The organism is Streptomyces sp. RK62, assembly GCF_018070255.1.
GTDB lineage: Bacteria > Actinomycetota > Actinomycetes > Streptomycetales > Streptomycetaceae > Streptomyces > Streptomyces nigra.
Window position 1 is genome coordinate 169482 of record NZ_JAGPYD010000009.1, and the last position, 56893, is coordinate 226374.

Annotated in this window: 51 protein-coding genes and 1 pseudogene (2 of these 52 only partly in view); 20 read left to right on the forward strand and 32 right to left on the reverse strand. The window is 72.7% G+C overall.

The features are described 5' to 3' along the window. The 3 genes from KBY32_RS18940 to KBY32_RS18950 form a co-directional block, all read right to left on the reverse strand. On the reverse strand, positions 1 to 488 hold the start of the coding sequence (locus KBY32_RS18940) for a PP2C family protein-serine/threonine phosphatase (protein WP_210980886.1). The gene continues 655 nt to the left of window position 1, outside the view; 488 of the gene's 1143 nt are visible here — the first part of the coding sequence; the start codon lies at positions 486 to 488; the stop codon falls past the left edge of the window. A gap of 111 nt (positions 489 to 599) precedes the next feature. Beyond that, the gene (locus KBY32_RS18945; protein WP_210980887.1) at positions 600 to 1358 is read right to left on the reverse strand and encodes an IclR family transcriptional regulator; all 759 of its coding nucleotides are present in this window, start codon (positions 1356 to 1358) and stop codon (positions 600 to 602) included. A gap of 49 nt (positions 1359 to 1407) precedes the next feature. Continuing rightward, positions 1408 to 3474: a SpoIIE family protein phosphatase gene (locus KBY32_RS18950; protein ID WP_210980888.1), complete on the reverse strand. Its 2067-nt coding sequence runs from the start codon at positions 3472 to 3474 to the stop codon at positions 1408 to 1410. 206 nt (positions 3475 to 3680) lie between these two features. Here KBY32_RS18950 and KBY32_RS18955 point away from each other — a divergent pair, with 206 nt between their 5' ends. Beyond that, positions 3681 to 6149: a SpoIIE family protein phosphatase gene (locus KBY32_RS18955; RefSeq protein ID WP_210980889.1), complete on the forward strand. Its 2469-nt coding sequence runs from the start codon at positions 3681 to 3683 to the stop codon at positions 6147 to 6149. Positions 6150 to 6156: 7 nt separating this feature from the next. Here the strand turns inward: KBY32_RS18955 and KBY32_RS18960 are convergent. Together KBY32_RS18960 and KBY32_RS35450 are read right to left on the reverse strand one after the other, a co-directional pair. Next, positions 6157 to 6495 (reverse strand): annotated as a pseudogene (locus KBY32_RS18960) (MFS transporter); the annotation flags it as partial. A gap of 94 nt (positions 6496 to 6589) precedes the next feature. Beyond that, positions 6590 to 7999 carry a hypothetical protein gene (locus KBY32_RS35450; RefSeq protein ID WP_247689674.1) on the reverse strand — a complete coding sequence of 470 codons (1410 nt, stop codon included), beginning with the start codon at positions 7997 to 7999 and terminating at the stop codon, positions 6590 to 6592. A 213-nt stretch (positions 8000 to 8212) separates the two neighbouring features. On the opposite strand from KBY32_RS35450, the gene KBY32_RS18980 reads away from it, so the two are divergent. Further along, positions 8213 to 9352: a winged helix DNA-binding domain-containing protein gene (locus KBY32_RS18980; RefSeq protein ID WP_210980892.1), complete on the forward strand. Its 1140-nt coding sequence runs from the start codon at positions 8213 to 8215 to the stop codon at positions 9350 to 9352. Between the two features lie 126 nt (positions 9353 to 9478). Here KBY32_RS18980 and KBY32_RS18985 read toward each other — a convergent pair whose 3' ends face one another. The 7 genes from KBY32_RS18985 to KBY32_RS19015 all read right to left on the reverse strand — a co-directional run bounded on the left by KBY32_RS18985 (position 9479) and on the right by KBY32_RS19015 (position 15906). Then, positions 9479 to 10261 carry an enoyl-CoA hydratase/isomerase family protein gene (locus KBY32_RS18985; protein WP_210980893.1) on the reverse strand — a complete coding sequence of 261 codons (783 nt, stop codon included), beginning with the start codon at positions 10259 to 10261 and terminating at the stop codon, positions 9479 to 9481. After that, positions 10258 to 11508 (reverse strand): cytochrome P450, encoded by a 1251-nt coding sequence (locus KBY32_RS18990; protein WP_308293754.1) that lies wholly within the window; start codon positions 11506 to 11508, stop codon positions 10258 to 10260. The genes KBY32_RS18985 and KBY32_RS18990 overlap by 4 nt, the downstream gene beginning before the upstream one ends. Before the next feature lie 93 nt (positions 11509 to 11601). Beyond that, entirely contained in the window at positions 11602 to 12969 is a 1368-nt protein-coding gene (locus KBY32_RS18995) for a cytochrome P450 (protein ID WP_210980895.1), read from the reverse strand. A gap of 9 nt (positions 12970 to 12978) precedes the next feature. Continuing rightward, the gene (locus KBY32_RS19000; RefSeq protein WP_055619499.1) at positions 12979 to 13539 is read right to left on the reverse strand and encodes an ATP/GTP-binding protein; all 561 of its coding nucleotides are present in this window, start codon (positions 13537 to 13539) and stop codon (positions 12979 to 12981) included. A 3-nt stretch (positions 13540 to 13542) separates the two neighbouring features. Beyond that, complete coding sequence (locus tag KBY32_RS19005) at positions 13543 to 13929, reverse strand: DUF742 domain-containing protein (protein ID WP_055619498.1); 387 nt, start codon at positions 13927 to 13929, stop codon at positions 13543 to 13545. Beyond that, entirely contained in the window at positions 13922 to 14770 is an 849-nt protein-coding gene (locus KBY32_RS19010) for a roadblock/LC7 domain-containing protein (protein ID WP_210980896.1), read from the reverse strand. The genes KBY32_RS19005 and KBY32_RS19010 overlap by 8 nt, the downstream gene beginning before the upstream one ends. Continuing rightward, positions 14767 to 15906, reverse strand: coding sequence for an ATP-binding protein (locus tag KBY32_RS19015; protein ID WP_055619497.1), 1140 nt, complete (start codon positions 15904 to 15906; stop codon positions 14767 to 14769). Before KBY32_RS19015 ends, KBY32_RS19010 begins: the two co-directional genes overlap by 4 nt. A gap of 774 nt (positions 15907 to 16680) precedes the next feature. Here KBY32_RS19015 and KBY32_RS19020 point away from each other — a divergent pair. Then, entirely contained in the window at positions 16681 to 18534 is a 1854-nt protein-coding gene (locus KBY32_RS19020; protein WP_210980897.1) for a hypothetical protein, read from the forward strand. A 15-nt stretch (positions 18535 to 18549) separates the two neighbouring features. Beyond that, entirely contained in the window at positions 18550 to 18981 is a 432-nt protein-coding gene (locus tag KBY32_RS19025; RefSeq protein ID WP_115504654.1) for a hypothetical protein, read from the forward strand. A gap of 25 nt (positions 18982 to 19006) precedes the next feature. On the opposite strand, the gene KBY32_RS19030 is transcribed toward KBY32_RS19025, so the two are convergent. The 4 genes from KBY32_RS19030 to KBY32_RS19045 all read right to left on the reverse strand — a co-directional run bounded on the left by KBY32_RS19030 (position 19007) and on the right by KBY32_RS19045 (position 24834). Next, positions 19007 to 19654 (reverse strand): LysE family translocator, encoded by a 648-nt coding sequence (locus KBY32_RS19030; RefSeq protein WP_210980898.1) that lies wholly within the window; start codon positions 19652 to 19654, stop codon positions 19007 to 19009. A gap of 152 nt (positions 19655 to 19806) precedes the next feature. Next, positions 19807 to 20592, reverse strand: a complete 786-nt coding sequence (locus tag KBY32_RS19035; RefSeq protein ID WP_210980899.1) for a trypsin-like serine protease — start codon at positions 20590 to 20592, stop codon at positions 19807 to 19809. A 356-nt stretch (positions 20593 to 20948) separates the two neighbouring features. Continuing rightward, complete coding sequence (locus tag KBY32_RS19040) at positions 20949 to 23774, reverse strand: AAA family ATPase (protein ID WP_210980900.1); 2826 nt, start codon at positions 23772 to 23774, stop codon at positions 20949 to 20951. Between the two features lie 235 nt (positions 23775 to 24009). Then, positions 24010 to 24834 carry a response regulator transcription factor gene (locus KBY32_RS19045; protein WP_374224969.1) on the reverse strand — a complete coding sequence of 275 codons (825 nt, stop codon included), beginning with the start codon at positions 24832 to 24834 and terminating at the stop codon, positions 24010 to 24012. Positions 24835 to 24963: 129 nt separating this feature from the next. On the opposite strand from KBY32_RS19045, the gene KBY32_RS19050 reads away from it, so the two are divergent. Continuing rightward, entirely contained in the window at positions 24964 to 26634 is a 1671-nt protein-coding gene (locus KBY32_RS19050; protein ID WP_210980901.1) for an AMP-binding protein, read from the forward strand. Further along, positions 26631 to 28214, forward strand: a complete 1584-nt coding sequence (locus KBY32_RS19055) for an AMP-binding protein (protein WP_210980902.1) — start codon at positions 26631 to 26633, stop codon at positions 28212 to 28214. Before KBY32_RS19050 ends, KBY32_RS19055 begins: the two co-directional genes overlap by 4 nt. Here the strand turns inward: KBY32_RS19055 and KBY32_RS19060 are convergent. After that, positions 28211 to 28720, reverse strand: a complete 510-nt coding sequence (locus KBY32_RS19060; RefSeq protein WP_210980903.1) for a GNAT family N-acetyltransferase — start codon at positions 28718 to 28720, stop codon at positions 28211 to 28213. The genes KBY32_RS19055 and KBY32_RS19060 overlap by 4 nt on opposite strands. A 42-nt stretch (positions 28721 to 28762) precedes the next feature. Beyond that, a complete protein-coding gene (locus tag KBY32_RS19065; RefSeq protein ID WP_247689675.1) occupies positions 28763 to 29440 on the reverse strand; it encodes a hypothetical protein in 678 nt (225 codons plus the stop codon). A gap of 229 nt (positions 29441 to 29669) precedes the next feature. On the opposite strand from KBY32_RS19065, the gene gcl reads away from it, so the two are divergent. Continuing rightward, entirely contained in the window at positions 29670 to 31454 is a 1785-nt protein-coding gene (gcl, locus tag KBY32_RS19070; protein WP_055619486.1) for a glyoxylate carboligase, read from the forward strand. Between the two features lie 269 nt (positions 31455 to 31723). On the opposite strand, the gene KBY32_RS19075 is transcribed toward gcl, so the two are convergent. The 3 genes from KBY32_RS19075 to KBY32_RS19085 form a co-directional block, all read right to left on the reverse strand. After that, positions 31724 to 31966: a hypothetical protein gene (locus KBY32_RS19075; protein ID WP_055619485.1), complete on the reverse strand. Its 243-nt coding sequence runs from the start codon at positions 31964 to 31966 to the stop codon at positions 31724 to 31726. Positions 31967 to 32473: 507 nt separating this feature from the next. Next, positions 32474 to 33391, reverse strand: coding sequence for a 2-hydroxy-3-oxopropionate reductase (locus tag KBY32_RS19080; RefSeq protein ID WP_210980905.1), 918 nt, complete (start codon positions 33389 to 33391; stop codon positions 32474 to 32476). Positions 33392 to 33416: 25 nt separating this feature from the next. Beyond that, positions 33417 to 34256 (reverse strand): TIM barrel protein, encoded by an 840-nt coding sequence (locus KBY32_RS19085; protein WP_210980906.1) that lies wholly within the window; start codon positions 34254 to 34256, stop codon positions 33417 to 33419. Between the two features lie 146 nt (positions 34257 to 34402). Between KBY32_RS19085 and KBY32_RS19090 the strand changes: the two genes are divergently transcribed. The 7 genes from KBY32_RS19090 (at position 34403) to KBY32_RS19120 (ending at position 40137) form a co-directional block, all read left to right on the forward strand. Then, entirely contained in the window at positions 34403 to 34654 is a 252-nt protein-coding gene (locus tag KBY32_RS19090) for a hypothetical protein (protein ID WP_055619571.1), read from the forward strand. Next, positions 34651 to 35019 carry a helix-turn-helix domain-containing protein gene (locus KBY32_RS19095; RefSeq protein WP_055619482.1) on the forward strand — a complete coding sequence of 123 codons (369 nt, stop codon included), beginning with the start codon at positions 34651 to 34653 and terminating at the stop codon, positions 35017 to 35019. The genes KBY32_RS19090 and KBY32_RS19095 overlap by 4 nt, the downstream gene beginning before the upstream one ends. A gap of 124 nt (positions 35020 to 35143) precedes the next feature. After that, positions 35144 to 35653, forward strand: coding sequence for a 2-oxo-4-hydroxy-4-carboxy-5-ureidoimidazoline decarboxylase (uraD, locus tag KBY32_RS19100; protein WP_115504639.1), 510 nt, complete (start codon positions 35144 to 35146; stop codon positions 35651 to 35653). Between the two features lie 15 nt (positions 35654 to 35668). Further along, positions 35669 to 36058 carry a hydroxyisourate hydrolase gene (gene uraH / locus KBY32_RS19105; RefSeq protein ID WP_210980907.1) on the forward strand — a complete coding sequence of 130 codons (390 nt, stop codon included), beginning with the start codon at positions 35669 to 35671 and terminating at the stop codon, positions 36056 to 36058. A 4-nt stretch (positions 36059 to 36062) separates the two neighbouring features. After that, positions 36063 to 37004, forward strand: coding sequence for a factor-independent urate hydroxylase (gene pucL / locus KBY32_RS19110; RefSeq protein ID WP_210980908.1), 942 nt, complete (start codon positions 36063 to 36065; stop codon positions 37002 to 37004). A 124-nt stretch (positions 37005 to 37128) separates the two neighbouring features. Continuing rightward, positions 37129 to 38508, forward strand: coding sequence for an 8-oxoguanine deaminase (locus KBY32_RS19115; RefSeq protein WP_210980909.1), 1380 nt, complete (start codon positions 37129 to 37131; stop codon positions 38506 to 38508). A 249-nt stretch (positions 38509 to 38757) separates the two neighbouring features. Then, positions 38758 to 40137 (forward strand): nucleobase:cation symporter-2 family protein, encoded by a 1380-nt coding sequence (locus KBY32_RS19120; RefSeq protein ID WP_210980910.1) that lies wholly within the window; start codon positions 38758 to 38760, stop codon positions 40135 to 40137. A 75-nt stretch (positions 40138 to 40212) separates the two neighbouring features. Here KBY32_RS19120 and KBY32_RS19125 read toward each other — a convergent pair whose 3' ends face one another. From KBY32_RS19125 to KBY32_RS19155, 7 genes are all read right to left on the reverse strand, one after another. Next, positions 40213 to 40665 (reverse strand): spore-associated protein, encoded by a 453-nt coding sequence (locus tag KBY32_RS19125; RefSeq protein WP_210980911.1) that lies wholly within the window; start codon positions 40663 to 40665, stop codon positions 40213 to 40215. Between the two features lie 117 nt (positions 40666 to 40782). Beyond that, positions 40783 to 41205: a thioesterase family protein gene (locus tag KBY32_RS19130; RefSeq protein WP_210980912.1), complete on the reverse strand. Its 423-nt coding sequence runs from the start codon at positions 41203 to 41205 to the stop codon at positions 40783 to 40785. 50 nt (positions 41206 to 41255) lie between these two features. Beyond that, the gene (locus KBY32_RS19135; protein ID WP_210980913.1) at positions 41256 to 41894 is read right to left on the reverse strand and encodes a hypothetical protein; all 639 of its coding nucleotides are present in this window, start codon (positions 41892 to 41894) and stop codon (positions 41256 to 41258) included. Positions 41895 to 41965: 71 nt separating this feature from the next. Next, the gene (locus KBY32_RS19140) at positions 41966 to 42565 is read right to left on the reverse strand and encodes a histidine phosphatase family protein (protein ID WP_115504633.1); all 600 of its coding nucleotides are present in this window, start codon (positions 42563 to 42565) and stop codon (positions 41966 to 41968) included. Between the two features lie 105 nt (positions 42566 to 42670). Further along, a complete protein-coding gene (locus KBY32_RS19145) occupies positions 42671 to 43072 on the reverse strand; it encodes a DUF5955 family protein (protein WP_055619472.1) in 402 nt (133 codons plus the stop codon). A gap of 13 nt (positions 43073 to 43085) precedes the next feature. Then, positions 43086 to 45392, reverse strand: a complete 2307-nt coding sequence (locus KBY32_RS19150; protein WP_210980914.1) for a hypothetical protein — start codon at positions 45390 to 45392, stop codon at positions 43086 to 43088. A 94-nt stretch (positions 45393 to 45486) separates the two neighbouring features. Next, positions 45487 to 46695: a pyridoxal phosphate-dependent aminotransferase gene (locus tag KBY32_RS19155; protein WP_210980915.1), complete on the reverse strand. Its 1209-nt coding sequence runs from the start codon at positions 46693 to 46695 to the stop codon at positions 45487 to 45489. 87 nt (positions 46696 to 46782) lie between these two features. Between KBY32_RS19155 and KBY32_RS19160 the strand changes: the two genes are divergently transcribed. Then, entirely contained in the window at positions 46783 to 47409 is a 627-nt protein-coding gene (locus tag KBY32_RS19160; protein WP_210980916.1) for a winged helix-turn-helix transcriptional regulator, read from the forward strand. A 61-nt stretch (positions 47410 to 47470) separates the two neighbouring features. On the opposite strand, the gene KBY32_RS19165 is transcribed toward KBY32_RS19160, so the two are convergent. From KBY32_RS19165 to KBY32_RS19175, 3 genes are read right to left on the reverse strand one after another with little or no spacing between them, the layout of a single operon-like run. Continuing rightward, positions 47471 to 48271 carry a hypothetical protein gene (locus KBY32_RS19165; RefSeq protein WP_115504629.1) on the reverse strand — a complete coding sequence of 267 codons (801 nt, stop codon included), beginning with the start codon at positions 48269 to 48271 and terminating at the stop codon, positions 47471 to 47473. Next, positions 48271 to 49539 (reverse strand): VWA domain-containing protein, encoded by a 1269-nt coding sequence (locus tag KBY32_RS19170; protein ID WP_210980917.1) that lies wholly within the window; start codon positions 49537 to 49539, stop codon positions 48271 to 48273. Before KBY32_RS19170 ends, KBY32_RS19165 begins: the two co-directional genes overlap by 1 nt. A 43-nt stretch (positions 49540 to 49582) precedes the next feature. Beyond that, positions 49583 to 51088: an IucA/IucC family siderophore biosynthesis protein gene (locus KBY32_RS19175; RefSeq protein WP_210980918.1), complete on the reverse strand. Its 1506-nt coding sequence runs from the start codon at positions 51086 to 51088 to the stop codon at positions 49583 to 49585. A gap of 93 nt (positions 51089 to 51181) precedes the next feature. Here KBY32_RS19175 and KBY32_RS19180 point away from each other — a divergent pair, with 93 nt between their 5' ends. From KBY32_RS19180 to KBY32_RS19200, 5 genes are all read left to right on the forward strand, one after another. Next, entirely contained in the window at positions 51182 to 52699 is a 1518-nt protein-coding gene (locus KBY32_RS19180) for an IucA/IucC family protein (protein ID WP_210980919.1), read from the forward strand. 125 nt (positions 52700 to 52824) lie between these two features. After that, positions 52825 to 53169 carry a hypothetical protein gene (locus KBY32_RS19185; protein ID WP_210980920.1) on the forward strand — a complete coding sequence of 115 codons (345 nt, stop codon included), beginning with the start codon at positions 52825 to 52827 and terminating at the stop codon, positions 53167 to 53169. Positions 53170 to 53239: 70 nt separating this feature from the next. Further along, positions 53240 to 54535, forward strand: coding sequence for a cation:proton antiporter (locus KBY32_RS19190; RefSeq protein ID WP_210980921.1), 1296 nt, complete (start codon positions 53240 to 53242; stop codon positions 54533 to 54535). A 46-nt stretch (positions 54536 to 54581) separates the two neighbouring features. Next, entirely contained in the window at positions 54582 to 55496 is a 915-nt protein-coding gene (locus KBY32_RS19195) for a HipA family kinase (RefSeq protein WP_210980922.1), read from the forward strand. After that, positions 55493 to 55786, forward strand: a complete 294-nt coding sequence (locus tag KBY32_RS19200; RefSeq protein WP_210980923.1) for a SelT/SelW/SelH family protein — start codon at positions 55493 to 55495, stop codon at positions 55784 to 55786. The genes KBY32_RS19195 and KBY32_RS19200 overlap by 4 nt, the downstream gene beginning before the upstream one ends. Here the strand turns inward: KBY32_RS19200 and aceB are convergent. Then, on the reverse strand, positions 55776 to 56893 hold the 3' portion of the coding sequence (aceB, locus tag KBY32_RS19205) for a malate synthase A (RefSeq protein ID WP_210980924.1). 505 nt of this gene lie beyond the right edge of the window; the window shows 1118 of its 1623 coding nt (coding positions 506–1623); its start codon lies beyond the right edge, outside the window; it ends in the stop codon at positions 55776 to 55778. The two genes, KBY32_RS19200 and aceB, sit on opposite strands and share 11 nt — an antisense overlap.

Below are 56893 nucleotides of genomic sequence, written 5' to 3' on the forward strand. Positions count from 1 at the left end.
GCGTAGAGATCGCCGCCGATCCGGGCCTCCGCCGCCGCCGCGCTGTAGCGCACCGCGACCTGGAAGGGACCCACCGTCGACGGCACCGGCTGCAGCAGGGCGTGCTGCGCGGCCTCCGCGACGGAGCGCACCGCCGCGAGCACCCGCTCACGGCGTCCGCGCAGCGCGCTGGTCAGCCCGCACGCCGCGGTGATGATCGCCAGGGCGGCCAGCGTCATGCCGAGAAAACGGCCCGGGACATGGTGATGGAGACCGAGGGCCACCCCGAGAACGCCGGCGAAGAGCCCCCCGCACAGGACCGTGCGGGGCCCGCCGACGGTGGCGGCGAGCGCCGGCACCGTGGCGAGCAGGGCCACCCAGGCCGTCTTCGAACCGCCCAGCAGGTCCACGAGCGCGAGCCCGGAGGCGATCAGTATCAGCAGTACGGCCGCGGCGACGATCCAACGCCGCGACCAGTGGTCAGGTCCGTTCTCAGGGGCCCGGCTCATTATCTGTCCGCTGTCCTCGTCTGTACGCCCAGGGCGAAGCACCCCGGAAACCTGATATGTCCTATTTATTAGGAAACCGGGATGAGGTGGGTCCGGGCAAGCCACGGGATTTCAGATACTGAGCGACAGGCTCCGCGTCACCCGCTCCGCCGTCGGCAGCAGCAGCGCGCCGACGTCCTCCAGGCGCGCACGGCCGTCCGCCCGCAGCGACACCCCCAGCGAGCCGAGCGTGCCGCCGCTGTAGACGGGCACCGCGACACAGACCGTGCCGAGCGCGTACTCCTCCATGTCCGTGACCGCGGGGGCGATCGGCGAGGTGTCCAGCCGGCGCAGCAGCTCGGGAGGATCGGTGATCGTCCTCGGCGTCAGATCGGCCAGGTGGTGCCGCGACAGGTACTCCCGGCGCGCCTCCTCGTCCAGCTCCCGCAGCACCGACTTGCCGAGCGCCGTCGCGTGCCCGGCGTCCTCGAACCCCACCCACAGATCGACCCGCGGGGCGCGCGGACCGTCCACGATCTCGGCGACCCGGATCTCCCCGTCCTCGTAGAACGTGAGGTAGGCGGCGCTCGACAGCTCGTCCCGCAGCGCGGCGAGCGCCGGACGCACCCGGCTGAGCAGGGTCTGCGCCCGGCCCGACGACCGCAGCGTCCCCAGCCGGTCGCCCAGCACGAACCCGCCGTCGTCGAGCTTGCGCACATATCCGTCGTGCACCAGCGTCCGCAGCAGGTGGTAGGTGGTCGCCAGCGGCAGATCGGTCTCCCGCGCCAACTGCTTGGCGGGCGCGCCGTTGTCGTGCGCGCTCATGGCCTCCAGCAGCCGGAAGGCCCGCTGGACGGAGCCGATGAGGGTGGGACCGCTCGGAGCACCCATAGGACAAGGGTGCGCCCCGCCGCACCCCCGGGCAAGGCGGGCCCGGCGGTCACACCACCCGGGCCACCAGCAGCGCCACGTCGTCGTGGTCGTCGGGGTGGCGCAGGCCGTACAGGAGCAGGTCGCAGGTCTCCTCCAGGGGCCGGCGCGGCTCGTCGAGGAAGCCGAGCAGTACGTCCAGCCGGTCGTCGATGGAGTGGTGCCGTGTCTCCACGAGCCCGTCCGTGTACAGGACCAGCAGATCGCCCGGCACCAGCTCGACCGTCGTCGTCTCGAACGGCACACCCCCCACCCCCAGCGGCGCGCCCGACGGCAGCCGCAGCAGCCGCGGCGGCTCCCCGGGCCGGGACAGCGCGGGCGGCATGTGCCCGGCGTTCGCGACCTGGCACTGCCGGGTGCGCGGATCGTAGACCGCGTACAGACAGGTGACGATGTAGTGCTCCAGATCGCAGGTGATCTTGTCCAGGTGGTGGAGCACCGCGCCGGGATCGAGGTCGAGGTCCGCGTACGCGCAGGTCGCGGTGCGCAGCCGGCCCATCGTGGCGGCCGCGTCGATGCCGTTGCCCATCACGTCCCCGACGACCAGGGCGGTCTTGTCGTCCTCCAGCGGCAGCACGTCGTACCAGTCGCCGCCGACCTCGCTGGTCGCCTGCGCCGGCTGGTAGCGGGAGGCCAGCTCCAGACCCGTGTGGTGCGGCGCGTGGTCGGGCAGCAGGCTGCGCTGCAGGGTGAGCGCCGTGTTGCGCACGCTCTGGAACCAGCGCGCGTTGTCGATGGCCACGGCGGCCCGGCCGGCCAGCTCGAGGGCGAGGACCACGTCGTCCTCGTCGAACGGCACCGGATTGCGGGTCCGCTTCAGATCCAGCGCGCCCAGCACCTCGCCGTGCGCGATCAGCGGCACCGCCAGGTACGAGTGCACCCCCGCCCGCGCCAGCAGCTCGGTGGCCTGGGCGTCCCGGCCGATCCGCGGCAGATCCGCCGCGCCCACGTGCCGCACCAGCACCGGCCGCGCCGTGTGCACGCACAGCGTGACCAGCCGGTCGCCCTCGTACGCGGCGAGATCACCCGGCGGGTCGGCGGCCCGCAGCGCGGCGCTCGGATACGCCGACTTCAGCGCGAGGGCGCGGAACAGCTCCGGGCCGTTCTCCGGCCGGCGGTTGCGGCGGCACGCGAGCGCCGCGTCCAGCACGTCCACGGCGACCACGTCGGCCAGCTCGGGCGTCGCCACGTCCGCCAGCTCGTCGGCGGTCCGCTCCACCTCCAGCGAGGTGCCGACCCGCGTCGACGCCTCCGCGATCAGCGCGAGGCGCCGCCGGGCCTGATCGGCCGCCGCGGCCGCCCGGTGCCGCTCGGTGACGTCGACGAACGAGATGGCCGCGCCCAGCACCCGCCCGCCCGGGTCCTCCAGCCGGTAGAACGACAGCGACCAGGCCCGCTCCTGATCGGGCTCGTCCGGCGGACGGCCCACGTGGTACTGGTCCAGCAGCGGCGTCCCGGTGGTGATCACCTGCCGCAGACACGCCTCGATGGTGTCGATGTCCGACAGCGGCAGCGTCTCCCGCAGCGGGCGGCCCACATGCTCGCCGGCCGGGGTGCTGTCGACCCGCTCCAGCGCCGGGTTCACCAGCAGGAACCGCAGATCCGGGCCGACGAGCGCGATCCCGATGGGGGACTGGTTGATCAGCCGCTCGCACAGCGCCAGATCCGTCTCGACCCGCTGGAGCAGCGAGTGGTCCGCCGCGATGCCGAGCGCGTACACGTCCCCGAGGTCGTCCAGCAGCCGCATGTTGCGGAACTCCGTCATCCGGGTGCTGCCGTCCTTGTGCCGCACCGGGAACGTGCCGGCCCAGCTCTGCCCGGTCCGCAGCACCTCCGCGAACAGCTTCGTCACCGACGGCAGATGCTCGGGGTGGATGAACAGCCGGGCCGCGTGCGTGCCGAGCGCCTCCTCGGCGGAGTAGCCGAACAGCTCCTCGGCCTGCGGGGTCCAGAAGACGATGCGCCCCTCGGCGTCCACCACCACCGCGGCCACGCTGAGCACGTCCAGCAGCCCCGTCGGCCGGGGCGGCTCCGCGCCATGGCCGCCCGGTTCGGACTCCAGGGATCCGGCTGTCATCGCGGCGCCTCCTCCACCCCCGGTGACACCCCCGGTGGGCTCACCCGCCGCGGCCGCCCTCGCACACGGCGACGGCCGGGCCGGCACCTCCATGCTCCCTCCACCGCGCGTCTCGCGCACCGGGCGGGCCTCCCGTGCGCGACGGAGACGCAAGCAGGAACATGGGTCGTGTGAGGACGGGACCGACGGACACAGCGTGAGGAGCCATGGACGCTCCGCGAGACAACCAGGACAGCCCCCGGGCCGAGGCCCGGCGGGAGCCCATCGACGCGGCCGGCGACGCCGCCGCCGTGGTCTCCCGGGAGGGCCTGGTCATCGCCTGGACCCGGGCCGCCGAAGAGCTGCTCGGCCTCCCCGCGGACGCGGTCGTCGGCACCCCCGGGCTGCGGCTGCTGGCGACACCCGGCGACCGGGCGCGGGCGGCCGCCGTCGCCGAACGCTGCCGGTCCGGCTCGGGATGGAGCGGCCGGTTCCCGGTACGGCACCGCGACGGGCACCTCCTGGACGTCGACGTACGGGTCTCCCCGGGCTTCCGCGTCGGCCACGAGGAGTGCTACCTCGTCTCGGCCCGCGACCGGCCGCCCCAGTGGGTCGCCGGCGAGTCCGTCCTGAACGGCTTCCTGACCCGCTCGCCCGTCGGCATGGCCGTACTCGACACGCAGCTGCGCTATGTCTGGCTCAACGACACCCTGGAGCGCCTCGGCGGGGTCCCGCGCGGACAGCGGCTCGGCCGCCGCCTCGGCGATCTGCTGCCCGGCCTGGAGGCGGAGACCATCGAGGGCCTGATGAGCAAGGTCCTGGAGACCGGGTCCCCGGTCATCGACTACGAGTACGTCGGCTGGAGCTGGGCCGACCCGCACCGCCAGCGGGCCTACTCGACGTCGTTCTTCCCGCTCGTCGACCCCGACGACACGGTCAGCGGGGTCTGCTACATGGTCCTGGACATCACCGAGCGGTGGACCGCCCGCCGGCTGCTGACCCTCGTCAACGAGGCCGGCACCCGCATCGGCACCACCCTCGACGTGCTGTCCACCGCGCAGGAGCTCGCCGACTTCGCCGTACCCGCGTTCGCCGACTTCGTCGCCGTCGACCTGCTGGAGCCGGTGCTCAGCACCGAGGGACACGGCGCCTGGCTCACCGACGCCGGCCCGGTCCTCGTCGGGGCGGCGATGCGCCGGGCCGGACTGCGCTCGGTCCGCGAGGGCAGCCCGGAGGCCGCCGCGCAGGTGGGCGACCGGGTCGACTTCGTCCCGCCGCCGCACGACGAGCACCTCCTCACCGAGGGCGCCCCCGTCCTCATCCCGGTCCTCGACCCGTTCGACTCCCGGTGGGCCGCCGAACAGCCCCGCCGGGCGGCGAGCATGCGCGCCTACGGGCTGCACTCGCTGATCTGCGTGCCCATGCGGGCCCGCGACACCGCGCTCGGCCTCGCCACGTTCCTGCGCTCGCGCAACACCGCCTCCTTCCGGCCCGACGACGTCCTCGTCGCCCAGGACCTGGTGGACCGCACGGCGATCTGCGTCGACAACGCCCGCCGCTACACCCGCGAGCACACGGCCGCCGTCACCCTCCAGCGGAGCCTGCTGCCACAGGCCCTGACCGGCGGCACGGCCGTCGAGGTGGCCTCCGCCTACCGTCCGGCCGACCCCGCGGACGGCGTCGGCGGCGACTGGTTCGACGTCATCCCGCTGTCCGGCGCCCGCGTCGGGCTCGTCGTCGGCGACGTCGTCGGGCACGGTATCGCCGCCGCGGCCGCCATGGGCCGGCTGCGCACCGCCGTGCAGACCCTCGCCGACATGGAGCTGCCGCCCGACGAACTCCTCGCGCACCTCGACGACCTGGTCCTGCGGCTCAGCGAGGAGCAGCCCGGGGAGGGGCCCGGCGCCGCCGACCGGGGCTCGGCCGGCTTCCTAGGCGCGACCTGCCTGTACGCCGTCTACGACCCGGTCAGCCGGCGCTGCACGATGGCCCGCGCCGGACACCCGCCCCCCGTCGTCGTGGGCCCCGACGGACAGGTCTCCTACCCCGAGCCGCCCGCCGGGCCCCCGCTCGGGCTCGGCGGGCTGGCCTTCGAGTCAGCCGAGATCGAACTCGCCGAGCACAGCCTGCTCGGCCTCTACACCAACGGCCTCGTGGAGAGCGAGACCGCCGACGTCGACAGCCGCATGGCCCGGCTCGGCGACCTGCTCGCCCGGCGGGACCTCGACCTCGACGCCCTGTGCTCGTCCGCCGTGCGCGACCTCGTGCCCGAGCAGCAGTCCGACGACATCGCCCTGCTGCTGGCCCGCACCCACGCCCTCGCCGCCGAGAACGTCGTCTCCTGGGAGGTGCCCGTCGACCCGGCCGCCGTCGCCGACGTACGGGCCCGCGCCACCCGGCAGATGGCCGCCTGGCACCTCGACGACCTCGCCATGACCACCGAACTGATCGTCAGCGAACTCGTCACCAACGCCATCCGCTACGCCGAACCGCCCCTGCGGCTACGGCTGCTGCGTGACTCCCGGCTGACCTGCGAGGTCGCCGACGCCAGCAGCACCGCGCCCCGGCTGCGCCACGCCCGCAGCACGGACGAGGGCGGCCGGGGCCTGTTCCTGGTGGCGCAGCTCGCTCACCGCTGGGGCGCCCGCTACACACCCGAGGGGAAGATCATCTGGGCCGAGCAGGAACTGCCCTGACCCGTGCTCAGGGGCGGTCCGCCACCGGGGTGCCGCGCACCCCGGCCACCGCGACGAGCGCGCCGACCACACACAGCGTCCCGGCGACCAGCACGGACGTGTGCACGCCGTTCATGAACGCCGCCCGGCTGCCCTCGGCGACCGCCGCCCGCAGCTGCTCCGGCATGTCGGCGGTGACCGGGGCGACCCCCATGGCCACCGCGTCCTTCGCCCCGCCCATGCCCTCGGCCGCCGCCGCGGGCACCCCGGCCGAGGTCAGCTCACCGGTCAGGGTGGCCCCGACCCGGCTGCCGAGCAGCGACACCAGCACCGAGGTGCCGAGGGCGCCGCCGATCTGCAGGGCGGTCAAAGGAGGTTTTCCGGGTGCCACTGGGTGCCGGACACGGGACGGCCGGGCCCGGAGATCCGGACCCGGCCGCTGTCAGCCACGGCTCAGGACATCAGTCGCCGTGACCCTCGTGTCCGCCGTGCCCCTTGTCCTCATGCCCGGAGTGCTTGCCCTTACTGGGCTTCGCGGGCTTGGAGGGGTGATCGGGCTTGGACGGGTGCGCCGGCTTGCTGGGGTGATCCGGCTTGACGGGCTTGCTGGGGTGGGCGGGCTTGGAGGGGTGGTCCGGCTTCACGGGCTTGCTCGGGTACGCCGGCTTCGAAGGGTGCTCCGGCTTCGCGGGCTTGCTCGGGTACGCCGGCTTGGCGGGGTGGTCGGGCTTCGCCGGGTGCGCGGGCTTGGCGGGCTTCGCCGGGTAGGCAGGCTTGGAGGGCTGCTCCGGCTTGGCGGGCTTGCTCGGGTACGCGGGCTTGGAGGGCTGCTCGGGCTTCGCCGGCTTCGCCGGGTAGGCAGGCTTGGCCGGCTTGCTCGGGTGTGCGGGCTTCGCCGGGTAGTCAGGCTTCGCGGGCTTGGCGGGGTACGCCGGCTTCGCGGGCAGCTCGGGCTTGGCGGGCTTGCTCGGGTAGTCCGGCTTGGCGGGCTTCGCCGGGTAAGCGGGCTTGGAGGGCTGCTCCGGCTTCGCGGGCTTCGCTGGGTACGCGGGCTTGCTGGGGTACTCGGGCTTGGCGGGCTTCGCCGGATAGGCGGGCTTGGCCGGGTAGTCCGGCTTCGCGGGCTTGCTCGGGTACTCGGGCTTCGCAGGCTTGGCGGGGTACGCCGGCTTCGCCGGGTAGGCGGGCTTCGCGGGCGTAGCCGGATGCGCGGGCTTGGCGGGGTACTCAGGCTTGGCGGGCTTGGCCGGGTACGCGGGCTTGGACGGCTGCTCAGGCTTGGCAGGCTTCGCGGGGTAGGCGGGCTTCGCGGGCGTAGCCGGATGCGCAGGCTTGGCCGGGTACTCAGGCTTCACCGGCTTGGCCGGATACGCGGGCTTCTCCGGCGTGACCGGGTGCGCGGGCTTCTCCGGGTGAACCGGCTTGGCGGGGTGCGCCGGATACTCGGGCTTGACCGGCGTAACCGGCGTGACCGGCTTCGCCGGATGCGCGGGCTTGTCCGGATGGACAGGGCGCTCGGGCTTGCCCGGGTACTGCGGCTTGTCCGGGTGAACGGGGTACTCCGGCTTCGCCGGGTGCACCGGCTGCTCCGGTTGCTCGGGCTTGGCCGGGTGCCCCGGCTGCTCGGGCTTGGCGGGGTGCACCGGCTGGTCCGGCTTGCCCGGGTACTGCGGCCGGCCCGGCTCCGCCGGGTGATCCGGCTTCACCGGGTGTGCGGGCTGCGGCCCGTGGGCCGGCGCGGGCGTGGCCGCGTGCGGCGCGTCGTGGTCATCGGCATGGGCGGCACCCGTACCGCCCAGGGCGGCTGCGGCGAGCGCGGCTGCCATGGCGGCGGGCGCCAGGACGGATCGCCATCTCGGCGGTGTCCTCATCTTCCACTCTCCTCGACTGTGTTCAGGGCCTCGTGACGGCGGGTCAGCACCAAGCCGGATAGTGGAATGAATAGGAAATCGGCTGATATGAATAACGCCGAGGCGGTCAAAGGCCACCGAATGACGTAGCCCGGCACCGCCACTCGGCCCGGCCCGCCCCGAGCCTCCGCACTAGGACACGATCTGTCCTCGATCCTCCATACCCTGCGGAGCATGACGAAGCGGCGGACCTCCACCACGACGAAGGCGGCGACGACGATGAGCGGCACGGACCCGGTTCTGAGCCCCCGCGCCCTCAACCGCGCCACGCTGGCACGGCAGTTGCTGCTGCGCCGCTCCCCGCTGTCCGTCCCGGAGGCGGTCACGCACCTGGTCGGCCTCCAGGGGCAGGAGGTGAAGCCGCCGTACTACGCGCTCGCCGCCCGCCTCGACGGGTTCACCCCCGAGGCGCTGTCGGAACCGCTCGGCGACCGGTCGCTGGTCCGCATGGTCACCATGCGCTCCACGATCCACCTGCACACCGCCGCCGACGGCCTGACGCTGCGTCCGCTCGTGCAGCCCGCCCGCGAGCGTGAGATCGGCTACTTCCGCAAGGGCCTGGTCGGAGTCGACCTGGACCGGCTCGCCACGCTCGCCCGTGACCTCGTCGAGGACGAGCCCCGCACGATGAAGCAGCTGCGCGAGGCATTGAGCGCCGAGTGGCCGGACGCCGACCCGCAGTCGCTGGCCGTGGCCGCCCGCTGCCGGCTCCCGCTGGTCCAGATCACCCCGCGCGGCCAGTGGGGCCGCAGCGCCCAGGTGTCGCTGACGACGATCGAGCACTGGCTGGGGCGCCCTGCCGAGCCCGCCGCCTCCGCCGACGACACCGTCCTGCGCTATCTGGCCGCCTTCGGGCCGGCGTCCGTGAAGGACCTGCAGACCTGGGCGGGCCTCACCCGGATGCGCCCCGTCTTCGAGCGGCTGCGGCCCCGGCTGGCCACCTTCCGGGACGAGAACGGCGTCGAGCTGTTCGACCTGCCCGACGCCCCGCGCCCCGACCCGGACACCCCGGCGCCGCCGCGCCTGCTGCCCGAGTTCGACAACCTGCTGCTCTCCCACGCCGACCGGACCCGGGTCATCCCGCCCGCGAACCGCGGCCGCACCTGGCAGGCGAACACCTTCTACTGCCCGCTCCTGGTCGACGGCTTCCTCGCCGGGGTGTGGCGGATCATCGGCGACGCCCTCGTCATCGAGCCGTTCACCGACCTGAGCCGGGCCGAGCGTAAGGAGGTGACCGAGGAGGCCGAGCGCGTCCTCGGCGTACTGCACGCGCAGGAGTCGTACGACGTCCGCTTCGGGACCGTCATCGCCTGACACACACGCGCGCCCCCGGTCAGGCCCCCGGGACGGAGGGGCAGGACCGGGGTGCGGGTCCGGCTATGGTCTTTCGTTTGGATCAGGCCAGACCCCGCGAGGCCGGCATGATCCAAACGAGAGGCCCTAGGGGCGCGCGGCGGGGGCGGTCAGCCGTGCCGTGAGCAGGTGCGAGTCGAGCAGGGACACATCGGCGGTGCGGTCGGCGCGGGCGTAGCCGGCCAGCATCCGCTTGGTCAGGACGAGTGCCTCCGGCTGTCTGCGCAGGAGCGGGTTCACCCAGGAACGGACGACCTGGTCCAGCGATTCGGCGGGGGAGGTCCGGTGCACGAGGCCGAGCCGCTCGGCGGTGGCCGCGTCGAACAGCTCGCACGTGAGCATCAGTTCACGGATACGGGCGGCCCCGGCCTCGGCGACGAGACGGCCCATGGCCCCGCCCCAGGCGGGCGGCAGGCCCAGCCCCACTTCGGGCATACGGAACCGGGTGGTGTCGGCGGCGGCGCGCAGATCGCAGTAGGAGGCGAGGGCCAGTCCCGCGCCGACGACCTTGCCGTGCAGCCGGGCGACGGTGACGACGTGGGTGGTCTCCAGCGCCTGGCAGAGCCGGTGCGCCTTGTCCGCGACGCGCCGCAGCTCACCGCCGCTCGGATCGCCGGCCAGCGCCGCCTGGTACTCCGTACGGTCGGCGCCCAGACAGAAGTCCGTGCCGTCGGACGACAGGACGAGGACGCGGAGGTCGGGCCGTTCGTGCAGGCCGTCGAGGATGGCGAGGAGGTCGTCCAGGGCGGCGACACCGAGCGTGTCGTCGCCCTGCTCGGGATTGAGGCGTACGCGCAGGACCGGGCCGTCCTCGTCGACGGCCACGGCCTTGAGCGCGCGGGGGGTGAGGGGAGCGGGGGTGTCGGTCATGCGAGGGCGACGTCCAGGTTCGACAGGCGCCTGAAGGCCACCCGGGGCTCCCATGTGGGGCGCTGGGCGAGCGTGAGGCGGGGAAGACGGCTGATCATGTGGTGGAGCAGGGTCTGGGCCTCCAGCCGGGCCAGGGGGGCGCCGAGGCAGTAGTGGATGCCGTTGCTGAAGGCCAGGTGGTCGGAGCGGGCCCGCTCGGGGTCGAAGCGGTCCGGGTCGGGGTGGCGGGCCGGATCGCGGTGCGCCGCGCCGACCATCAGGTGGACCATGTCGTCCTTCGCGACCTCGACGTCCCCGACAACGGTGTCGTGGGCCGCGACGCGACTGATCACATGGGTGGGCGGGTCGTGGCGCAGCGTCTCCTCGACGAAGGCGGGCACCAGGGTGGGGTCGGCGGCGAGCAGGTCCCAGCGCAGCGGTTGTTCCAGCAACCGCAGGGCCATGGTCGACAGTAAGGTCGACGTGGTCTCCAGCGCCGCCAGCAGCACGAAGAGCGCGAGGAAGTACACGGACTCGTCGGCCCGCTCCCGGTCGGGTTCCAGGGTGTCGAAGGTGTGGATCCACAGGGACACGGGGTCGTCGCCGGGCTGCTCGCGGCGTCGGCGGACCAGGTCCATGAAGTACGCGCGCAGTTCGGCCGTCGCCGCGTCGGAGCGGGCCAACTGGCTGGCCGTCGGCAGGAGTTCCTGCGTGAAGACCTGCTCGTGGGTGAGTTCGCGCAGCCGGGGCCAGTCGGCCGCGGGCACGCCGAGCCAGTCGCCGATCGTGGCGACGGGCAGTTCCTCGCTCACGGTGGCGACGAAGTCGGCGGCGCCGTCGCGCAGTTGCTCGGTGAGGGACAGCAGGAGGCGGTCGGTGGTCCGGCCGACCGTGCGTCCGATCCGCTCCAGGGTCTTGCGGCCGAACGTTCCTGCTGCCCTGCGTATTCGGGTGTGCTCGGGCGGGTTGAGCGCGGGCAGCGTGTTGCTCATCTCCTGCGAGGAGGGAGCGTTCCAGCGGGTGCCCGCGCCCTGCTGGTCCCGCCAGCGCTTGTCCGGTTCGAGCCAGTCACGCGAGCGCAGGATCTGGTCGCACAGGTCGAAACCCGTGACGAGCACATTGCCCCAAGGGGCGGGTGTGACAGGGCCCATGGCCCTGAGCCGGGCGTAGTAGGGGAAAGGATCGGCCTGCCCCTCCGCCGTCCGAAGACGGGCGAAGAGGCTGACGGTCGAACGACGGTCGTGCGACGGGCGAGCGTCCACCACCACGATGGCGGCTCCTTCCTGGGAGATCAGCCGCCATACGTACCCATGCGGTGATTGAAGCATCCACTTGTGGAGGTCAGGTGACGGTTACCTTCGTCACTCGCCACCCAGCCAGGCCCGGAAACGCGAGAACAGGCCACGCGGGTGGGCGGGTTGGGCGGTTGGCTGGGAATGAGCGGTCCCGGCGTGCTGCGGGACGGAGACGGTGGGCTGAGGCGCGGCCGGGCGAGCGGATTCGGCCGGGGCCGGACCGGCCGGACGCGGCGTGAACCGGACCGGCAGGGACGCCAGCGAACGGCTCCACGGCCCCTCACCCCACTGCAGGTCCTTGAACGGGACGCGCGTCTCCAAGTCCGGCAGCCCGTTCAGCAGGCACTCCACCGCGCTCACCGCGATCATGAACGCCGGGTCCTTCGCGGGGCACGCGTGCGGACCGGCGCCGAAGGCGAGATGGGCCTTGGCACTGAGCTGCTCGCGGTGCTGCGCCAGCTTCGGATCGGTGTTCGCGGCCGCGAAGGAGATCAGGACGGGGTCGCCCGCCCGGAGGATCCTGCCGCCCAACTGGACGTCGTGGGTGGGGTAGTGGCCCGCGTAGTTGGCGATCGGCGCGAAGTTCCACAGGGTCTGCGCGACCGCGTCCTCGACAGGGAGCGCGGCCTGCGCGTCCTCGCTCAGATACAGGGCCGTGCTGGTGGCGATCGCGGCGGCCAGCGGGGCCGTACCGCCGGACAGCAGTGTGACGAGCTGGTGCAGGACCTCCTCGTCGGTCAGCCGGGCCTGATGCTGCATCAGCTGAGTCGTCAGGTCGTCGCCGGGCCTCCGGTGCTTGAGAGCGATCAGCTCGGCGAGCGCCGTCCCCAGGACCTCGTCGGCCCCCTGCGTGCCCTGGAAGATGCCGCTGATGCCCGCGATGACCCGGTCGCCCAGCTCGGGCGGGCAGCCGAACAGCTCGCTGAAGACCAGCAGCGGCAGCGGCATCGCGTACGCGGACATCAGCTCGGCCTGCCCGAACGAGTCCCCGCTGAACTGGCTGATCAGATAGTCCGCCGACTGCTGCACCTTGCGGCGCAGATGCAGCTCGTTGACGGTGGCGAGGCTGTCGACGACCGCCTGCCGCAGCCGCGCGTGCGCGGCACCGTCGCTGAACAGGGCGTTCGGGCGGTAGCCCATCATGGGCAGCGCCGGGCTGTCCGCCGGCACCCGCCCCTCGTTCAGGGCGTTCCAGCGCCGCGAGTCACGGACGAACGACGCCGGGTTCTGCAGGATGTACAGCGCGGCGTCGTAGCTGGTGACCAGCTCGACCTCGACGCCCGGCGCGATGTCGACCGGCGCGCTGGGGCCGAGGGTGCGCAGATGGCCGTACGTGGCCTCGGGGTCGGCGGCGAACTCGGGACCGTACAGCTGCGCGTTGCCGTGCGCGGGGCACCCGGCGGGTATGCCCCGTGAGGCGTGGGGTTGTTGCATGGCGAGCTCCTAGTCGAGCAGGGACATGAGGTGCTGCACGAGGGCGATCAGGGCCTGGAGCGCGGACTTCTGGTCGCGTACGTCGCAGGCCACGACCGGGGTGTCCGGGTGCAGGTTCAGCGCCTCGCGGACTTCGTCGAGGGGGTACGTGGTCGCCCCCTCGAAGTGGTTCACGCCGACGGCGTAGGTCAGGCCGAAGCGCTCGACCAGGTCCAGGACCGGGAAGGACTCGTCCAGCCGCTGCGGGTCGACGATGAGGAGCGCGCCGAGCGCTCCGCGGGACAGCTCCTCCCACATCTCCTTGAAACGCTCCTGACCGGGCGTTCCGAAGACGTAGAGGACCAGCTCGTCGCTGAGCGTGAGCCGGCCGAAGTCCATGGCGACGGTGGTGGTCGTCTTGTCGGGTGTGCGCGACAGGTCGTCGTAGCCCACACTCGCCTCGGTGATCTCCTCCTCGGTCTGCAGGGGCTCGATCTCGGAGATGTTGCCGATGTAGGTGGTCTTTCCGACTCCGAAGGGCCCTACGACGAGGACTTTCACCGAGCGCACGTCGTCTGCGTCCAGGTACACGGGTTACGCTCCGATGTTCTTCAGGCCTTCGAGGACGGCACTGAGCAGTTCTCTGTCTTTGTTGTCGGCCCGCGGGGCGGGCTTTCTGACGAGGACGAGACCGCTCTCCTCCAGCTGTGCCAGGAGGATGCGCACGATGCCGAGCGGCAGGTGCGTGCGGCCGGCGATCTCGGCCACGGCCAGCATGCGGTTGGCGACCAGATCCATGATCGCCTGCTCCTCCGGCGCGAGGGTGCGGGCCGTGGCGGCGGTGTCCATGTGCGCGGTCACCAGGGCGGTGCGCTCGTACTGCTGGTCCGGCGGCAGAGCCCGGCCGTTGGTGATCACGAAGAACGGCACTAACGCGGAGGTCAGTTCCACTTCCGGATCGGAATCGTGTGCGTCAGACATCGCTCGGCGCCTCCTGTCGCGGTATGCGCTCCTCGGTCAGCCGGGGAACCACCTCGCCCAGACGCGTGGTGAACTCCTCGATGTCGGTGTCGTGTTCGGCCGCGGCGGCCAGCAGCCGGCCGTGGTCACCGGCGATCAGGAAGATCCAGCCGTGCTGGAACTCGATGACGGTCTGCCGCCACTCCGCGCCGGCCTGGACGCCGGCGAACTGGGACGTGACCCGGCTGTAGGCGTGGATGCCCATCATGGCGGCGGAGATGGTGTCGACCAGGTCCCGGTCGATCCCGCTGGTCGCCCCCAGGGGCAGGCCCTCCGCGCCCAGCAGCACCGCGTGCCGCGCCCCGTGCACCCCGGAGATCACCTCGTCGAGGTCGGCGAGGACCGTGCCGGTCCGTCCGCCCTGCTCCGACCCGTTGGAGGCGTCCGCCCCGTGCAGGGACGGTTCCTCGGCGTCGACCCGCGGCGGGGTCGTCAGATTGTTGCCCAGCCGCGCGACCAGCCGGTGCATCCGGAAGGAGATCTGCTGGATGTCGACGTCGAGTTCCGCTGCGGCGGCCAGATAGGCCCCCTGACCGGCCCCGATGAGGAAGATCCACCCGTGCGAGAACTCGATGATCGTCTGGTGCCACTGCGGGTCCTGCACCGGTTCGATGAAACGGGCCGCGGCACGGCTCAGTGCCTGCATGCCCGCCATGGCGGCCGAGATGGTCCTCAGGTCGTCGTCGACGAGACCCTGGGTGGCCCCCCGCGAGATGCCGTCCGCGGAGAGCAAGACGGCGTGCCGTGCCTTGGGCACATTGGTCACGATGTCTTCGAGCATCCACGACAGGTCGGTGGTCATGCGTCTTGGGGCCCTTCAGTGGCTGCGGAATCGAACGTGCGGCCCGAGATGGTGCCTCGTTGCAGGGCGCCCAGAGCACCCCGGCTGCGTCCGGAGACGCGTCCGGTGTCCTGGGCCGTCCGGGACGGCTGCCGCTGGTCCTCGGGAGCGGCCGCCCGGGACACGCGCTTGGGCAGACCGTGCACGGTGCGCGGCCGGCTCGGCGCGGACTGCTCGTCCCGCACGATGCTCACCGGCGCCGGAGCCTCCTCGACGGGGGCCGGCTGCTCCTCCGTCCACAGCTCCTCGGGCAGCAGCACCACGGCGCGGACACCGCCGTACCGGGAGATGCCCGTGACGTCGACCCGGAAGCCGTACTGGCGGGCGAGCAGGCCGATCAGGGGGAAGCCGAACTTCGGCTGGTTGCCCAGCTGGGAGAGGCGCGGGACGAAGTCGCCGGACAGCAGGGCGGTGGCCCGCTGCCGCTCCTCGTCGTTCATGCCGACACCGGCGTCGTCGATGACGATGCACAGGTTCTTCTGGATCCGCTGGAACGTCACCTCGATGGGAGCGTCCTGCTGGGAGAAGCTGGCAGCGTTGTCGAGCAGCTCCGCCACCGCGAGCGCGACCGGCGAGACGGCCGACGCCTTCAGCGCGAAACCGGTCTGCTGCATGATCTCGACCCGGCGGAAGTTGCGGATCTGCCCCTGCGCGTTGCGCACCACGTCGTACACGCTGCCCGGCCGGTTGCGGCGGCCGGCCGGCGCGCCGCACAGCACGGCGATGCCCTGCGCCTTGCGCTGCATCTGCGCGTTGGCATGCGTCACTTCGAGAAGCTCGGCGAGCACGGGGTGGTTGCCGTACTTGCCCTGGATGCCCTCCAGGACGGTCATCTGCTCGGCGGCGAGGCTCTGCAGGAAGCGGGCGGAGCCCTTGAGGACCGCCTTCGTGCTGTCCTCGGCGGCCTCCTCGGCCTGCCGGATGGTGGTGTCGAACTGGTGCTTGTACCGGGCCAGTTCGGCCTGCACCGAGGTGAGGTGGCCCTGCGCGGTGGCGAGTTCGGTCTTCAGCGCCTGCTCGGCCTGCTGCTTTCTCCTCCCCAGGGCTCTGTTGCGGACGACGAGTGCCACGATCGCTGCGACGGCTATCGCCGTCATCGCAACCAGGCACCACGCAAGCGCGTCTCGAGACATGGAAACCTTTCCCGGCGCATGAAATGCGGACGTAGACGGATAACTCCCCCGCGAGTACGCACCCACGACAAACCATGCCGCCTACCCGAGCTCTGTGGCTGCTGAGCGTGCGGACCTCAAGTCAACGCTTGAAGTAAGTGGATCAAGGTCGCAGATGCGGGGATGCTATCACCGGCGCGACAACCCTCGAAGAGCGTGCCACCGTTCCTCCGCAAGGCCAACACGCCTTCTGTGGACGGAAGTTGCCTGCTGTTCAGCGAGGCTGGTTCATCGGTGGTGGAGTACGCCGGCCGGCCGGGATGTGACGGTCCGACAGCGCGGTTCCTTCCGGGGCCGTCGGCTCGCCCGCCCTGCGGGCCGGGTGCACGGGTCCACAGCGACTCCTTCGCGATGGGGTCCTGGAGGCGACTGTCCCCCCGCGCGCGGCATGACGCCGCGTCAGTCTGCCGAAAGTACGATGATCGTAACAGGTTTCACGCTGTGTGTGTGCCCGGGCACAGCCGCCGGGCCGACCTCATAGGAACCTCACACCACGGCGTGCGCGCCGACGGCGGAGGGGGCGCATCGGGAGGGGCGGACAGGGCGGCCGGCACGCCGCGCGCCCCCGGCATGCCGTCGCACCACAGACCGTCCGGCGGACGTTCCCCGAAGGGACCGTCGCCCGCGCGCGGCGCTGCTAGCTTCGCGCCGACGGAGCGTACGGGGGACACCGTGCGGGGACACGGGGGGAGCGGTGTCATGCCCGAAGGAACGCGGGACGACGAGGAGTTCGGGCGGTCCGACGACCCGGCCGAGGACGCGGCGGAACACCTGGCGGCGGCACTCGGCACACCGGCGTGGGCACGGGCCAGGGACGGGGTGCTCTGTCTGCTGCCCCAGGACGAACCCGGGATGGACGAGCGGGTCGAGGCCTGGGCCGCCGAGGCCGCACTCCGTGAAGGGGAGGAACTGACCGGCTTCCTCACCGAGTCGCTGCCCACCTGGCGGGAACGGATCCAGGCCGTCCTGGCCGACGACCCCGAACGCGCCGCCGAGGCACGCCGGTTCGCGGACTCCGTACGGTCGCTGCTGCCGCCGCCGGACGGCACCGCCACCCAGGTCGCCGTGGCGACCGGGCACGGCACGGTCAACGCCGTGACGAACGGCAACATCTACTACCAGGTCGTCCTCGGCCTCGCCCCGCGGCCGCGCCGCACGACCGGCCTGGGTACCGCCGTCGGCATCGCGGGGGCCGGGGCCGGGGTGTCGGTCGCGGGTGGTGTTCTCGCCGCCGACCACCTGGCCTCCGAGGCCGTGAAGGAGACCGCCGCCGGGCCTGCGCCGGGCGGGCCGCTCGCGGACCCGGCGCAGGCGGTTGGCACGGCGGCACAGACGGCCGGCTCCGCCTCCCACGCCGGGGTGTTCGCGAAGGCCGCGGCCGCCGTCGCCAAGACCGTGGGCCTCGGCGGCGCGGGTGCCGCGGGCGTCAGCGTGCCGGTGGTGGTGTCCGTGGTCACGGTCGCCGTGGTCGTGACCACCACCGTGACGGTGGTGGTGCGTACCGAGCAGAACAAGGCGTCGTGCGACGCCGCCGTCGGGGACCGCACGGCCGCCACGGTCCTGGAGGAGGCGGCCGAGCGGGTGGAGCGCACGAGCTTCCGATACGACGTCACGCGCGGCCGGCAGCATGTCGCCGGGGCAGCGGACCCGCACGCCCGCACGGCCTGGTTCCGCCAGGGCCTCACCGGTGGTCCGGTCACCGCCGGCACGATCGACCGGGGCAAGGTCGTCCTGCCGGCCGCTACGACCACACCGTCCGGCCTCGATCCCCGCTGGGTGCGGGCCGACGGGGCCTTCCTCGACGCGGTCGACCCGGCGGGCCCGGCCCGCGACCTGCGTGCGGTGGCCCAGGCGCGGCGGCGCGGCTGCTCGTTCGAGGGCACGCTGACGGGTGGAGCGGCCCCGGCGGGGCCCGGCGACTCGGGCGGGACCAACACGTCTGCGGGGACTGCGGGGTCTGCCGCCTTTCGGGGGCGGGGCCCGGTGGCGGGCAGGGTGGTAACGGTGGCCGGCACCTCCGGCCCGGCGGCGAAGACCCCCGGACCCACTGATCCCACGAGCTCACCCGCCACCACCGGCTCACCCGTGAAGTTCCGCGCGCGGATCGACGAGCGGGGCCGGCTGGTCCGGCTCTCCACCGAGGCGTCCGGCGACCGGCCGTCCGTCACGGCCCGCTACTGGGACTTCGGTCTGCGGGTCACGCCGTCCGCCCCGCCGTCCGACGGCGCTCCCTCACCGGAGGAGAAGGCCACCCTGACGGGCGCCTGGACCGGCACCTGGGGCACGGGCTTCGGCACCGGCGGTTTCACGGCCGACCTCACCCAGGACGGCAATCGCCTGTCCGGGGACCTCGAGGTGCACGGGGTGCCGTGCGCCCTGGACGGCACCGTGACCGGGACGCTCGACGGCGACCGCATCACCTTCGGCAGCGTGGCCACCTCGGAGGCGATCTCGTTCACCGGACGCGTCGACGGCGACACCATGCGCGGCACCTTCAAGACCGACTGCTACGACGCCTCCGGTCCCTGGACCGCGCGGCGCTCCGGCTCCTGAGCGAAAGGCACCCCCTTGATCCCCGACTGGCTGACCACCCTCGCCGCGGCGGGCTCCGCCGCCCTGGTCAACGCGGCCTCCACGGACGTATGGCAGACCGCGCGCGAGCGCTTCCTCCGGCTCCTCGGACGCGGCGACCCCGCGCGTACCGAGACGGCGGCCCGGCGGCTGGACGCCCTGCGGCGCAGCGCCGAGGAGCCGGGCAACGAGCGCGCGCTGGCCGAGGCCCGCAGCGCCTGGCGGCAACGTCTGAGCGACCTGCTGGAGGAGCACCCCGAGGCCGCCGCTGAACTGCGGTCCGCCATCGCCGAACTCCCGCCGCCCCGGGCCGCCCGGGTCCCGTCGGTCGCGCAGGAGAACCACGCCTCGGGTCACGGCACGGTGAACGCGGTGGTCAACGGCGACCAGACGAACATCCGCACAGCACCGGAGGCCGGCGGCGGCTGAACCGGGAGTCCGGGCCGCCCGGCGGTCAGTCGGCGCGGCCCGTCACCGCCACCGTCACACCCAGGCCGATCATCGTGCAGCCGCCCGCGCCGCCTATCAGGGACAGACGGCGGTCGGAGCGGGCGAACCAGGTGCGGGCCGCCGAGGCGGTCAGGCCCCACAGGGTGTCGGTGACCAGGCCGATGGTGATGGGGACGAGGCCCAACAGCAGCATCTGCAGCGGCACATGACCGGCCGAGTGGTCCACGAACTGGGGGAGCACGGCGGCGAAGAACACCACGCCTTTGGGGTTGGTGACGCCGACGAGCGCGCCGTCCAGGAGGGTGCGCAGATCGCCGCGCGCCGGCTCCCGCGGCCGGGTGTGGATCGTGGACGCCTTCAGCTCCTTGCGGTGCCGGAACGCCTGCACGCCCAGCCAGACCAGATAGGCGGCACCGGCCAGCTTCACCGTGAGGTAGACGGTCACGGAGCGCTCGACGAGGGAGCCGATCCCGACCGCGACGGCGACCACCAGCAGATACGAGCCGACGACATTGCCGAGCGCGGTCGCCACGGCCGTACGGCGTCCGTGCGCCAGGGCGCGGCCGATGACGAACAGGACGCTGGGGCCCGGAATCACGATCACCAGCAGCGACATCACCGCGAACGCCAGCATCCGGTCGGTGGACACCATGACCTCACCCCCACATCCCTGTCAGTGGCTCATTCAAACAGGAGCCACTGACAACGGACAGGCCCGTGAAGGGCCGGAAGCGGGGGAATGGACAGGGGGCGTTGGGGGCCCCACGTGGAGGCCCCCAAAGCCCCCAGGTCTTCGGGTCCCGGCTAGGACCGGACCTGGTCGGTCACCTCCGCCGAGAACGTGGTCAACCGGGTGTAGACCCCCGGGTACCCCGCCTGGGCGCAGCCCTCGCCCCAGGACGTTATCCCTGCCAGGACGCCCCCGATGAGCAGGGGACCGCCGCTGTCGCCCTGGCAGGAGTCGACGCCGCCGGACGTCTTGCCGGCGCAGACCATGTCGGAGGCGACGAAGTCCGAGCCGTAGGAACCGGCGCAACTCGAGTCGGACACCGTGGGCACGGTGGCCGTACGCAACTGGTTGGAGGAGCTGCCGCCCGAGGACGTGGTGCCCCAGCCGAGGATGCGGGCGCTGGTGCCGGCCGCGTACACCCCCGTGTCCGAGGAGCCGACGTAGGAGGCGGTGGCGTACGGCATGGACGTCGACAGGGTCAGCACGGCCACGTCGTCACCGCGGGTGGCCGTGGTGTAGTCGGGGTGGACCCAGATGTCGCTGACCTTGGCGACCGTTCCGTCGCTGCCGTTCAGGTAGGTGCGTCCGCCGACGACCCGGACGCCGGACGGGGTCTCGCCGGCCATGCAGTGGGCGGCGGTGACGACCTTGGTGGGGGAGACCAGCGTCCCGCCGCAGAACTGGTTCTGCGAGGCGTCCGTGATCTGCATCATGAACGGGTACGCGGACGTGGTGGTCGTGGTTCCGCCGACGATGCGGGTATCGGCCTCAGCGGTGGGTGCGCTGAGCAGTGCGGCCGCCGCGGCGGCCACCGCCGCCGTGACGATGGCGGTCTTTCTGGGACGGGTGAGCCCGGACAAGGAGACTCCTCGGTGGGGGGATGAGCCGGTGGGGGGTCGCGCGGGCGGTAGGTCTCAGTGGGGCCGAGGGACCGACCCCGCGTGCCCGGCGAGCGGCACACCCACAAGGTAGGTCCCGGCTGATCCCCTGCCCAATGAGGGAACCCCCTAAGGGAGTTGGGCAGGGAAAACCCTCGGTCGTGCCGGGTAAACCAGGGCACGCCGACGCAATGGGGTGAACTCCGGCCGAACATACCCCCGAAGCCGAGTCGTACGACGCACGGGGGGGGGGCGGTCAGTGACGGTTCCGGGACGCCCCGCCCGGTCAGGCGCCCCGCCGGGGGCAGGGAGCCCAACAGGTCAGGGCGCCCGTCGGCTCAGGGCGCCCGGCGGCCCGCCGCCAGCCGGACGATGTCCACGCGGGAGCGGATGCCCAGCTTGCGGTACACCCGCGTCAGCGTCGCCTCCACGGTCTTGACGCTGATGAACAGGCGCGCGGCGATCTCCCGGTTCGTCGCGCCCTCCATGACCAGGCCCGCGACCTGACGCTCCATCGACGCCAGCCCGTCCAGTCCGTCCAGGCCCGCCGGGCCGCCCGGCGCCGGTGCCTGCGGGGGCACGGCCGCCGCGGTGCGCTCCGCCGCGGCCGCCTCGACCTGCCGCAGCCACGGCAGCGCCCGGCAGCGGCGGAACAGCCGGGCCGCCTCGTCGTACGCCGTCGGGCCCGCGTCGGGGCGCAGCCGGGCCAGCGCGAAGGCGGCGCGGGCCCCCTCCAGGCCGTACCCGAGGGCGGCGAGCCGGTCCTGAGCGGCCGTCAGCTGCGAGATCGCCGCCTTCCGGTCGCCCCGCGCCGCGCGCAGCAATGCCTCCGCCCGGTCCAGCACGGCCAGCACGCTGTCGCGGTCCAGCCGCAGCGCCTGCTCCCGGGTGACGTCGATGAGGTCCTGGGCCTCGGTCAGCTCACCGGTGCCGACCAGCGCCTCGGCGAGGTCCGCGTGCCAGCGACCGCGGGCCGGGTCCGTGATGCCGAGGCCCTGCTCCACCTCCCGCACCCGGCGCAGCGACCGCACCGCCGCCGGCAGATCGCCCGCCACCAGCTCGGCGTGCCCCAGGGCGGCCAGCGCGCGGGAGACGTACATCTGGTCGCCGTCCTCCTCGGCGTGCTCCACGGCCTCCTGGGCCAGGGTCAGCGCCCGGTCCACCTGTCCGCCCGCCGCCTCCGCGAGCGAGGTGAGGACCGCCGAGGCCACCTCGCCGATCCCGGTGTCACGGGCCAGCCGCAGGCTCTCGCGGGCCAGATCGAGGGCGCGTCCGCACTGACCGGAGTGCAGTTCGGTCTCGGCCACCCCGCGCAGGAAGTGCACCTCGCTCTCCACCCACCCGTGCCGGCGCACCTCGCGCAGCAGCCCGGTGACGGCCGCCCGGGCCTCCGGCAGCTGGTCGCTCATGATCAGCCAGCGGAAGCGGGAGTACCCGGCGCCGTTGTGGTGGCAGGCCACGCGCGGGTCCTGCGGCTCCTCCAGGGCGCGCTTGATGGTCGCGGGCGCGTCCGGGTGGCCCATGAGCGTCTCGATCTGGGCCTGGAAGGCGAGCGCCATCAGCTCGGTGTACCGGGCGCCGGCCCGGGCCGCGAGCTCGGCGGCGTACGCGGCCTCCTCGCGCGCCTCGTCGAAGTCGCCCTTGACCAGCACGGCCCGCCAGGTCAGCTGGTAGTGGACCAGCGCGAGCAGCCGTGGGTCGTCACCGGCGTCGGCCAGGGCCTGCGGGAAGATCGCGTCGACCTCCGACATGGCGTGGCCGGCGGTCTCGATCACCGCGATCCAGGCCCGCACCCGCTCGGCGGGCACCGAGGTGCGGGACAGCACCTCGCGGGCGATGTCCCGGGCGAGGTCCAGCTCGCCCGCCGTGATCGCGTCCTCGGTGGCCTGCAGCCGCAGGGCGTCCGGGCTCGGGTCGCCGTCCACCGGCGTGTGCCGGGCGGCGAGCAGGCAGAGCTGCGCGGCCACCGACGGCGCGCCCCGGTCGCGGGCCAGCGCGGCGGCCTCGGCCAGCCGGGCGGCGACCTCCGGGTCGGTGCCGTTGGTGGCGAGGGCGAGGTGCCGGGCGCGTTCGATCGGGTCGGAGGCGGCCGTGGACAGCGCGGAGTGGACGGCCCGGCGTTCCTGCGCGGGCGCCTCCGCGTACAGCGCGGCCGAGATCATGGGGTGCGCGAACCGTACGGCGGGCCCCTCCGGCTCGGTCGCGAGCAGGCCGAGCGCGGCGGCCTGGGCGGTCTCGGCCTCGGCGTTGGCCCTCCCGGCCGCGTGCAGCAGGGCGAGGGTGGGGCGGGCGCCCGCGCTGGCGACGAGGAGGGTGCGGCGGGCCTCCTCCGACAGCATCTCCAGCCGGTTCAGCACGAGGGCGCGCAGCGAGGTCGGTACGGGCAGCGGCTCGCCGGGGCGGGGCGCGGTCGCGTTCTCCGCGAGGGCCCGGCTCAGCTCCAGCGCGAACAGGGCGTTCCCGCCGCTGGTGCGGTGGATGTCCCGGACGGTGGAGCGGGGCAGGCCGGTGTAGCCGCGCCGGTCGAGCAGGACGGACATCTGGGCCCGGGACAGCGGGCCCAGCCGTATCGCGAGGGTGTCCGGCGGGGAGGCGCGCAGATGCCGGTCGTACTCCTCGCCCTCGGTGCGTACGGCCCACAGCATCCGCACCGGGGTCTCGCCGAGCCGGCGGGCCGCGAAGCCGAGAAGTTCGGCGCTGGCCGGATCCAGCCACTGGGCGTCGTCGGCGACGACGAGGACGGGCCCGGCGTCGGCCAGGGCGCGCAGCGCGGACAGGACGGCGAGCCGCAGGGCCAGGCCGTCGCGCTGGAGCGTGGACTCGCCGCGTCCGGTGAGGGCCGCCTCCAGGGCGGTGCGCTGGGCGGCGGGGAGCCGTTCGGACACCTCGTCGAGGACCAGGCCGAGGAGGTCGGCCAGGGCCAGGAAGGGGAGGTGGGATTCGGACTCGGTGGGGGAGCAGCGCAAGACGGTTCGTGCCTCTTGGCCGTATTCCGCGGCCAATGCCCGCAGGACGGTCGACTTACCAATTCCGGCCGGGCCGTGCAGCAGCACGCTGCCGCCGCGCCCGAGCTGCTCGCGGGCCGCCGTGAACAGCTCTGTGCGCCCGATGACCTGCTCGGAGCGGCAGCCGGCAGGCTCCTTGAAGTCCCGTCGCACGGTCACCGCTCCCCTCCGTGTGTCGTGTTCGGGCCAATATTAGGCAACAGTTCTTTGAATTTCGGAGCTGCGGGGAGGTGAGCCGAATAACAGCCGCGCCGCATAGAGAAATTCACAGCGTGGATGAATGAATGGTGGGTCGTCGGGACCGGCCCGTCCGGAGCCCCCGGAGCCCGCCGCGCGGGGCCCGGGCCGCCCCCGTCCGGGGCCGCCCGCCGCACCCACCGGTCCGTGTCCACGGCTACGGCAGCAGCCCCGCCCGGCGGGCCGCCACCACGGCCTCCCCGCGCGTGTGGGCACCCAGCTTGCGCATGGCCGACCGCAGATAGCCCTTGACCGTCTCGGCGCGCAGACCCAGCCGTCCGGCGGCCGCCGCGTTGGTGGCGCCCGCCGCGACACACGTCAGCACGTCCACCTCGCGGGGCGCCAGTTGCACGGCCCGCGGCCCGGATCCCACCGCCAGCAGACCGGCCGCGTCCAGCAGCTCGGCCCGCAGCGCCGGGTCCCCGATGCGCGGGGCCAGCGCCCGCAGCGCCGCGTGCGCCTCCCGGACCTGCTCCCAGGCGGCACCCCCCTCGGCCGGCGCCGGCCGGGGCTCGGCGGCCTCCAGCAGCCCCTGCACCTCGTCCCGCACCACCAGGGCCTGCTCCACGTCCCGTGCCGCGTCCACCGCGGCCGTCAGCGTGCGGTCGCCCAGCGGCTGGGCGGTGCGCAGGGCGCCGTACAGGACTCCGCGCACCCGGCGCCGTACGACCACCGGGACCGCCACCACCGAGCACAGGCCCTCCGCGGCGACGGCGGCGTCGTACTCGTGGGTGATCTGCCGGGAGGCGGAGTAGTCGGTGACCGCGCAGGGGCGGGCCAGGGCGACGGCCTTGCCGCCCAGGCCGTTGCCCGCGGTGACCGCCAGCCGGCGCAGGGAGTCCGTGGCGGTGCCGTTCAGCTCGCTGATGCGCACGCGCGGGCGGCCCGGCTCGACGAGGCCGCCGAAGGCGACCGGGAGCCCGGTCGAGCGGCGCAGACGCACCAGCGCACGCCCGATCTCCACCGTCGCGGCCGCGTCCACCGTCACCTGTCCGCCCTTTCACCCGCTGCCTGCCGAGCGCACACCCCCGTTCGGGGGTAGTGAGACCCACGTCACGGATTACACGATGGCAGAGGGCCGCCCGGCAAGGTCCGGTAACCAGGAGGACAGATGATGACGGGGACGGAGCTGTTCCGCGGGGCGCGGGACTTCCTGCTCGAACACCGCGAGGACTACGCCACGGCGTACGAGGGTTTCACCTGGCCCCGGCCGGAGCGGTTCAACTGGGCGCTCGACTGGTTCGACGCCGTCGCGGCCGGCAACGACCGGGTCGCCCTGCACATCGTCGAGGAGGACGGAACCGAGGTCCGGCTGACGTTCGCCGAGATGGCCGAACGCTCGGCCCGCGTCGCGAACTGGCTGCGCGAGCGGGGCGTAGGCGCCGGGGACCGCGTCCTCGTCATGCTCGGCAACCAGGCCGAGCTGTGGGAGACCGCCCTCGCCGCGATGAAGCTGCGCGCCGTCGTCATCCCGGCGACCCCGCTGCTCGGCGCGGCCGATCTGCGGGACCGGGTGGACCGCGGACACGTCCGGCACGTCCTGGTCCGCTCCGAGGACACCGGCAAGTTCGACGACGTGCCCGGCGACTACACGCGGATCGCGGTCGGCGGGGCGCCTGACGGCTGGCTGACGTACGAGGACGCGTACGACGCCGCCGCCACGTTCACGCCCGACGGGCCGACCGGCGCCGACGACCCGCTGATGCTCTACTTCACCTCCGGCACCACCGCCCGCCCCAAGCTGGTCGAGCACACCCACACCTCGTACCCGATCGGGCATCTGGCCACCATGTACTGGATCGGGCTCAAGCCCGGCGACGTGCATCTCAACATCTCCTCGCCGGGCTGGGCCAAGCACGCCTGGTCCAATCTGTTCGCCCCGTGGAACGCCGAGGCGACCGTGTTCATCCACAACTACACGCGCTTCGACGCGGCCCGGCTGATGGCCGAGATGGACCGGGCCGGCGTCACCACGTTCTGCGCCCCGCCGACGGTGTGGCGCATGCTCATCCAGGCCGACCTGAGCGCGCTGCGCACCCCGCCCCGCGAGGTCGTCGCCGCGGGCGAGCCGCTGAACCCCGAGGTCATCGAACAGGTGCGGCGCGCCTGGGGGGTGACGATCCGGGACGGCTTCGGCCAGACCGAGACGGCCGTGCAGGTCTCCAACAGCCCCGGCCAGCCCCTGAAGACCGGCTCGATGGGCCGGCCCAGCCCCGGCTTCCGCGTCGAACTCCTCGACCCGGTCACGGGCGCACCCGGCGCCGACGAAGGGGAGATCGCCCTCGACCTCTCCGCCCGCCCGGTCGGGGTGATGACCGGCTACCACGGCGACGCCGAGCGTACGGCGGAGGCGATGGCGGGCGGCTACTACCGCACCGGCGACATCGGCTCCCGGGACGCCGACGGCTACATCACCTACGTGGGCCGGTCGGACGACGTCTTCAAGGCCAGCGACTACAAGATCAGTCCGTTCGAGCTGGAGAGCGCCCTGCTGGAGCACGAGGCCGTCGCCGAGGCGGCCGTCGTGCCCGCGCCGGACGAGCTGCGGCTCGCGGTGCCCAAGGCGTACATCGTGCTCGCCGAGGGCTGGGAGCCCGGGCCCGACACGGCGAAGGTGCTCTTCGAGCACGCGCGGCAGGTCCTGGCGCCGTACAAGCGGGTGCGGCGCCTGGAGTTCGGGACGCTGCCCAAGACCGTCTCCGGCAAGATCCGCCGGATCGAACTGCGCGAGGCCACCGCCGCGGGGTCGGACGCCGAGTACCGCGAGGAGGACTTCCGGTGAACTCGTACACCCACGGAACCGGCGACACGCCCCTGCTGGGCGACACGATCGGGGCGAACCTGGACCGGGCCGTCGCCGCCTGGCCGGACCGTGAGGCCCTGGTCGACGTGCCGTCGGGCCGGCGCTGGACGTACGCTCAATTCGCGGCCGCTGTGGACGAGTTGGCGTACGCACTGCTGGCGAGCGGTGTCGCCAAGGGCGACCGGGTGGGCGTCTGGGCCGTCAACTGCCCGGAGTGGGTGCTCGTCCAGTACGCGACCGCCCGTATCGGCGCCGTGATGGTGAACATCAACCCGGCCTACCGCACCCACGAGTTGGAGTACGTCCTCAACCAGGCCGGTGTCTCGCTGCTGTTCGCCTCGCTCCAGCACAAGACGAGCGACTACCGGGCGATGGTGGAGGAGGTGCGCGGCCGGTGTCCGGGGCTGCGCGAGACCGTCTACATCGGCGACCCGAGCTGGGACGCGCTGATCGCCCGCGGCACACCGGCCCCGTTCCCCGAGCTGTCCTGCGACGACGCCATCAACATCCAGTACACCTCGGGCACCACCGGCTTCCCCAAGGGGGCCACGCTCTCCCACCACAACATCCTGAACAACGGTTACTTCGTGGGGGAGTTGATCGCGTACAGCGAGCAGGACCGGGTGTGCATCCCGGTGCCCTTCTACCACTGCTTCGGCATGGTGATGGGCAATCTGGCCGCCACCTCGCACGGCGCCTGCATCGTCATCCCCGCCCCGTCCTTCGACCCGAAGGCCACCCTGGAGGCGGTCCAGCAGGAGCGCTGCACCTCGCTCTACGGCGTGCCGACGATGTTCATCGCCGAGCTGAACCTCCCCGACTTCGCCGCCTACGACCTCTCCACCCTGCGCACCGGCATCATGGCGGGCTCGCCGTGCCCGGTGGAGGTGATGAAGCGGGTGGTCGCGGAGATGCACATGGAGGAGGTCTCCATCTGCTACGGCATGACGGAGACCTCGCCGGTGTCCCTCCAGACCCGTATGGACGACGACCTGGAGCACCGCACCGGCACGGTGGGCCGCGTCCTGCCGCACATCGAGGTGAAGATCGTCGACCCGGCGACGGGCGTGACCGTTCCGCGCGGCACCTCGGGTGAACTCTGCACCCGCGGCTACAGCGTGATGCTCGGCTACTGGGACGAGCCGGAGAAGACCGCCGAGGCGATCGACCGCGGCCGCTGGATGCACACCGGCGACCTGGCGATGATGCGCGAGGACGGCTACGTGGAGATCGTCGGCCGCATCAAGGACATGATCATCCGGGGCGGCGAGAACATCTACCCGCGCGAGATCGAGGAGTTCCTCTACGCCCACCCCAAGATCGCGGACGTCCAGGTCGTCGGCGTCCCGCACGAACGGTACGGCGAGGAGGTGCTGGCCTGCGTGATCCCGCGCGACGCGGCCGACCCGCTCACCCTGGACGAACTGCGCGCCTTCTGCGACGGCCAGCTGGCGCACTACAAGATCCCGAGCCGCCTGACGATCCTGGACGCCTTCCCGATGACGGTGTCGGGCAAGGTCCGCAAGGTGGAACTACGCCGCAGGTACGCGACGGACTAGGCGATGTCCCGCCGCATACACACGCGCGGCCACCGATCGAGCCCCGACTCCGCCTCCCGGGCACGGATCGCCCGCAGCCCGGGAGTGAGTTCGCCCGCCGCCAGCACACGGAACCCCTGCCGCTCGTAGTACGGCGCGTTCCAAGGCACCTGCGCGAAGGTGGTCAACGTCAGCCCGCCCAGCCCCTCCTCCCGGGCCCGCTCCTGGGCATACGCGAGCAGGGCCCGCCCCACACCCCGACGAGCCGCACCGGGGTGCACCGACACCTGCTCGACATGCAGCGCCCCATCGACGGGTTCGGCCACCAGGTACCCCACGGGCCGATCCTCCGGGTCACACCCGACCCACGCCCACCCCGCCCGCCGATACCCCTCCAACACCTCCACGGACAACGGCTCGTCCTCGGCGACCTCCACCATCCCGACCTCCCGGAACAGCCCTCCGGCGGCCCGCTCGATCTCCTGCAGGACCCCGAGCTCACTGGCCAGAACGGAACGGATACGCATAGGGCGAGTGTCATGGTGAGAGAGGCGAGCCGCCAACGGATTTCAGCCCGCGCCCGTCGCGTCCAGTGTGTCTGCCTGGCTGTTGACCGGCTGGGGGGTGCCTGTCAGGTCTAGGACGAATAACGGGATGCCCAGGGAGTCGGCTCGGGATCGGGCGTCCGGGGTGTAGCCGGCCAGGGAGAAGTAGGCGCAGTGCGTCGACTCCGTCATGGCCGTCAGCCAGAGGCATTCCACGTCCCGGCGGGAGGCCGGGTCGACGGTCGGGTCGATCTGGGCGAGGAGGCCGTGGGCGGCGAGGCCTATGCCGGACGTCGGGCGCTGGTCGGCGCGGCGGATGTCCCGGTAGCCGAGCCAGCGCAGATAGACCGCCGCCGCGGTGACCGCGTCCCGGGCGGTGCGGATCGTCACGGGCTGGAAGGCGCGGCGGGGTGCGGGCGGCCGCTTGGGCTCGGGGGCGGTCGTGGACGCCAGGGGGACGCGCAGGACCGTGCCGCAGGGGCAGCCCAGTTCCGGGCGGGGCCACTCGCTCTCCCTGCCGCACGCCGCGCAATTCACGGTGACCCACTCGTCGTCCCAGGCCCGCTGGGTGACGGGGACGGCGGTCCCGGCCGGGTCGAGCTGGGGCGCGACGGGCGCCCCGCACGCGCACGGATAGACGGGTGCCTCGTAGTGGTGCTCGCTCCGGCAGGCCGGGCAGCGCACCGGCACGCTCTCGGACATGGCCCGCTCCAGGACGGTTCGCATCGGACAGCGCCCCATCGTCCTCCTGCCGGGGGCCGGTTGTCCCCCTCTTGACGGTCTCCACGGGTCCACTTACATTGCTTCCAGATAGTAGAAAGTAACTTCCGTCATGCGGAATTAGCGGCACGGCGGATCTACCTTGTCACGGAATTGCTCACCGCGGGGCGCGACGGGAGTGCGAATCCGACGGCCGAAGCAGGAGACCTCAATGGCTCGTATGACCGCTGCCCGCGCGGCAGTCGAGATCCTCAAGCGCGAGGGCGTCAGCGACGCGTTCGGTGTGCCCGGCGCGGCGATCAACCCCTTCTACGCGGCGCTCAAGGCGGCCGGCGGCGTCCGCCACACCCTCGCCCGCCATGTCGAGGGCGCCTCGCACATGGCCGAGGGCTACACCCGCGCGCACCCCGGCAACATCGGCGTCTGCATCGGCACGTCCGGCCCCGCCGGCACCGACATGATCACCGGTCTTTACTCCGCGACCGGCGACTCCATCCCGATCCTGTGCATCACCGGCCAGGCACCGACCGCCGTGATCCACAAGGAGGACTTCCAGGCCGTCGACATCGCCTCGATCGCCAAGCCGGTGACCAAGATGGCCGTCACCGTCCTGGAGGCGGCCCAGGTTCCGGGCGTCTTCCAGCAGGCGTTCCATCTGATGCGCTCCGGACGGCCCGGGCCCGTTCTCATCGACCTGCCGATCGACGTCCAGCTCACCGAGATCGAGTTCGACCCGGAGACGTACGAGCCGCTCCCCGTGTACAAGCCCGCCGCCAGTCGTGCGCAGATCGAGAAGGCCCTCGGGCTGCTGAACGCGTCCGAGCGGCCGCTGATCGTCGCCGGTGGCGGTGTCATCAACGCCGATGCCGCCGAACTCCTCGTGGAGTTCGCTGAATTGACCGGTACGCCCGTCGTACCGACGCTCATGGGCTGGGGCGTCCTCCCCGACGACCACGAGCTGAACGCCGGCATGGTCGGCCTGCAGACCTCGCACCGCTACGGCAACGCGACCTTCCTGGAGTCCGACTTCGTCCTCGGCATCGGCAACCGCTGGGCCAACCGCCACACCGGCAAGCTCGACGTCTACACGGCGGGCCGCACCTTCGTGCACGTCGACGTCGAGCCCACCCAGATCGGCCGGATCTTCGCCCCGGACTACGGCATCGCCTCCGACGCCAAGGCCGCCCTGGAGCTGTTCGTCGAGGTGGCGAAGGAGCTGAAGGCCGAGGGTCGGCTGCCCGACCGCTCCGCCTGGGCCGCCTCCGCCCAGGAGCGCAGGGCGACCCTCCAGCGTCGTACGCACTTCGACGACATCCCGATCAAGCCGCAGCGCGTCTACGAGGAGATGAACAGGGCGTTCGGCCCGGAGACCCGGTACGTCTCCACGATCGGCCTGTCACAGATCGCCGGCGCCCAGATGCTCCACGTCCACCGGCCCCGGCACTGGATCAACTGCGGCCAGGCGGGCCCGCTGGGCTGGACGATCCCGGCCGCGCTCGGCGTCGCCACGGCCGACCCGGACGCGCAGGTCGTCGCCCTGTCCGGCGACTACGACTTCCAGTTCATGATCGAGGAGCTCGCGGTCGGGGCGCAGCACCGGATCCCGTACGTCCATGTCCTGGTGAACAACTCCTACCTGGGCCTGATCCGTCAGGCGCAGCGGGCGTTCGGCATCGACTTCCAGGTCAACCTGGAGTTCGAGAACATCAACGCCCCCGAGCTGGGCGTCTACGGCGTCGACCACGTCAAGGTCGCCGAGGGCCTCGGCTGCAAGGCGATCCGGGTGACCGACCCGGCCGAGCTGGGCGCGGCCTTCGAGCAGGCCAAGAAGCTGGCGGCGGAGCACCAGGTGCCGGTGGTCGTGGAGGCGATCCTGGAGCGCGTCACCAACATCTCGATGTCGACCACCAACGACATCGGCGACGTGACCGAATTCGAGGAGATCGCGACCGAGCCGGGGCACGCGCCCACGTCGATCAGGCCGCTGAAGGTCTGATCCCACCACCCGGGGCCCTACGTCCCCCCCCAGCGACCGCGAAGGGCGGTCCGGCCTGCAGCCGGACCGCCCTCTCTGTGTGCCCCCGTTGTTCCCCCATACATACCCTGTGCTTTCCCCCGTCACGGGACCCGCTGCCCCCGTGCCGGCGGGCCCCGTGTGACGACAATCTGCCCTGCCCGGAGGGCTGTCGAAGCATGTTGAACGGAGTTCAGAGGTTGATTTGAGCATGACGTAGGCGTCCTACGCCGCCGGATGTACGCGCGCGCTCAACTCTCCTCGTGGTGCTCCGACAGCCCCGGCCAGTCGTCGGGGCCGCCGCCCTGCCACTCGATGAAGTCGCTCTCCGCCACGTCGGTGACATACAGGTCGGCGAGCCGCAGGATCTCGCTGACGTCGTCCTCGTGCGTGGCGATGCCCAGTGTCTCGTCGCCCGCCGTGACCCGCCGGGAGCCGTCCAGCCCGGGCGGGTGCACCACGACGTGCGGATGCTCCGTCGGTCGTGCCGTCATGCCTCCAGGCTGCTGCGAAAGCCCCCGCTCCGCACCCGGAAGAGCGCCACGGCGCCGGGTACGGACCTTTCCGTACCCGGCGCCGTGGCGCTCTTCGGTGGTGGCCGTCCGACGGCGCGAGGCTGGGCGCGACAGGACATTCGCGCCGCCGGACGGGGTCTCGGTCGTGTCTTGTCGATCAGGCCGGGACCGCGGCGGGAGCGACGGAGCCCGCGCCGTCTCCCCTCAGGTCGAAGGAGACGGCCGGGACCTTCACCACCGCACTGGCTCGCTCGCCGCCGCGGTCTCACGCTGCCCGCGCCCCCCTCCGGGCGGCCACCCCTCATCCGGGCCGGCCGGCGGAGGGACGCGGGCGGGTGCGTCCGGCTCATGACCTCCCGTCAGGAGCCGGACGCCGTACACGGTCCCGGTCCGCGCGGGGCGCGGACGGGTGTCCGGGCGGTGCCGGTGCCTGGGCGCGACAGGACAAGTGTCGGCACCGGCACCACCCGGAGGTCTCGGAGGGCCTCAGTGGGACGCGCCGGACAGGCGCTCCACGGCCCGCAGCAGCGCCGAGTGGTCCAGGCCGCCGTCGCCCTGCGCCCGCAGGGACGCGACGAGCTGGGCGACCACGGCGCCGACCGGCAGGGCCGCGCCGACATTGCGGGCGGCGTCCGTGACGATGCCCATGTCCTTGTGGTGCAGATCGATCCGGAATCCCGGCTGGAAGTCGCGGTTCAGGAAGTTGTCCTTCTTCCGCGTCAGCACGGTCGAGCCCGCCAGACCGCCGTTGAGGACGTCGAGCGCGGCTTTCAGGTTCACGCCGGACTTCTCCAGGAAGACCACGGCCTCGGCGCACGCCTGGATGTTCACGGCGACGATCAGCTGGTTGGCGGCCTTCACGGTCTGGCCCGAGCCGTGCGGACCGCACAGCACGATGGTCCTGCCGAGGGCCTCGAAGATCGGCTCTGCCTCGTCGAAGTCGGCCTGCTCACCGCCGACCATGATCGACAGCACCGCCTCGATCGCGCCGGCCTCACCGCCGGACACCGGCGCGTCCAGCACCCGGATGCCCTTGTCCCGCGCGGCCTTCGCCAGGTCCACCGAGGTCTGCGGGGTGATCGAGGACATGTCGATCAGCAGCGCGCCGGAGCGGGCGTTCTCCAGGATGCCGTCGGGGCCGTACGCGATGGCCTCGACCTGCGGGGAGGCGGGGACCATGGTGATCACGACGTCGGCGTCCCGCACGGCCTCGGCGATCGAGCCGGCCGCGGTGCCGCCCGCGGCGGCCAGCCGGTCCAGCTTGTCCTGCTCCAGCGTGTAGCCGGTGACCCGGTATCCCGCCTTGATCAGGTTCTCGGACATGGGGGAGCCCATGATGCCGAGGCCGATCCAGGCGATCGCAGGGCGGGTCGGGTGGGAGGAATCTGCAAGGGCGTTGCTCATGATGGGGTGCCTTTCGGTAACGAGGTCAGCGGGGCAGCCAGTCGAAGGCCTCGGCGCTCGGGCGGTCGCCCGGCTTGTACTCGAGGCCGACCCAGCCGTCGTAGCCCGCCTTCCGCAGCCGGCCGAGGAGGTCCTCGAGGGGGAGCGAGCCGGTGCCCGGTGCGCCGCGGCCCGGGTTGTCGGCGATCTGGACGTGGCCCGTCTTCGCCGTGTACCGCTCGATCACCGCCGGCAGGTCCTCGCCGTTCATGGACAGGTGGTAGAGGTCCATGAGGAACCCGGCGTTGTCCAGCCCGGTCGCCGCGTTGACCTTGTCGACGACGCCCACCGCGGCGGGCGCGCTGACCAGCGGGTACAGCGGGGACTCCGGCTTGTTCAGCGCCTCGATCAGCAGGATCGCGCCGATCCCGTCGGCGGCCCGGGCCGCGAGGACCAGGTTCTCCAGCGCGAGCGCGTCCTGCTCGGCCGGGTCCACGCCGTCGACGCGGTTGCCGTACAGGGCGTTGAGGGCCCCGCAGCCGAGGGAGCCGGCGAACTCCGCCGCGACCTCGACGTTGGCGCGGAACCGCTCCGACTCCTCGCCGGGCACCGACAGGGCGCCGCGGTCCGGGCCGGGGAGCTGTCCGGCGTAGAAGTTCAGCCCGGTGAGCTGTACGCCCGCGTCCTCGATCGCCTTTCTCAGGGCGTCGAGCTCGGACCGCTCGGGGGTGGGGGAGTCGATCCAGGGCCACCACAGCTCGACCGCGGTGAAGCCGGCCGCGGCGGCGGCCGCGGGGCGCTCCAGGAGCGGGAGCTCCGTGAAGAGGATCGACAGGTTGACGTCGAAGCGCTGCTCTGCGGCTGCGTCCCATCCAAGGCCTGGCATCGGGGCCGACGCTCCCTTCCGTGGCTCAGCTTCCGCAGTTTCCGTATTGCGGAAGTTGGTTTCTGCGTATTGGAAGAGTGCCGTCGGGTGTCCGGGGTTGTCAAGAGGGCTCGGCGGATGGCCTCGCCGCGCGTTAGGTTGTGCGCGTGCGATTGAGAGTGGAGTTCACGACCGAGCCCTTCGACCTCGACGAGGCGCCCGCGCACGCGGTGGCGGCCCGCGAGGTCATCGAGGCGGCCGACCTGGACGCGGTGGACGTCGGCCCGTTCGGCAACACCGCCGAGGGCGGCTCCGACGCGGTGCTCGCGGCCGTGGACGCCCTGCTGCGCAAGAGCCTCGACGCGGGCGCCACCCGGATCACGCTCCAGGTCAATGTGATCGAGGAGGGCGGGGCGTGACCGGCGACGGGGACGACAGCTTCATCGCGGCCGTGAAGCCGCTGGTCGACGCCATGGGCGGGGAGCTCCTCGCGCCCGACGAGGCCGGCCCCGAGGACGTCGTGCTCGCCTGGCGGGGCGCCGACGTCGTCGCCGTACGACTGCCCCAGCTCGCCGACTCCCTCGACCACATCCTGGCCGCCATGGAGCGCCGGATGGGCAAACCCCTGGCCGACCTGGACCGCAAGGCCAAGCAGGAGGTCGTCCGCACCCTCGAGGCGCGCGGCGCCTTCTCCGTACGGCACGGCGTGGAGACCGTCGCGAGCGCGCTCGGGGTCAGCCGCTTCACGGTCTACAACTACCTGAACCGGGACAAGAACCCCTGATCTGAGACTCCCCGGTTTCGTTACCGGGAATTTTCAACAAAGTGTTGACGCGCTGTCGCCGTTGGGCGTTAGCTAACGGCACGCCCGTTCAGCACGAAGGCCGTTCGCGGCCACGGAGGCTCCCGTGACGCCGAATTCCACGCCCCCGGGCCTGGCCCGGTTCAACGCCCTGGAGGAGCACGCGGCCCAGGCCGCCCTCCACGAGGTGTGCGCCTCCACCGCCTGGGTCGAGCGGCTGCTCGCCGCCCGCCCCTACGCCACCGTCGACGCGCTCCACCAGGCGAGCGACGCGGCCATGGCCGGGCTGACCGCCGACGACCTCGCCGAGGCCATGGCCGGCCACCCGCCGATCGGCCGCCCCCGGCCGGGCGACCCGGCCTCCGCCCGCGAACAGCGCGGCATGGCCGGCGCCTCCGAGGAACTCAAGGCGGAGATGCTCGAACTCAACCTGGCCTACCAGGAGAAGTTCGGCCATGTCTTCCTGATCTGCGCCACCGGCCGCACCGGCGAACAGATGCGCGACGCGGTCAAGGAGCGGATCGGCAACGCGCCCGAGCAGGAGCGTGAGATCGTCCGCGCCGAGCTGGGAAAGATCAACCGTATCCGGCTCGCCCGCCTCGTCGACGACGACTGACAAAGGACGCCGACCATGAGCACCAGCACCACCGCCTCCGTGTCCACGCACATCCTGGACACCAGCGCCGGCCGGCCCGCCCAGGGCGTCGCCGTCCGTCTCTCCGCCCGCGCGGGCCGGGACACGGACTGGCGGGAGCTCGGCGGCTCCGCGACCGACGCGGACGGCCGGTGCAAGGACCTCCCGGCCCCGCCGGAGGGCACCACCCACGTCCGGCTCGACTTCGCCGTCGAGCCGTACTTCGAGAAGCAAGCCGATGCGCAGCAGGACGCCCCCGCGAATCGGGACAGCGGTGCCGTGTTCTTCCCCGAGGTGGCGATCACCTTCGCGGTGACGCCCGGGGAGCACTACCACGTACCGCTGCTGCTCAACCCGTTCGGCTACTCCGTATACCGAGGGAGCTAGCTACATGACCGCCCATTCCAGCCCTGCCCGCCCTGTGCTTCTGGGACAGAACCAGTACGGCAAGGCCGAGAACCGAGTCGTCAGGATCACGCGGGACGGCACCACCCACCACATCAAGGACCTCAACGTCTCCGTCGCCCTGTCCGGCGACATGGACGACGTCCACTACTCCGGCTCCAACGCCAACGTCCTGCCGACCGACACCACCAAGAACACGGTGTTCGCGTTCGCCAAGGAGCACGGCATCGAGTCCGCCGAGCAGTTCGGCATCCATCTCGCCCGGCACTTCGTCACCAGCCAGGAGCCGATCCACCGGGCGCGCATCCGCATCGAGGAGTACGCCTGGGAGCGGGTCGAGGGCACCGGCGCCGACGGCGAGGAGATCAAGCACTCCTTCGTCCGCCAGGGCCAGGAGACCCGGCTCACCCAGATCACCTTCGACGGCGAGCGCTGGGAGGTCGTCTCCGGCCTGAAGGACCTGGTCGTGCTGAACTCGACGAACTCCGAATTCTGGGGCTACGTCAAGGACAAGTACACGACGCTCAAGGAGACCCACGACCGCATCCTGGCCACCGAGGTCTCCGCCCGCTGGCGCTTCGGCTGGACCGACGGCGAGCAGCCCGCGCCCGACTGGAACGAGTCCTACGAGCAGACCAAGCGGCACATGCTCCGGGCGTTCGCCGAGACCTACTCGCTCTCCCTGCAGCAGACCCTGTACGAGATGGGCGCCCGCATCATCGAGAACCGCGACGAGATCGACGAGGTCCGCTTCTCCCTGCCGAACAAGCACCACTTCCTGGTGGACCTGGAGCCGTTCGGGCTGAAGAACGACACCGCCGAAGGAGCCGTGTACCTCGCCGCCGACCGCCCCTACGGCCTGATCGAGGCCACCGTCCTGCGGGACGGCAGCGAGGCGCGCATCCCGGCGGACCTCACCAACCTGTAGACCCACGCACCTACTTCGGCACCCGCGGGCGGCGGGCCGGGCTCTTTGAAGGGCCCGCCGGCCGCGGCACTCAAACCCCCGGGGTCCTGCCGTGCCCTCTCCACGAAAGCGCAAAGGACCGACCATGGCAGCAGCCCAGCGCATCGTCATCGAGAACTGTGCGATCGCGACCGTCGACGCCAACGACACCGAGTACGCCACCGGACACGTCGTCCTGGCGGACCGGCGCATCGAGTCCCTCGGCGCGGGCAGCGCCCCCGAGGGCCTGGAGAACGTCGTCCGCCGTATCGACGCCACCGGGCACCTCGTCACCCCCGGCCTGGTCAACACCCACCACCACTTCTACCAGTGGATCACCCGGGGCCTGGCCACCGACCACAACCTCTTCGACTGGCTCGTCGCCCTCTACCCGACCTGGGCGCGCATCGACGAGCAGATGGTCCGTGCCGCCGCGCAGGGCTCGCTCGCGATGATGGCCCGCGGCGGCGTCACCACCGCCATGGACCACCACTACGTGTACCCGAAGGGCTCCGGCGACCTGTCCGGCGCGATCATCGGCGCCGCCCGCGAGATGGGGGTGCGCTTCACCCTCGCCCGCGGCTCCATGGACCGCAGCGAGAAGGACGGCGGACTGCCCCCGGACTTCGCCGTCGAGACCCTCGAGGGCGCGCTCGCCGCGACCGAGGAGACGGTGAAGCGCCACCACGACACCTCCTTCGACGCGATGACCCAGGTCGCCGTCGCCCCCTGCTCCCCGTTCTCCATCTCCACCGAACTGCTCCGCCAGGGCGCCGAACTCGCCCGTCGGCTCGGCGTACGCATGCACACCCACGGCTCGGAGACCGTGGAGGAGGAGAAGTTCTGCCACGAGCTGTTCGGCATGGGCCCGACCGACTACTTCGAGTCCACCGGCTGGCTCGGCGAGGACGTGTGGATGGCGCACTGCGTCCATATGAACGACTCCGACATCGCCGCCTTCGCCCGCACGAGGACCGGCGTCGCGCACTGCCCGTCCTCCAACGCCCGCCTCGCCGCCGGGATCGCCCGCGTCCCCGACATGCTCGCCGCCGGCGTCCCCGTCGGCCTCGGCGTCGACGGCACCGCCTCCAACGAGTCCGGCGAACTGCACACAGAACTGCGCAACGCCCTGCTCGTCAACCGGCTCGGCGCCCACCGCGAGTCCGCCCTCAACGCCCGCCAGGCCCTGCGCCTCGGGACGTACGGCGGCGCCCAGGTCCTCGGCCGGGCGGCCGAGATCGGCTCCCTCGAACCCGGCAAGCTCGCCGACCTCGTGCTGTGGCGGATGGACACCCTCGCGCACGCCTCCATCGCCGACCCGGTCACCGCCCTCGTGTTCGGCGCGGCCGCACCGGTCACCGCGTCCTTCGTCAACGGCCGCCAGATCGTCGAGAACGGCCGGCTGCTCACCGCCGACGAGGACGCCATCGCCCGCAGCACCCGTGCGGAAGCGCGGCGGCTGGCCGAGATCGCCGCGCGCGACTGAACACCCCCATGAACTCCGGCCGGGAGGGACGGCTCCCGGCCGGGGCCCCGGACCCCCGGGTCCCGGGGCGGCCGCCGCCGGGGCGTGCACACGCGCGCCCCGGCCCGGTCCACCGTCCCCGTACGACCGGTCCCTCCCCCAGCTCTCGGCTCCGCTCGAGCAGGAGGGCACCCCCCGCCCACCCGCACCACCTCCCTGACACCCACGGCAGTCCCACGCTGCCGTGTAACCGACCGGAGGGCAGCCGCCGTGGCCGACCACCCCGTTGACGAGAAACTCCCCGCGCTCAAGATGGCGACGACCGGCCTGCAGCACGTGGCCGCCATGTACGCGGGTGTCGTCGCCCCACCCCTGATCGTCGGCGCGGCCATCGACCTCTCCGCCTCCGACCTGACCTTTCTGACCGGCGCCTGCCTGTTCACCGCGGGCCTCGCCACCTTCCTGCAGACGCTGGGCATCTGGAAGATCGGCGCCCGGCTGCCGTTCGTCAACGGCGTCACCTTCGCCGGTGTCGCCCCCATGACCGCGATCGTCGCCTCCACCGCGGACCCGTCCGACGCCCTGCCGATCATCTTCGGCGCCGTCATCGTCGCCGGGCTCCTCGGCTTCCTCGCCGCCGGCGTCTTCTGCAAGGCGATCCGCTTCTTCCCGCCGGTCGTCACCGGCACCGTGATCACCCTCATCGGGATATCGCTGCTGCCGGTCGCCTTCGGCTGGGCCCAGGGCCCCGACCCCGCCGCCCACGACTACGGCTCGGCCACCAACCTGGGCCTCGCCGGTGTCACCCTGCTCATCGTGCTGCTGCTGCGCCGGTTCACCACCGGCTTCGTCAAGCAGATCGCCGTCCTGCTCGGCCTGGTCGCCGGCACGCTCCTCGCGATCCCGTTCGGCGCCACCGACTTCGGGCCCGTCGCGGACGCGGCCGTCGTCGGCTTCCCGACGCCGTTCCACTTCGGGGCCCCGCAGTTCCAGCTCGCCGCGATCATCTCGATGTGCGTGGTGATGGTCGTGTCGATGACCGAGTCGACCGCCGACATGCTGGCTCTTGGCGAGATCGTCGACCGCCCGGCCGACGAGCGGACCATCGCGGCCGGGCTGCGCGCCGACACCCTCGGCTCCGCGCTGAGCCCGCTGTTCAACGGGTTCATGTGCAGCGCCTTCGCCCAGAACATCGGTCTCGTCGCCATGACGAAGATCCGCAGCCGGTACGTCGTCGCGGCCGGCGGCGGCTTCCTGGTGCTGATGGGGCTGTGCCCGATGGCCGCCTCGCTGATCGCGGTCGTGCCCCGCCCGGTGCTCGGCGGCGCCGGAGTCGTCCTGTTCGGGTCGGTCGCCGCGAGCGGCATCCAGACGCTGGTCCGGGCCGGGCTCGACAAGGACAACAACGTCCTGATCGTCGCCGTCTCACTGGCCGTCGGCATCGTCCCCATCACGGCGCCGGAGTTCTACCACGCCTTCCCGGTGACCGCGCGGATCGTGCTCGACTCCGGAATCTCCACGGGCTGTGTGGCGGCGGTGCTGCTCAACCTGGTCTTCAACCATCTGGGTCGCGGCGGCCGGGACGCCCAGGACGTGACCCATCCGATGGAGGCGGGGGAGGAGCTGACGAGGGCGCCGGCACGCCCCTGAGCCGTGCTGCGACAGCGCGCGCCCCGGCCGGACCTCAGGAGTCCTGCTGGGGCGCGCGGCCGTGCGGGTGCCGGATCAGCGGGTGTAGGTCACCCGGCTCTCCTTCATCAGGGAGCCGCAGTTGGAGCCCGTCACCTGGACGTACACGTTCTTGATGTGACCGCCCCAGTCCACGCAGTGCCCCTTGCCGTAGACGTAGGTGGGTCCGGCGTACGAGGTGTAGAGCCCGTAGTCCTCGTCGTACTCGTCGGTGTCCGAGACGTAGATCCACGCCGACATGTCCTGAGCGGTGCCCGGGGTGTTGCGGATCGTCGCCACACAGTTCTTGCCGTTGCCGGAGTTGTACGTCAGGTACACGGTGCCGAGCGAGCCCACGGGGGCCGAGTTCACCGTCTTGTAGCCGCTGCCGCAGACCTTCTGCGGGGTGGTGTTGGGTGCCGCGGAGGCGGGCGCCGCGAGGGCGGCCGTACCGCCGACGGTCAGCGCCGCGAGCGCCACGGTGGACAGGACAGAACGCGCGTATCGCATATTTCCCCCTGGTGTCCATTGGAGTCGGTTGCTCCTGCATGGTGTGACCCGCGGGGTATGCGAATGGTTGTGCTCGAATCTGACGCCGTGTCGACGAATCTTCCTGACGATGTGCGCTCAGATCCCGAACAGGACCGGATCCGTGGCGAGTTCCTTGAAGTAGTCCTGCGGGTTCGCCACCATCCGGCGCTCCTTGAGGTCCAGCAGACCGCCGACGGCGGTGAGTTCGGCCGCGACCGTGCCGTCCGCCCTCACCATGTCCTGCCGGATACGGAACGTCTTGCCGCCCGTCCACTCGAAGACGCACGTCACGTCGACCTCGTCCCCGGCGAGCAGCTCGCGCCGGTAGCGGATCGTCGTCTCCAGGGCGACCGGACCGACCCCCTTGGATATGAGCCCGGTCTGGGTGATCCCGGCGGCCTGCAGCAGCGACCAGCGGGCGTGCTCCGCGTAGTTGATGTACACGCTCTGGTTGACGTGCCCCTGCACGTCGGTCTCGTATCCGCGGACGGTGATCCGTACGGAGAACGGCTCGCTCACTGGTACCCCTTCGATGGTCGATGCCCGGTGCACCGATCTTGGCACGCCGCTCACGCCCTGCGCGGGGACGCCAGCAGATAGCGCGCCCGGCCGCGCGGCTCGGTGTGCTCCCCGACCTGCCAGCCCGCCTCCTCCAGTGTGGCCGCGCAGGCCCGCAGCCGCGCGCCGTCCGGCTCACGCACCGCGACCGCGTCCGGCTGGGGCGTGGCCCGCACCCGGTAGCCCTCCTCGGCGTCCCCCTGGGCCGGGCGGTGCCCGGCGGCCTCCAGGGCGAGCGCGGCGGCCTGCACGAGATGCCCGCGCTCCCACGCGCACGGCCGGTCCACGGACCCGTCCGCGTTGGTCATCCGGCGCAGCTCCAGCAGGCCCTGCCAGGCGCTGTGCACCTCACGCGCCCGGGCCGGCCCGCCGGCCGGCCGCTCCTCCCCGCCGATCCGCGCGGCGAAGACACCGCCGCCCGCGGGCGGTGCGGCGGGCTCGGCCACGGCCTCGGTCGCCGGCTCCTCCGGCGTCCGCAGGCGGTGCCCCGCCGGGGTCAGGAAGTGATCGTGCGGCGGGCGTGGGTGCCGGAAGGCCAGACCCCGCCCCACCAGCGCCGCGAGCTGGGCCGGGGTGCCCTTCAGCCGCCCGGTGACGGGGTCGGCGGCGTCGATGACACGCCGCTGGGCGGCGGTCGGCGGCCGGGTCACGGCGTGCTCCTCCCCGGGGTCCGTACGGCGTCCGCCCGCGCGGGGACGCGGCGACCCCTTCCTCCGGAAGGCTACGACCCGGGTCTGACATTCCAGCCGGTGATCACCGGGCGGCCGTGCTCGGTGCCGAGCCGGCACAGCGCCCCGGTGGCCAGCTGGAACAGCGCGCCGTCGCCGGGCGGCAGGCCGAGATAGCGGGCGGTGAGCACCCGCAGGAAGTGCCCGTGTGCCACGAGGACCACACAGCCCTCCGTGTTGGCGAGCGCCGCGTGGACCTTGGCGAGCATCCGGTCGGCGCGCTCGCCGACCTCCTCCGGGCTCTCGCCGGGGTGGTCCGGCGGCCCGGGCGCGACGCCGTCCGTGAACAGGAACCAGCCGGGCCGCTCCCGCTGGATCTCGACGGTCGTCACGCCCTCGTAGCCGCCGTAGTCCCACTCGCGCAGATCGACGTCGACGCGTACGTCGTGCAGCCCGATCAGTTCGGCCGTCTCCCGGGCGCGCTGCGCGGGACTGGTGAACGCGGCACCGATGCGGTGCGAACGGACCAGCGGCACCAGCCGCCGGGCCTCCTCACGGCCGTGCTCGGTCAGCGGCACGTCCGTCGAGCCGGTGTGCCGCCCGGACCGCGACCACTCGGTCTCGCCGTGCCGGACCAGAAAGACCTCACCCACCGCGCACCCTTCCCGCTCGCCTGCCGACACCCTGCCACACGGCGGCTCCGGGGCGCGCAGCGGACTGGGCCGGACGGTCGTCGTCGCCGGCCGCGGTGGCCCCGCTCAGGGCCCGGGCAGCGCCTGCACCGACTGGGCGAGCTGGCCGACCGCGGTGACCAGCGGCGCCACCGGCTGCACGAACGCGGTGAGCCGGTCCAGGGCGCGCCGCAGCACCGACGGCTGCGGTTCCTCCTCCTCCAACTCCTCACGCAGGCGTCGCAGTTCCCGGTCGGTGGCGTCGGGGTCGGCCAGGGCCGCCCGGTGCTCCTGGAGCAACCGCTCGACCTGGGCGAGCAGTTCGGCCGTACGGGCCGCCTGCCCGGCGTCCTGGGCCGGGAACGACACCGAACCGGAGAACGCCTGCGCCCGGTGCCCGACGGCCTGGTTGCCCACGTAGTGGCTGCCGCCGCTGATCACGATGCCGTTGTTGACGGGAGGGTCCTGGGGTCCGTCGTCGTGCCGCATAGCCGTCGTCCTCCTACTTCTCGGAACCGTCGGTGCCGCTGACGGCGGCCGGGCCGGTCTGCCGCGGGACGGTCTGGTTGGCGCTCGCGCCCGCGCCGACCGCCTGGTTGCCGACGATGCTCATGCCGCCCTGCTGGATGACGCCCTGGTTGAGGATCGTCTGCTGCTGGGCGCGGAAGTCGGTGATGTCGTAGCCGCGCGAGTCGAGGAACTCCCTCAGCGCCGCCAGGGCGTGACGCTCCACCAGGGCGGTGATCCGGCCGGCGTCCACGACCTGGAAGTAGTTGTGGTAGTCGGGGCTCAGGGCCATCTCGCGCACGCTCACCCGGGCACCGAAGTCGAACACCGGGTCCTGCTCCATGGCCTTCAGCTCGTCCATCATGCGCTTGTGGTGCCGGGTCTCGAAGCGGGCGTACCGGACGGCGCGGAACGGGGCGGCGAGGAACGCCGGGCCGGTCCGGGACAGCGAGGTCACCAGCAGCCCGCGCCGGGCGTCGTCGCGGAGTTCGCCGCGCAGCCGGTCCACGACGTGGTAGTCGGCCCGGACGGGCCCGAGCACGTGGTTGTCGCAGTGCAGATGCAGGGTGCGGCCCGCCGTGGAGAAGTGCAGGAACACGCTGGGCACCACATCCCCGCCCCACAGCGGCACATGGACGGCCAGATAGTGCCGTACGGCACCGGAGGGGCGCTCGATGATCCGGTCGACCTCCGGCGGCGACAGCCGGGCCACGGGCGCGAGCGCGGTGCCGCTGGTGAACCGGTCGTCGTCCCCGATGGCCGTCCCGCTCGCGAAGACGCGGTCCTCGACGAACAGGGACCGCAGGGCGTCCGCGCCCTCGTCCGCCGCGCCGTCCACGGCACCGCGCTCGGCGACCGTGCGCAGCCGCTGGCGTACATGGTCGACGAGGTCGGTGACGGTGAAGGGTTCCGGCTCGGCGGGGCGGGCCTTCACCCCGGCGGAGTCGTCGGCGGGGAGCAGCGGCACGGCGATCGACCACTTGGAGTCGGTGCCGGCGTAGCCGACGAACGGCGTGTAGCCGCTGTACACCGTGACGTTGCCGCTCTGCGCCTCCCGGATCGCCGTCAGCCGGTCCGCGATCCACTTGTGGCGCGGCACGGTCGGGCGCGGCCGGTGCGGGAACGCCTCGCGGGTCATGGTGGTGCGCAGCAGCCCGTCGACGGCGAGATCGTGCCGTACGACCGTCGCGCATGCGAACGCGACGGCGGCGATCGACGCCAGGACGGCGGGGACACCGCCCCCGTACGCGCCGAGCAGCCAGGCCGGGAATCCGGACACGGGCGCCGCCGAGATGCCGTAGCCGAAGTAGAAGGCGACGAACACCATGACGACGGCGGAGAGACCGGTGCCGATCAGCACCCGGCTCTCGGGCTGGTGGTGGCCGCGGGTGGCGTGGCTCGGACGGCCCCCGGTGCGCCGGGCGGTCGACAGCAGCACCATGGAGAACAGCAGCCACAGCGGGGCGAGGACGGCGACCAGGGCGAACGCGCAGGTGAGCCGCAGGTCCCGCTGCTGGCGGAGGTCCCGCGCGGTCAGGCAGTGCCGGACGACCGACACCAGGTCGACGTCGGGGGAGGGGGCCACCGCGCCGGCCTCGTCGGCGAGCACCTCCTCCACGACCCGGTCGGCGAACTGCTCGTCGACGTAGGCGGCCGTGCACAGATAGCGCGTGACGTCGCCCGGCTCTCTTCCGACGGGCATGTGGACCGGACCGGTCGTCATGCCGGTTCCTCCCTCTCTGTTGCGACGGGCCGGCGCCGGCCGGGCACCGGGGGACGGGACGGTGACGGACGGCGCGGCCGCGAGCAGCGCGAGCACCACGCCGGTCGCGACGCCGAAGACGAGGCCCTGGCGCAGCAGCTGCCAGAGCACCGGGGCGGACTGGTCGAAGCGGTACTCCTCGGGCCGGAACAGCTGGGGGAGGGACCACAGCAGCGTCTGCAGGACCACCGCCACCAGGACGGCACCGACGATGTGGCGCAGCCAGGCCGGGATCCGGGCCGGCAGCCGGGCGGGGACCAGGACGATGCCCGCGATCAGCGCCAGGACGCGCAGGTCGTTGCCGACCAGATACCAGAAACCGCCGGCGTAGTGGTCGGGGTCGTATCCCCAGGCGGGCAGCGAGGCCACGGAGAGGAGCCAGGGCTGCTCGCCGCTCTCAAGGTAGAGCTCCCAGTAGTGCTCGCTCAGCGGCCGCTGCACCCACTCGCTGCCGACGATCAGCAGAACCGCTACGAGCAGGAGCGGACGGCCGCGTAAGCCGGACGGCGTGCCCGCGGCACGCCGGCGGGACGGTCTCATTCCGGGGTCCCCCTATCCCCTGGATGCTGCGAACGGTGGCGGCACTCTATGGCATCCCCGTTCTCCGCGACCGCGAATCCGCGAACATCCACGCCTACTGGCGATAGCCGCTCAGGAACCGCCCGATCCGCCCGATCGCCGCCTCCAGGTCGTCGGCGTACGGGAGCGTGAGGATGCGGAAGTGGTCGGGGGAGGGCCAGTTGAAGCCGGTGCCCTGGACCACCTGGATCTTCTCGCGCAGCAGCAGGTCCAGGACGAACCTCTCGTCGTCGTGGATGCGGTGCACCTTGGGGTCCAGGCGCGGGAAGGCGTAGAGGGCGCCCTTGGGCTTCACGCAGGAGACGCCGGGGATCTCGTTGAGCTTCTCCCAGGCCACGTCGCGCTGTTCGCGCAGCCTGCCGCCGGGCCGCGTCAGGTCCTGGATCGACTGCCGGCCGCCGAGCGCGGCCTGGATGGCGTACTGGGCGGGGGCGTTGGCGCACAGCCGCATGGAGGCCAGCATGGTCAGGCCCTCCAGATAGTCCTTCGCGTGCTGCTTCGGCCCGGTGACCACAAGCCAGCCGGAGCGGAAGCCCGCCACCCGGTAGGTCTTCGACAGCCCGCAGAAGGTGAGGACGACGAGGTCGGGGGCGAGCGCGGCGGCCGAGTGGTGGACGGCGTCGTCGTAGAGGATCTGGTCGTAGATCTCGTCGGCGAACACCATCAGGCCGTGCCGGCGGGCCAGATCGAGGATGCCCTCGACGACCTCCTTCGGATACACCGCGCCCGTGGGGTTGTTGGGGTTGATGATGACGACGGCCTTGGTGCGGTCGGTGATCTTCGCGGCCATGTCGTCGAGGTCCGGGTACCAGTCGGCCTGCTCGTCGCACAGATAGTGCACGGCCTTGCCGCCGGCGAGGTTGGTGACCGCGGTCCACAGGGGGAAGTCCGGCGCGGGGATGAGGACTTCGTCGCCGTCCTCCAGCAGGGCCTGTACGGCCATGGAGACCAGCTCGGAGACGCCGTTGCCGAGGAAGACGTCGTCGACGTCGACCTCCAGGCCGAGCGTCTGGTAGCGCTGGGCCACCGCGCGGCGGGCGGAGAGGACGCCGCGCGAGTCGGTGTAGCCGTGCGCCCGGGGGAGCATCCGGATCATGTCCTGGAGGATCTCCTCGGGCGCCTCGAACCCGAAGAGGGCGGGGTTGCCGGTGTTGAGGCGCAGCACGCTGTGGCCCGCCTCCTCCAGCGCGTTCGCCTGCTCGATCACCGGGCCGCGGATCTCGTAGCAGACCTCGCTCAGCTTGCTCGACTGCCGGAACTCCATGCGCGCTCGCCCCTCCGGATTCGTGTGTTGCTTGGTTTTACCAAGTGAGAGCTTGGAAAGTCCAACAACATGTCTAGACTGCGTCGCATGTCACCTCGCCGAAGCTACGACCAGTACTGTTCCGCCGCCCGCGCGCTCGACGCCGTCGGCGACCGCTGGACCCTGCTGATCGTCCGGGAGCTGCTGGCCGGTCCGCGGCGCTACACCGACCTGCACGCCGACCTGCCGGGCGTCAGCACGGACGTACTGGCCTCGCGGCTGAAGGACATGGAGCGCGACGGCCTGAGCACCCGCCGCCGGCTCCCCCCGCCCGGAGCGGCCTACGTCTACGAACTCACCGACCGCGGACGGCGGTTGCTGCCCGTGCTGCTGGCGCTGGGGGAGTGGGGCCGGTCCGAACTGGGCGAGCGCCGGCCCACCGACGCCGTCCGCGCGCACTGGTTCGCCCTGCCGCTGCTGTCGTCCCTGGAGGGCGAGGGAGTGCTCGAAGTGCACCTGGAAGAGGGCGACTTCCATCTGTACGCCGGTGCCGAGGACGGGCCCGTGTACGGCGAGGGACCCGCGCCCCGCGAGCCCGACGCACGGCTGGACCTGGACTTCGCGACCTGCGAGGCGCTGGCCCGCGGCGAGATGAGCCTCGCGGACGCCGTCCGGGACGGCCGGGCCACCGTGACCGGCGAGGGCACCCTGGCCAAGGCGCTGCTGGAGGCGTGAACGCCGAGGGCCCCGCCGTACGACCGGTACGGCGGGGCCCACGCGTCGTCCTGACGTGACGTCAGGCGGCCGGCGGCACCCGGGGCGGGCGTCCCGCACCGCGCGTCAGCGCGTACCCGCCGATGCCCGCGAGCGCGGCCAGTACACCGCCGAGCCCGGTCCACACCCAGCGGTCGGACCACCAGCCGGAGGCCCAGCCGTCGTCGGGCTCCAGGCTCGCGAGCAGTGCCTCGTCGCCGGACTTCTCCTCCTCGTCGCGGGTGACCCCGGCGCCCGGCACCAGCGGCTCCGCCAGCGAGCCGTCCACCGCCGCCGCCCCGCCCGCGTCCTGCGAGCCGACCCGCACCTCGGCGCTCACCGGCTGCCCCAGCACAGAGGCCGGCACGTCCACCGCCGTCAGCCGCACGTAGTACGTACCCGGCAGCGGGTCACCGGACCACGGCTCCGCCCAGCCGCGCACGGTCCGCAGCGCGCACGCCAGCTCGACCGACGCCGCACCGGCCGCCGCGGTGCGCGTCTGCGCCCCGAACCGGCAGGCCTGACGGCGCCGCAGACCGTCGTACACGTCGATCTGCCAGGTCTCGGCGGCGTGTTCGGCCGGCAGCTTCACCGTCGCCTCGACGGTCGGCCGCTGACCGGTGTCCGCCGGGAACGACCAGTACAGGTAGTCACCGGTGGAGGCGTTCGCCGTGGCCGTCTGCCCCTGCTCGATCTCGGTGGCCGTACGGAACGAGGTGCCCGCCCGTGTCGGCGCGTCCGTGTCCTCCGAGGCGCCCGGCGACGGCGAGGAGTCCGCCGCCGCGGGCCCCGCGGCCAGTCCCAGGGTCAGCAGGGCGGCGCCCAGCACACGTGTCATCCGCATCAGTTGGTCCTCCAGACCGCGACGCGCCAGCGTGACAGCCAGCCCCAGACGAGACCGGCGAGGAAGCCGGCGAGGATCAGCGCGCCCAGCAGCCACCAGCCGCGCCCGAGGCCGAAGGAGGCCACGTCACGCGCCGGCGACGGCCCGTCCACGACGTCGACCGTCAGCTCCAGCGGCAGCCCCGGCGTGGTCTTCACACCGGAGCCCGCCGAGAAGGAGTGCGTCACCTGGAGGCACACGGCCTCCGCCGGGGCGTTCTCCTCGTCGTCGTCCGCCTCCGCCTTCGGGTAGCGCAGACCGGCCGACACGACGTCCGTCCGGCCGGTGCCGGCCGCCTCGCCGCGCACGATCTCGCGGCCCGAGGTCGTCACGGCCCGCACCAGCACGCCGTACGACGGGTTCACCGCCCGGTCGGCCGCCACACTCACCGAGGCCCGCAGCTCCTGGCCCGGACGCACGTCGACCCGGTACCAGCGCTGCTGCCCGAACTCCTCGCGGTCCGTGTACAGGCCGGACTTCAGCGTCGGCGCCTTCTCGCAGCGGTCCGCGCCGTCGGTCGCGACCGGGGTCACCACCGGATCGGCCGCCCGGTCCACCAACTGGTTCACCTTGTCGGTGAGTTCCTCGGTGTGCTCGATCGAAGTGAAGGTGCCGCCGGTCGCCTCCGCGATACAGCTCAGCTGCTGCCGCAGCTTGGTGTTCGGCACCAGGCCGAGCGTGTCGATGGTCAGGCCGATGCCCTTCGCGGCGATCTCCCGGGCCACCTCGCACGGGTCGAGCGGCGCGCAGGTGTCCTCGCCGTCGCTGATGAGCACGATGCGCTTGGAGCCCTCACCGCCGTCGAGGTCCTCAGCTGCCTTCAGCAGCGCCGGGCCGATCGGGGTCCAGCCGGTCGGCGTCAGCGTGGCCACCGCGGCCTTGGCCTCGGTGCGGTCCAGCGGGCCGACCGGGTAGAGCTGGGCGGTGTCCTTGCAGCCCGTCTTGCGGTCGTCGCCCGGGTAGTTGGCGCCCAGGGTGCGGATGCCGAGCCGCACCTCCTCGGGCGTCGCGTCCAGCACCTCGTTGAACGCCTGTTTCGCCGCGGCCATCCGCGACTGGCCGTCGATGTCCCGGGCCCGCATGGAACCGCTCACGTCGAGGACGAGATCGACCTTGGGTGCCATCGCGCTCACCTCGTCGGCGGCCGCCCCGGCCGGGAAGGCCACCCCGGCTGCGAGCAGGGCGAGCAGGGCGCAGGCCCCGGCCGCCAGCCGTGTTCGTATGATCATCGGCGGATCCTAGTGACCCTGGGGTGCCCGCTCCAAAACGGGGTCAGAACACGTCGGCGCGCAACGGGTTGGGCAGCAGGGTCCACTGGTCCCCGGACACGCCGGGCGACAGCCGCATCAGGGTGAGCGCCTTCGTCGGCAGCTCCTCCTCGCGCAGGGCCGCCAGGTCGGCGGTCGCAGGGAGGTCCGGCACGGCCGCCGCGAGGGCCGTGCGCAACGCCGCCCCGGAGCCCGCCGTGCCCGCCAGCGCCCCGGCCACCAGGGAGCCGAACAGCTTGCGGCGCAGGGCCGTCACGTCGTCCGTGACGATCCGGCCGGTCAGCTCCGGTACCGGGACACCGTGCCGCGCCAGCCGGGCCGGGCTGATCCGGATGTCGGCGAGATCGCGGTACACCAGCCGCACCGGCGCCCCGTCCGGCGCCAGCACCACCAGCAGATTCTGGCCGTGCGCCTCCAGGGCCACGCCCATCTCCAGCAGCCGCAGCCCCGCCGTCAGCGCCAGCCGCGCGAACGCCGCCAGCCACGCATCCGAGGCGGGAAGCCCGGTACCGGGCAGCGCCGCCACCGGCACCACCCGCTCCCCGGCCCCCGCGTACACCCCGGGCGGCTCCCGCAGCACCGCCGCCAGCTCCGCCGAACCGGCCGTCACGGCCCCCAGTGTGCGCGTGAAGTGCACCAGGCCGTCCAGCCGGTCCCCGAGATCCGCCGCGAACCGCGACAGCGTGTCCGACATCCCCACCGAGTACACCGAGATGTCCCGCACCGACGACGTCAGCCGCGCGCTGAGCGCCGTCTTGACGTGCGGCCCGCCGGGCACGGCGAGCGTACGCAGCGCCATCAGCGGATGCGCGGCGAACCCCTCCTCGTACGGCCGCTTCAGCACATGCTCGGCCTGCCACGGATGGACCGGGATCAACAGCCGTCCCCCGTCCCGCAGTTCCCCCGGCCACTCGCCCGTCACCAGGCACCCCTCCGCCGGCACCGGCACCCGGGCCAGCGACACGACCGGGCGGTGCTCCGGCCCGTACGCCAGCTGCTCCGCGACCGAGAAGCCGGGCCGGGAACGGCAGTTGGGGTGGAACGGATGCCCGTCGACCACCCGCTGCTCCCACTCCCATTCGTGCTCCGGCCACTCTTTCGGGTGAGACTCCTGATCGGCCCGCGCGAGGGCCAACGAGGCGACGCTGTGCCCGAGTTCGGCGGTGAAGGCGGCACTGTGCGGTACGGCGAGGTCCGTCAGCAGCCGGACCGGATCGTCGTACTCCGTCCGGTCCAGCCGCACGGAGGTGACGTAGGCGTCCGTGGCGTACGGGTCCGGCCGCGGGCCGTGCAGCCGGCGGCCGTCCGCCAGTCGCAGGGTGAGCCCGTCCGGGCCCCGCTCCCGGCCGGTCACCCAGGTCAGCGGCTCGTACGCCGGCGCACGCCACAGCCGGGTCAGCACCGCGGCCCGGGCCCCCGGCAGCGCGGCCGTGTACGCGGGGACGAGCGCGGGGCGGACTTCGGCCAGTTCGGCGGCGATCTCGGCCTCGGCACTGGGGTGACGGTGCACGGGTGGGCTCCTCGGGTACGAGTAGGACGTCGGGACGGCCGCCGACGACAGACATACTGATCGTCTCCCGCCTGAACGGACCGTAGGGAACCAGTGGATCGCGTGCACCTCACCCCGCCGAACTCCGCGGCCACCGCGGCCCGCGCCGACGCCCTGGCGATCGCCCCGCTGCTCAACTGCCTGCTCCGCGAGGTCGCCGAACCACAGCGGGACGGGACGGCGCGGCCGGACGTGCCGGACGACGAGCGGCGGGTGCACCGGCTGCGCGGCTCGGGCCGCCTCCTGCGCGTCCTCGGCGACCGGCGGCCCGCCGAACCCGAGGTGCACACCGGCGGCGCCTGGCACCGCGTCGGCCACGCCGAGCTGGTCAAACTCGTCGCGGACGAGCTGCGCCGGCACACCGGGCAGTCCAACCACGAACTGCCCGCCGAGATGATCGACAGCCGGGACGCGCTGGCCGCCCTGCTCACGGCACGCGCGCGTGCCGTACCGCCCGACGACCTCTACCTGCGCTCCGAGCAGTCCCTCCTCACCGGGCACCCCCACCACCCCGCGCCCAAGGCACGCGGCGGCGGCCCGGTGGCGGCCTGGCTGCCGTACGCCCCCGAGGCGTACGCCCGCTTCCCGCTGACCCTGCTCGGGCTGCGCGAGGACACGGTCGTCGAGGAGGGTGACACGCGAGCCCTGGACGCCCTCGGCGAGGCCCCGCCGGGCTACCGGCTGCTGCCCGCGCACCCCTGGCAGCTCGGCCTCGTCGACCTCGCGCCCGCCTTCGCCGACGGCCGGCTGATCCGGCTCGGCACGACCGCCTTCGACGCCTGGCCGACGGCCGCGATCCGCACGGTGTACACGCCCGGGCACGACCTGTTCCTCAAGTTCAGCCTCGACGTCCGGATCACCAACGACATCCGCCGGCTGTGGCGGCACGACCTGCTGCGGCTGCGCCGCACCGACGCGGCGGCCACGACGGCCTTCGCGGGGCAGGACGCGGCCTGGCTGAGCGACCGCGGCTACCGCACCGCCTCCTTCGCCTTCGAGGAACTGGCGGTGCTCGTGCGCGACGGGCTGCGCGGCCGGGTGCGGCCGGGGACCACACCGCTGCTGGCCGCCGCGCTGGTCGAGGGCTTCGACGGCAGCCCGCTGGACACGGCCCGGGACCCGGCCAGCTGGTGGGAGGCGTATCTCCGGCAGGTCGTCCCGCCCGCCCTGACGGCGTTCCACGCGCACGGTGTCGTCCTGGAGGCGCATCTGCAGAACACGCTGGTCGCCTTCGACGCGGACGGTCTGCCCGCGCAGGCCCTGTTCCGGGACGCCGAGGGCGTGAAGCTTCTCGGGGACGTGTCCCGGGCGGCGGGCTGGGAGCGGCTGGTGTACTGCCTGGTCGTCAACCACCTCGTCGAGATCGCCGGCGCCCTCGTCGCCCGTCACCGCGCCTTCGACCCCTGGCCCGCCGTCCGCCGTGAACTGGCCCGCCACGCCCTCCCCGAGATCCCGGCCCTGCTGTCGTCCCCCACTCTCCCCGGGAAGACCAACCTGCTCCTGCGCTGGACGGGCGCGGACGGCGCCGACGCCCGCTATCTGCCGCTGCCGAACCCGCTGGCCGGGGGATGACCGGGGGCTGACCCCCGGGTCCGCATATGCCGCGAAATGGGTACTGGACCCGATGGTCCCGGCCCCCTGCCGCATGTGAGGGTGACAGTGAACCCCCGGCCTCCCGGTCACCGGAAGGAGGAGGTATGCCGCACCCGACCCGACCGCGCCCGACCCGATCCCCGCACCCCCTCGACGCACGGCCTCGGCACCGCGACCCCCGTTTCACCCGGGGCCCCGAGACCGGCCGTCCACCGCCGGGCGGCCCGCGCGGCCGGCGTGGCGCCTGGGCGCTGCTGGCCGCCTCGGTGGTGATGCTGACCGCCGGCGCCATGCTGCCGCAGGGCCTGCTCCTCGCCTCCGGCCTGGTCGCGGCCGGAATGGCGGTCCAGATGCTCACCCCGCCCGAGAAGCCCGAGCCCCCGCGCCCCCGCTTCCCGGAGCCGGCCCGCCCCGACGCCCCGACCGACCGCACGCCCGACGACGCCTGACGAGAAGCGGGCGCGGCACCCCGCCCGCTTCCGTAGCCCTTGTCCGCCCCGCTGTGGAAGGTGGTGACCCGTGGGGCATGCCGACACCCTGCTCGCGATGGGCGGCGCGTTCGTGGCCGCCGCCGTCCTCGCACGCCTCGGCCGCCGGATCGGCCTGCCGACCATTCCGCTGTTCATGCTCGCCGGGATCCTGCTGGGCCCGCACACCCCCGGCCTGGTCCTGGTGCGGGACGCGCACGACTTCGAGATGCTCTCCGCGCTCGGTCTCGTGCTCCTGCTGTTCTACCTCGGTCTGGAGTTCCAGCTCGACGACCTCAGAGCCGGCGGCAGACGTCTGCTCGCGGCGGGCGGCGTCTATCTGCTGCTGAACGTCGGGGCGGGCCTCGGCTTCGGGTTCGCCCTGGGCTGGGGGCTGCGGGAGGCGCTGGTCCTCGCCGGGGTCCTCGGCATCTCGTCGTCGGCGATCGTCACCAAAGTGCTCGTCGACTCCGGGCGCATCGGGCACCCCGAGACCCGGCTGATCCTGGGCGTCACCGTGGTGGAGGACATCTTCCTCGCCCTGTACCTGGCGGCGCTCCAGCCCGTGATCAGCGGCGCGGAGGGCACGGGCGAAACGATTCTGCAGGCCGCCAAGGCGTTCGGCTTCCTGCTCGTCCTGGCCATCGCGGCCCGCTACGGGACCCGCCTGATCGGCCGCCTGATCGCCGTACGGGACAACGAGCTGCTGGTCATCAGCTTCCTCGGCGCCGCGATCCTCGTCGCCGGCGTCTCCGAGGTGCTCGGCGTGGTGGACGCCATCGGCGCCTTCATGGTCGGCCTGATCCTCGCCGGGACCCCGTCCGGGCCCCGGATCCGCCGGCTCGTGCACCCGCTGCGGGACGCGTTCGCGGCGATCTTCTTCCTGGCCTTCGGGCTCGCCATCAATCCGGCCGACCTCGTCTCCGTCGCCGGCCCGGTCGCCGCGGCCGTCGCCCTGACGATCGCCATGAACGTGATCGCCGGGCTCTTCGCGGCCCGGCTGTACCGCTACGGGCCCGGGCCCACCGCCAACATCGCCACGACCCTGCTGGGCCGGGGGGAGTTCGCGCTGATCCTCGCCGCGATGGCCGCCACCGCCGGACTCGACGGACGGCTCGCCCCGTTCATCGCCAGCTATGTCCTCGTCCTCGCGGTGCTCGGCCCCATCCTCGCCGGGCGCGCGCACCTGCTCGCGCGCGTCCTGGAGGCCGCGGGGGCCGTCCGGCCCCGGCGCCGGGGCCGGACGTCGCGGGAGGAGCGGCCTTCCGACGACCGGGAGCCGGGGCTGCCCGACGACGAGCCGGCCGAGCCGTCCGAGGCCGCCGCCGCCCGCGCCGGCACACCGTGACCGCGACTATGCTCGACGCGTACCGGAGGCCGGAAGCAGGGGTCGGATGTTGAGAGAGGTCGTAGCCACCCGCTACGTCGAACCCCTGACGTCCGGCGGCTCCGTCCCCGGCGTCGTCGAGGCCGACGACCTCGGCACCTATGTCGTGAAGTTCACCGGCTCCGCGCAGGGCCGCAAGGCGCTGGTCGCCGAGGTGATCGTCGGCGAACTGGCCCGCGCGCTGGGCCTGCGCTTCCCCGAGCTGGTCCTGGTGCACTTCGACCCCGCCGTCGCCGACAGCGAGCCGCACCAGGAGGTGCGGGACCTGCACACCGCCAGCGCCGGGGTCAATCTCGGCATGGACTATCTGCCGGGCGCCCGGGACTTCACCCCCGAGGTCGCGAAGACGTTCCCCGTGGACCCGCTGGAGGCGGGCCGGGTCGTCTGGCTGGACGCGCTCACCGCGAACGTCGACCGGACCGTGCACAGCTCGAACCTGATGGTCTGGCCGACCCTGGGCACCGTCCCGCCCCGGCTCTGGCTGATCGACCACGGCGCGGCCCTCGTCTTCCACCACCGCTGGGACGCCTCCGACCCCGAGCGGTCCTACGACCTGCGCCACCACGCGCTCGGCCAGTACGGCCCCGATGTGCGCGCCGCCGACGCCGAGCTGGCGCCGAAGGTCACCGAGGAGCTGCTGCGGCGGGTCGTGGGGGCGGTCCCGGACGCCTGGCTGGCCGCCGAACCTGACTTCGGCACGCCCGGTGAGGCCCGCGACGCCTATGTCGAGCATCTGCACGCGCGTGTGCGGGCGTCCGCCGCGTGGCTGCCCACCGGCTTCCCCACCCGGGAGGAGCTGGCCGCCGAGGAGAGCGAGCGGGCGGCGAGGACACAGCGAGGCCGGCCGGACTGGCTCAAGCGGGTCCCCGACCTGCACGGCAAGCCGGCCGCGGAACAGGATTGGTCGGTGCACCTGAAATGAGCGGCCGCGTCGAGATCGAGTACTGCACCCAGTGCGGCTGGCTGCCCCGCGCGGCCTGGCTGGCGCAGGAACTGCTCACCACCTTCGAGGCGGAGCTGTCCGAGCTGGCCCTGAGGCCGGGCAAGGGCGGGGTCTTCGTCGTCCGGGTCGACGGCGAGCCCGTCTGGGACCGGCGCGAGCAGGGCTTCCCCGAGCCCACGGCCGTCAAGCGCGCCGTACGCGACCGAGTGGCCCCGGGGAAGCCCCTGGGCCACTCGGACAGGACCGGTCCGGACGCCGTCAGCCCCTGAGCCGCTCGTACGCCGGCAGGGTCAGGAAGTCGGCGTAGTCGGCGTCCAGGGACACCTCCAGGAGCAGGTCGTGGGCCTGCTGCCAGTGGCCGGCCGCGAAGGCCTCCGCGCCGAGTTCGGCCTCGATGTTCCTCAGCTCCTCGGCGGCGATCCGGCGGGCCAGCTCGGGCGTCGCCTTCTCGCCGTTCTCGAACTCGACGCCCGCGTTGATCCACTGCCAGATCTGGGAGCGGGAGATCTCGGCCGTGGCCGCGTCCTCCATCAGGTTGAAGATGGCGACCGCGCCCATGCCGCGCAGCCAGGCCTCGATGTACCGGATGCCGACCTGGACGGCGTTGACCAGACCCGCGTACGTCGGCCGGGCGTCCAGCGAGTCGATCGCGATGAGGTCGGCCGCCTCCACGTGGACGTCCTCGCGCAGCCGGTCCTTCTGGTGCGGCTTGTCGCCGAGCACCTTGTCGAAGGACTCCATGGCGATCGGGACGAGGTCGGGGTGGGCGACCCAGGAGCCGTCGAAGCCGTCGGCGGCCTCCCGGTCCTTGTCGGCGCGGACCTTCTCGAACGCCACCTTGTTGACCTCGGCGTCCCGGCGGGACGGGATGAACGCCGCCATGCCGCCGATCGCGTGCGCCCCGCGCTTGTGGCAGGTGCGCACCAGGAGTTCGGTGTAGGCCCGCATGAACGGGGCCGTCATCGTGACCGCGTTGCGGTCCGGCAGGACGAACTTCGGCCCGCCGTCACGGAAGTTCTTGACGATGGAGAACAGGTAGTCCCAGCGGCCGGCGTTCAGCCCGGAGGCGTGGTCGCGCAGCTCGTGGAGGATCTCCTCCATCTCGTACGCGGCCGTGATCGTCTCGATGAGGACCGTGGCGCGGATGGTGCCCTGGGGGATGCCCAGGTAGTCCTGCGCGAACACGAACACGTCGTTCCACAGCCGCGCCTCGAGGTGCGACTCGGTCTTCGGCAGGTAGAAGTACGGGCCCTTGCCGAGGTCCAGCAGACGCTGGGCGTTGTGGAAGAAGTACAGGCCGAAGTCGACGAGGGCGCCGGGCACGGGCTGCCCGTCGAGCTGGAGGTGCCGCTCGCCCAGGTGCCAGCCGCGCGGGC

Bases quoted from the DNA above. Each gene is read 5' to 3' on its own strand.
- KBY32_RS18945 (WP_210980887.1), bottom strand. From the start codon at position 1,358: ATGGGTGCTCCGAGCGGTCCCACCCTCATCGGCTCCGTCCAGCGGGCC.
- KBY32_RS18950 (WP_210980888.1), bottom strand. From the start codon at position 3,474: ATGACAGCCGGATCCCTGGAGTCCGAACCGGGCGGCCATGGCGCGGAG.
- KBY32_RS18955 (WP_210980889.1), top strand. From the start codon at position 3,681: ATGGACGCTCCGCGAGACAACCAGGACAGCCCCCGGGCCGAGGCCCGG.
- KBY32_RS35450 (WP_247689674.1), bottom strand. From the start codon at position 7,999: ATGAGGACACCGCCGAGATGGCGATCCGTCCTGGCGCCCGCCGCCATG.
- KBY32_RS18980 (WP_210980892.1), top strand. From the start codon at position 8,213: ATGACGAAGCGGCGGACCTCCACCACGACGAAGGCGGCGACGACGATG.
- KBY32_RS18985 (WP_210980893.1), bottom strand. From the start codon at position 10,261: ATGACCGACACCCCCGCTCCCCTCACCCCCCGCGCGCTCAAGGCCGTG.
- KBY32_RS18995 (WP_210980895.1), bottom strand. From the start codon at position 12,969: ATGCAACAACCCCACGCCTCACGGGGCATACCCGCCGGGTGCCCCGCG.
- KBY32_RS19005 (WP_055619498.1), bottom strand. From the start codon at position 13,929: ATGTCTGACGCACACGATTCCGATCCGGAAGTGGAACTGACCTCCGCG.
- KBY32_RS19010 (WP_210980896.1), bottom strand. From the start codon at position 14,770: ATGACCACCGACCTGTCGTGGATGCTCGAAGACATCGTGACCAATGTG.
- KBY32_RS19015 (WP_055619497.1), bottom strand. From the start codon at position 15,906: ATGACGGCGATAGCCGTCGCAGCGATCGTGGCACTCGTCGTCCGCAAC.
- KBY32_RS19020 (WP_210980897.1), top strand. From the start codon at position 16,681: ATGCCCGAAGGAACGCGGGACGACGAGGAGTTCGGGCGGTCCGACGAC.
- KBY32_RS19030 (WP_210980898.1), bottom strand. From the start codon at position 19,654: ATGGTGTCCACCGACCGGATGCTGGCGTTCGCGGTGATGTCGCTGCTG.
- KBY32_RS19050 (WP_210980901.1), top strand. From the start codon at position 24,964: ATGATGACGGGGACGGAGCTGTTCCGCGGGGCGCGGGACTTCCTGCTC.
- KBY32_RS19060 (WP_210980903.1), bottom strand. From the start codon at position 28,720: ATGCGTATCCGTTCCGTTCTGGCCAGTGAGCTCGGGGTCCTGCAGGAG.
- KBY32_RS19065 (WP_247689675.1), bottom strand. From the start codon at position 29,440: ATGTCCGAGAGCGTGCCGGTGCGCTGCCCGGCCTGCCGGAGCGAGCAC.
- gcl (WP_055619486.1), top strand. From the start codon at position 29,670: ATGGCTCGTATGACCGCTGCCCGCGCGGCAGTCGAGATCCTCAAGCGC.
- KBY32_RS19075 (WP_055619485.1), bottom strand. From the start codon at position 31,966: ATGACGGCACGACCGACGGAGCATCCGCACGTCGTGGTGCACCCGCCC.
- KBY32_RS19080 (WP_210980905.1), bottom strand. From the start codon at position 33,391: ATGAGCAACGCCCTTGCAGATTCCTCCCACCCGACCCGCCCTGCGATC.
- KBY32_RS19085 (WP_210980906.1), bottom strand. From the start codon at position 34,256: ATGCCAGGCCTTGGATGGGACGCAGCCGCAGAGCAGCGCTTCGACGTC.
- uraH (WP_210980907.1), top strand. From the start codon at position 35,669: ATGAGCACCAGCACCACCGCCTCCGTGTCCACGCACATCCTGGACACC.
- pucL (WP_210980908.1), top strand. From the start codon at position 36,063: ATGACCGCCCATTCCAGCCCTGCCCGCCCTGTGCTTCTGGGACAGAAC.
- KBY32_RS19115 (WP_210980909.1), top strand. From the start codon at position 37,129: ATGGCAGCAGCCCAGCGCATCGTCATCGAGAACTGTGCGATCGCGACC.
- KBY32_RS19125 (WP_210980911.1), bottom strand. From the start codon at position 40,665: ATGCGATACGCGCGTTCTGTCCTGTCCACCGTGGCGCTCGCGGCGCTG.
- KBY32_RS19145 (WP_055619472.1), bottom strand. From the start codon at position 43,072: ATGCGGCACGACGACGGACCCCAGGACCCTCCCGTCAACAACGGCATC.
- KBY32_RS19150 (WP_210980914.1), bottom strand. From the start codon at position 45,392: ATGAGACCGTCCCGCCGGCGTGCCGCGGGCACGCCGTCCGGCTTACGC.
- KBY32_RS19155 (WP_210980915.1), bottom strand. From the start codon at position 46,695: ATGGAGTTCCGGCAGTCGAGCAAGCTGAGCGAGGTCTGCTACGAGATC.
- KBY32_RS19160 (WP_210980916.1), top strand. From the start codon at position 46,783: ATGTCACCTCGCCGAAGCTACGACCAGTACTGTTCCGCCGCCCGCGCG.
- KBY32_RS19165 (WP_115504629.1), bottom strand. From the start codon at position 48,271: ATGCGGATGACACGTGTGCTGGGCGCCGCCCTGCTGACCCTGGGACTG.
- KBY32_RS19170 (WP_210980917.1), bottom strand. From the start codon at position 49,539: ATGATCATACGAACACGGCTGGCGGCCGGGGCCTGCGCCCTGCTCGCC.
- KBY32_RS19185 (WP_210980920.1), top strand. From the start codon at position 52,825: ATGCCGCACCCGACCCGACCGCGCCCGACCCGATCCCCGCACCCCCTC.
- KBY32_RS19195 (WP_210980922.1), top strand. From the start codon at position 54,582: ATGTTGAGAGAGGTCGTAGCCACCCGCTACGTCGAACCCCTGACGTCC.
- KBY32_RS19200 (WP_210980923.1), top strand. From the start codon at position 55,493: ATGAGCGGCCGCGTCGAGATCGAGTACTGCACCCAGTGCGGCTGGCTG.